Source organism: Caballeronia zhejiangensis, assembly GCF_000698575.1.
Lineage (GTDB): Bacteria > Pseudomonadota > Gammaproteobacteria > Burkholderiales > Burkholderiaceae > Caballeronia > Caballeronia zhejiangensis.
Map to the genome: position 1 here is coordinate 1 of NZ_JFHD01000040.1, position 54,083 is coordinate 54,083.

69 protein-coding genes (1 of these 69 running past the window's edge) are annotated in these 54,083 nt (G+C 62.4%); 64 read left to right on the top strand and 5 right to left on the bottom strand.

Translation table 11 applies throughout. The annotated features are described in order from the left end of the window. From BG60_RS30400 to BG60_RS30420, 5 genes are all read right to left on the bottom strand, one after another. On the bottom strand, nucleotides 1-303 hold a 303-nt coding region (locus BG60_RS30400; RefSeq protein WP_034473757.1), incomplete at its 3' end, for a hypothetical protein. A gap of 9 nt (nucleotides 304-312) precedes the next feature. Then, nucleotides 313-522 carry a helix-turn-helix transcriptional regulator gene (locus tag BG60_RS30405; protein WP_034473758.1) on the bottom strand — a complete coding sequence of 70 codons (210 nt, stop codon included), beginning with the start codon at nucleotides 520-522 and terminating at the stop codon, nucleotides 313-315. Further along, nucleotides 519-1,532 carry a recombinase RecT gene (locus BG60_RS30410; RefSeq protein WP_051996710.1) on the bottom strand — a complete coding sequence of 338 codons (1,014 nt, stop codon included), beginning with the start codon at nucleotides 1,530-1,532 and terminating at the stop codon, nucleotides 519-521. The genes BG60_RS30405 and BG60_RS30410 overlap by 4 nt, the downstream gene beginning before the upstream one ends. Nucleotides 1,533-1,598: 66 nt before the next feature. Beyond that, complete coding sequence (locus BG60_RS30415; protein WP_034473842.1) at nucleotides 1,599-2,594, bottom strand: YqaJ viral recombinase family nuclease; 996 nt, start codon at nucleotides 2,592-2,594, stop codon at nucleotides 1,599-1,601. 147 nt (nucleotides 2,595-2,741) lie between these two features. Next, nucleotides 2,742-3,326, bottom strand: a complete 585-nt coding sequence (locus BG60_RS30420) for a helix-turn-helix domain-containing protein (RefSeq protein WP_034473760.1) — start codon at nucleotides 3,324-3,326, stop codon at nucleotides 2,742-2,744. 147 nt (nucleotides 3,327-3,473) lie between these two features. Between BG60_RS30420 and BG60_RS36460 the strand changes: the two genes are divergently transcribed. The 64 genes from BG60_RS36460 to BG60_RS36490 form a co-directional block, all read left to right on the top strand. Continuing rightward, nucleotides 3,474-3,833, top strand: coding sequence for a helix-turn-helix domain-containing protein (locus tag BG60_RS36460; RefSeq protein WP_051996712.1), 360 nt, complete (start codon nucleotides 3,474-3,476; stop codon nucleotides 3,831-3,833). A 190-nt stretch (nucleotides 3,834-4,023) separates the two neighbouring features. Further along, complete coding sequence (locus tag BG60_RS30430) at nucleotides 4,024-4,494, top strand: single-stranded DNA-binding protein (RefSeq protein ID WP_034473846.1); 471 nt, start codon at nucleotides 4,024-4,026, stop codon at nucleotides 4,492-4,494. 12 nt (nucleotides 4,495-4,506) lie between these two features. Further along, nucleotides 4,507-4,782 carry a hypothetical protein gene (locus tag BG60_RS30435; protein ID WP_034473762.1) on the top strand — a complete coding sequence of 92 codons (276 nt, stop codon included), beginning with the start codon at nucleotides 4,507-4,509 and terminating at the stop codon, nucleotides 4,780-4,782. Next, on the top strand, nucleotides 4,772-5,110 hold the full coding sequence (locus BG60_RS30440) for a hypothetical protein (RefSeq protein ID WP_034473764.1): 339 nt from the start codon (nucleotides 4,772-4,774) through the stop codon (nucleotides 5,108-5,110). Before BG60_RS30435 ends, BG60_RS30440 begins: the two co-directional genes overlap by 11 nt. A 17-nt stretch (nucleotides 5,111-5,127) precedes the next feature. After that, entirely contained in the window at nucleotides 5,128-5,574 is a 447-nt protein-coding gene (locus tag BG60_RS30445) for a nuclease domain-containing protein (protein ID WP_241484911.1), read from the top strand. Then, nucleotides 5,571-6,059 (top strand): hypothetical protein, encoded by a 489-nt coding sequence (locus tag BG60_RS30450; protein WP_051996716.1) that lies wholly within the window; start codon nucleotides 5,571-5,573, stop codon nucleotides 6,057-6,059. Before BG60_RS30445 ends, BG60_RS30450 begins: the two co-directional genes overlap by 4 nt. Nucleotides 6,060-6,375: 316 nt before the next feature. Further along, the gene (locus BG60_RS38410) at nucleotides 6,376-6,894 is read left to right on the top strand and encodes a GIY-YIG nuclease family protein (protein ID WP_152563241.1); all 519 of its coding nucleotides are present in this window, start codon (nucleotides 6,376-6,378) and stop codon (nucleotides 6,892-6,894) included. Beyond that, on the top strand, nucleotides 6,879-7,259 hold the full coding sequence (locus tag BG60_RS30460) for a hypothetical protein (RefSeq protein ID WP_152563242.1): 381 nt from the start codon (nucleotides 6,879-6,881) through the stop codon (nucleotides 7,257-7,259). Before BG60_RS38410 ends, BG60_RS30460 begins: the two co-directional genes overlap by 16 nt. A 40-nt stretch (nucleotides 7,260-7,299) precedes the next feature. After that, nucleotides 7,300-8,349: a DNA cytosine methyltransferase gene (locus tag BG60_RS30465; protein WP_063936117.1), complete on the top strand. Its 1,050-nt coding sequence runs from the start codon at nucleotides 7,300-7,302 to the stop codon at nucleotides 8,347-8,349. A 496-nt stretch (nucleotides 8,350-8,845) separates the two neighbouring features. Beyond that, nucleotides 8,846-9,256: a hypothetical protein gene (locus BG60_RS39365; protein ID WP_051996721.1), complete on the top strand. Its 411-nt coding sequence runs from the start codon at nucleotides 8,846-8,848 to the stop codon at nucleotides 9,254-9,256. Then, entirely contained in the window at nucleotides 9,243-9,908 is a 666-nt protein-coding gene (locus tag BG60_RS30475) for a DUF6475 domain-containing protein (RefSeq protein WP_081851904.1), read from the top strand. The genes BG60_RS39365 and BG60_RS30475 overlap by 14 nt, the downstream gene beginning before the upstream one ends. Next, the gene (locus tag BG60_RS30480) at nucleotides 9,905-10,882 is read left to right on the top strand and encodes a phosphoadenosine phosphosulfate reductase domain-containing protein (RefSeq protein WP_174447758.1); all 978 of its coding nucleotides are present in this window, start codon (nucleotides 9,905-9,907) and stop codon (nucleotides 10,880-10,882) included. Before BG60_RS30475 ends, BG60_RS30480 begins: the two co-directional genes overlap by 4 nt. Nucleotides 10,883-10,908: 26 nt before the next feature. Further along, nucleotides 10,909-11,082: a hypothetical protein gene (locus BG60_RS30485; protein ID WP_160172920.1), complete on the top strand. Its 174-nt coding sequence runs from the start codon at nucleotides 10,909-10,911 to the stop codon at nucleotides 11,080-11,082. A 189-nt stretch (nucleotides 11,083-11,271) separates the two neighbouring features. After that, the gene (locus BG60_RS30490) at nucleotides 11,272-11,565 is read left to right on the top strand and encodes a hypothetical protein (protein ID WP_034473772.1); all 294 of its coding nucleotides are present in this window, start codon (nucleotides 11,272-11,274) and stop codon (nucleotides 11,563-11,565) included. A 38-nt stretch (nucleotides 11,566-11,603) separates the two neighbouring features. Next, nucleotides 11,604-11,786, top strand: coding sequence for a hypothetical protein (locus BG60_RS30495; protein WP_152563243.1), 183 nt, complete (start codon nucleotides 11,604-11,606; stop codon nucleotides 11,784-11,786). After that, nucleotides 11,779-12,312 (top strand): hypothetical protein, encoded by a 534-nt coding sequence (locus BG60_RS30500; protein ID WP_034473774.1) that lies wholly within the window; start codon nucleotides 11,779-11,781, stop codon nucleotides 12,310-12,312. The genes BG60_RS30495 and BG60_RS30500 overlap by 8 nt, the downstream gene beginning before the upstream one ends. Then, nucleotides 12,309-12,578, top strand: a complete 270-nt coding sequence (locus tag BG60_RS30505; RefSeq protein WP_034473777.1) for a hypothetical protein — start codon at nucleotides 12,309-12,311, stop codon at nucleotides 12,576-12,578. The genes BG60_RS30500 and BG60_RS30505 overlap by 4 nt, the downstream gene beginning before the upstream one ends. Continuing rightward, complete coding sequence (locus tag BG60_RS30510; protein WP_034473779.1) at nucleotides 12,556-12,744, top strand: hypothetical protein; 189 nt, start codon at nucleotides 12,556-12,558, stop codon at nucleotides 12,742-12,744. The genes BG60_RS30505 and BG60_RS30510 overlap by 23 nt, the downstream gene beginning before the upstream one ends. 7 nt (nucleotides 12,745-12,751) lie before the next feature. After that, nucleotides 12,752-12,994, top strand: a complete 243-nt coding sequence (locus tag BG60_RS30515; protein ID WP_034473781.1) for a hypothetical protein — start codon at nucleotides 12,752-12,754, stop codon at nucleotides 12,992-12,994. After that, a complete protein-coding gene (locus BG60_RS30520; protein WP_051996725.1) occupies nucleotides 12,991-13,275 on the top strand; it encodes a hypothetical protein in 285 nt (94 codons plus the stop codon). The genes BG60_RS30515 and BG60_RS30520 overlap by 4 nt, the downstream gene beginning before the upstream one ends. Next, nucleotides 13,272-13,619, top strand: a complete 348-nt coding sequence (locus tag BG60_RS30525) for a phage protein NinX family protein (protein WP_034473782.1) — start codon at nucleotides 13,272-13,274, stop codon at nucleotides 13,617-13,619. The genes BG60_RS30520 and BG60_RS30525 overlap by 4 nt, the downstream gene beginning before the upstream one ends. Continuing rightward, complete coding sequence (locus BG60_RS30530; protein ID WP_034473783.1) at nucleotides 13,616-13,837, top strand: hypothetical protein; 222 nt, start codon at nucleotides 13,616-13,618, stop codon at nucleotides 13,835-13,837. The genes BG60_RS30525 and BG60_RS30530 overlap by 4 nt, the downstream gene beginning before the upstream one ends. Next, nucleotides 13,834-14,106 carry a hypothetical protein gene (locus tag BG60_RS30535; RefSeq protein WP_034473785.1) on the top strand — a complete coding sequence of 91 codons (273 nt, stop codon included), beginning with the start codon at nucleotides 13,834-13,836 and terminating at the stop codon, nucleotides 14,104-14,106. Before BG60_RS30530 ends, BG60_RS30535 begins: the two co-directional genes overlap by 4 nt. After that, a complete protein-coding gene (locus tag BG60_RS30540; RefSeq protein WP_034473786.1) occupies nucleotides 14,103-14,291 on the top strand; it encodes a hypothetical protein in 189 nt (62 codons plus the stop codon). The genes BG60_RS30535 and BG60_RS30540 overlap by 4 nt, the downstream gene beginning before the upstream one ends. Continuing rightward, entirely contained in the window at nucleotides 14,288-15,181 is an 894-nt protein-coding gene (locus BG60_RS36475; protein ID WP_051996727.1) for a class I SAM-dependent methyltransferase, read from the top strand. The genes BG60_RS30540 and BG60_RS36475 overlap by 4 nt, the downstream gene beginning before the upstream one ends. Beyond that, nucleotides 15,171-15,344, top strand: a complete 174-nt coding sequence (locus tag BG60_RS38835; RefSeq protein ID WP_160172921.1) for a hypothetical protein — start codon at nucleotides 15,171-15,173, stop codon at nucleotides 15,342-15,344. The genes BG60_RS36475 and BG60_RS38835 overlap by 11 nt, the downstream gene beginning before the upstream one ends. A 3-nt stretch (nucleotides 15,345-15,347) precedes the next feature. After that, nucleotides 15,348-15,932: a terminase small subunit gene (locus BG60_RS30550; RefSeq protein ID WP_051996729.1), complete on the top strand. Its 585-nt coding sequence runs from the start codon at nucleotides 15,348-15,350 to the stop codon at nucleotides 15,930-15,932. A 547-nt stretch (nucleotides 15,933-16,479) separates the two neighbouring features. Continuing rightward, nucleotides 16,480-16,665, top strand: a complete 186-nt coding sequence (locus tag BG60_RS30560) for a hypothetical protein (protein ID WP_034473787.1) — start codon at nucleotides 16,480-16,482, stop codon at nucleotides 16,663-16,665. A 26-nt stretch (nucleotides 16,666-16,691) separates the two neighbouring features. Then, nucleotides 16,692-16,934, top strand: a complete 243-nt coding sequence (locus tag BG60_RS30565; RefSeq protein ID WP_034473789.1) for a hypothetical protein — start codon at nucleotides 16,692-16,694, stop codon at nucleotides 16,932-16,934. Further along, complete coding sequence (locus BG60_RS30570; RefSeq protein ID WP_034473790.1) at nucleotides 16,931-17,230, top strand: hypothetical protein; 300 nt, start codon at nucleotides 16,931-16,933, stop codon at nucleotides 17,228-17,230. The genes BG60_RS30565 and BG60_RS30570 overlap by 4 nt, the downstream gene beginning before the upstream one ends. A gap of 3 nt (nucleotides 17,231-17,233) precedes the next feature. Further along, a complete protein-coding gene (locus BG60_RS36480; protein ID WP_051996732.1) occupies nucleotides 17,234-18,070 on the top strand; it encodes a hypothetical protein in 837 nt (278 codons plus the stop codon). Beyond that, on the top strand, nucleotides 18,067-18,507 hold the full coding sequence (locus BG60_RS30580) for a hypothetical protein (RefSeq protein WP_034473792.1): 441 nt from the start codon (nucleotides 18,067-18,069) through the stop codon (nucleotides 18,505-18,507). Before BG60_RS36480 ends, BG60_RS30580 begins: the two co-directional genes overlap by 4 nt. After that, nucleotides 18,504-18,683, top strand: a complete 180-nt coding sequence (locus BG60_RS30585) for a hypothetical protein (protein WP_034473793.1) — start codon at nucleotides 18,504-18,506, stop codon at nucleotides 18,681-18,683. Before BG60_RS30580 ends, BG60_RS30585 begins: the two co-directional genes overlap by 4 nt. A gap of 14 nt (nucleotides 18,684-18,697) precedes the next feature. Beyond that, the gene (locus BG60_RS30590) at nucleotides 18,698-18,958 is read left to right on the top strand and encodes a hypothetical protein (protein ID WP_034473794.1); all 261 of its coding nucleotides are present in this window, start codon (nucleotides 18,698-18,700) and stop codon (nucleotides 18,956-18,958) included. Nucleotides 18,959-19,040: 82 nt separating this feature from the next. Continuing rightward, the gene (locus tag BG60_RS38840) at nucleotides 19,041-19,190 is read left to right on the top strand and encodes a hypothetical protein (protein WP_160172922.1); all 150 of its coding nucleotides are present in this window, start codon (nucleotides 19,041-19,043) and stop codon (nucleotides 19,188-19,190) included. After that, nucleotides 19,187-19,396, top strand: a complete 210-nt coding sequence (locus BG60_RS30595; RefSeq protein WP_034473795.1) for a helix-turn-helix domain-containing protein — start codon at nucleotides 19,187-19,189, stop codon at nucleotides 19,394-19,396. Before BG60_RS38840 ends, BG60_RS30595 begins: the two co-directional genes overlap by 4 nt. Further along, the gene (locus BG60_RS30600; protein WP_152563244.1) at nucleotides 19,393-19,995 is read left to right on the top strand and encodes a DnaJ-like cysteine-rich domain-containing protein; all 603 of its coding nucleotides are present in this window, start codon (nucleotides 19,393-19,395) and stop codon (nucleotides 19,993-19,995) included. Before BG60_RS30595 ends, BG60_RS30600 begins: the two co-directional genes overlap by 4 nt. After that, complete coding sequence (locus BG60_RS30605; protein WP_034473797.1) at nucleotides 19,992-20,297, top strand: hypothetical protein; 306 nt, start codon at nucleotides 19,992-19,994, stop codon at nucleotides 20,295-20,297. Before BG60_RS30600 ends, BG60_RS30605 begins: the two co-directional genes overlap by 4 nt. After that, on the top strand, nucleotides 20,294-20,734 hold the full coding sequence (locus tag BG60_RS30610) for a phiTE_015 family protein (protein ID WP_034473798.1): 441 nt from the start codon (nucleotides 20,294-20,296) through the stop codon (nucleotides 20,732-20,734). The genes BG60_RS30605 and BG60_RS30610 overlap by 4 nt, the downstream gene beginning before the upstream one ends. A 91-nt stretch (nucleotides 20,735-20,825) precedes the next feature. Then, entirely contained in the window at nucleotides 20,826-21,038 is a 213-nt protein-coding gene (locus BG60_RS30615) for a hypothetical protein (RefSeq protein WP_034473799.1), read from the top strand. A 63-nt stretch (nucleotides 21,039-21,101) separates the two neighbouring features. Further along, nucleotides 21,102-22,667, top strand: coding sequence for a terminase large subunit (locus BG60_RS30620; protein WP_034473800.1), 1,566 nt, complete (start codon nucleotides 21,102-21,104; stop codon nucleotides 22,665-22,667). Further along, complete coding sequence (locus BG60_RS30625; protein ID WP_034473860.1) at nucleotides 22,664-23,089, top strand: hypothetical protein; 426 nt, start codon at nucleotides 22,664-22,666, stop codon at nucleotides 23,087-23,089. Before BG60_RS30620 ends, BG60_RS30625 begins: the two co-directional genes overlap by 4 nt. A 15-nt stretch (nucleotides 23,090-23,104) precedes the next feature. Next, nucleotides 23,105-25,336 carry a portal protein gene (locus BG60_RS30630; protein WP_075583586.1) on the top strand — a complete coding sequence of 744 codons (2,232 nt, stop codon included), beginning with the start codon at nucleotides 23,105-23,107 and terminating at the stop codon, nucleotides 25,334-25,336. Beyond that, nucleotides 25,333-26,277, top strand: a complete 945-nt coding sequence (locus BG60_RS30635; RefSeq protein WP_034473801.1) for a hypothetical protein — start codon at nucleotides 25,333-25,335, stop codon at nucleotides 26,275-26,277. Before BG60_RS30630 ends, BG60_RS30635 begins: the two co-directional genes overlap by 4 nt. A gap of 9 nt (nucleotides 26,278-26,286) precedes the next feature. Then, nucleotides 26,287-26,784 (top strand): DUF2829 domain-containing protein, encoded by a 498-nt coding sequence (locus BG60_RS30640; protein WP_034473803.1) that lies wholly within the window; start codon nucleotides 26,287-26,289, stop codon nucleotides 26,782-26,784. 16 nt (nucleotides 26,785-26,800) lie between these two features. Beyond that, on the top strand, nucleotides 26,801-26,992 hold the full coding sequence (locus BG60_RS30645) for a carbon storage regulator (RefSeq protein WP_034473805.1): 192 nt from the start codon (nucleotides 26,801-26,803) through the stop codon (nucleotides 26,990-26,992). Nucleotides 26,993-27,102: 110 nt separating this feature from the next. Further along, entirely contained in the window at nucleotides 27,103-28,203 is a 1,101-nt protein-coding gene (locus BG60_RS30650; protein WP_034473808.1) for a N4-gp56 family major capsid protein, read from the top strand. Nucleotides 28,204-28,264: 61 nt separating this feature from the next. Next, a complete protein-coding gene (locus tag BG60_RS30655) occupies nucleotides 28,265-28,726 on the top strand; it encodes a hypothetical protein (protein ID WP_034473810.1) in 462 nt (153 codons plus the stop codon). Between the two features lie 65 nt (nucleotides 28,727-28,791). Continuing rightward, the gene (locus BG60_RS30660; RefSeq protein WP_034473813.1) at nucleotides 28,792-29,301 is read left to right on the top strand and encodes a hypothetical protein; all 510 of its coding nucleotides are present in this window, start codon (nucleotides 28,792-28,794) and stop codon (nucleotides 29,299-29,301) included. Beyond that, nucleotides 29,301-29,945, top strand: a complete 645-nt coding sequence (locus BG60_RS30665; protein ID WP_051996738.1) for a phage adaptor protein — start codon at nucleotides 29,301-29,303, stop codon at nucleotides 29,943-29,945. The genes BG60_RS30660 and BG60_RS30665 overlap by 1 nt, the downstream gene beginning before the upstream one ends. Further along, nucleotides 29,946-30,566 carry a phage adaptor protein gene (locus BG60_RS30670; RefSeq protein WP_034473816.1) on the top strand — a complete coding sequence of 207 codons (621 nt, stop codon included), beginning with the start codon at nucleotides 29,946-29,948 and terminating at the stop codon, nucleotides 30,564-30,566. Nucleotides 30,567-30,572: 6 nt separating this feature from the next. After that, on the top strand, nucleotides 30,573-32,972 hold the full coding sequence (locus BG60_RS30675; RefSeq protein WP_034473818.1) for a phage fiber-tail adaptor protein: 2,400 nt from the start codon (nucleotides 30,573-30,575) through the stop codon (nucleotides 32,970-32,972). Nucleotides 32,973-32,988: 16 nt separating this feature from the next. Then, nucleotides 32,989-34,020, top strand: a complete 1,032-nt coding sequence (locus BG60_RS30680) for a hypothetical protein (protein WP_034473819.1) — start codon at nucleotides 32,989-32,991, stop codon at nucleotides 34,018-34,020. 10 nt (nucleotides 34,021-34,030) lie between these two features. Continuing rightward, nucleotides 34,031-34,564, top strand: a complete 534-nt coding sequence (locus tag BG60_RS30685; RefSeq protein ID WP_051996740.1) for a hypothetical protein — start codon at nucleotides 34,031-34,033, stop codon at nucleotides 34,562-34,564. 10 nt (nucleotides 34,565-34,574) lie between these two features. Further along, nucleotides 34,575-35,084, top strand: a complete 510-nt coding sequence (locus BG60_RS30690; RefSeq protein ID WP_051996742.1) for a hypothetical protein — start codon at nucleotides 34,575-34,577, stop codon at nucleotides 35,082-35,084. An 80-nt stretch (nucleotides 35,085-35,164) separates the two neighbouring features. Continuing rightward, a complete protein-coding gene (locus tag BG60_RS30695; protein WP_206540330.1) occupies nucleotides 35,165-35,947 on the top strand; it encodes a hypothetical protein in 783 nt (260 codons plus the stop codon). Then, nucleotides 35,947-37,692, top strand: a complete 1,746-nt coding sequence (locus BG60_RS30700) for a hypothetical protein (RefSeq protein ID WP_034473822.1) — start codon at nucleotides 35,947-35,949, stop codon at nucleotides 37,690-37,692. The genes BG60_RS30695 and BG60_RS30700 overlap by 1 nt, the downstream gene beginning before the upstream one ends. After that, nucleotides 37,689-37,904 carry a hypothetical protein gene (locus tag BG60_RS30705; protein ID WP_051996743.1) on the top strand — a complete coding sequence of 72 codons (216 nt, stop codon included), beginning with the start codon at nucleotides 37,689-37,691 and terminating at the stop codon, nucleotides 37,902-37,904. Before BG60_RS30700 ends, BG60_RS30705 begins: the two co-directional genes overlap by 4 nt. A 57-nt stretch (nucleotides 37,905-37,961) precedes the next feature. Beyond that, nucleotides 37,962-38,447 carry a hypothetical protein gene (locus tag BG60_RS30710; protein WP_206540331.1) on the top strand — a complete coding sequence of 162 codons (486 nt, stop codon included), beginning with the start codon at nucleotides 37,962-37,964 and terminating at the stop codon, nucleotides 38,445-38,447. After that, entirely contained in the window at nucleotides 38,447-39,280 is an 834-nt protein-coding gene (locus BG60_RS37370) for a hypothetical protein (protein WP_034473870.1), read from the top strand. Before BG60_RS30710 ends, BG60_RS37370 begins: the two co-directional genes overlap by 1 nt. A 17-nt stretch (nucleotides 39,281-39,297) precedes the next feature. Continuing rightward, on the top strand, nucleotides 39,298-40,041 hold the full coding sequence (locus BG60_RS30720; RefSeq protein WP_034473824.1) for a phosphoadenosine phosphosulfate reductase domain-containing protein: 744 nt from the start codon (nucleotides 39,298-39,300) through the stop codon (nucleotides 40,039-40,041). Beyond that, complete coding sequence (locus tag BG60_RS30725) at nucleotides 40,028-40,513, top strand: hypothetical protein (protein ID WP_034473825.1); 486 nt, start codon at nucleotides 40,028-40,030, stop codon at nucleotides 40,511-40,513. Before BG60_RS30720 ends, BG60_RS30725 begins: the two co-directional genes overlap by 14 nt. Nucleotides 40,514-40,521: 8 nt before the next feature. Continuing rightward, a complete protein-coding gene (locus BG60_RS30730; protein WP_051996745.1) occupies nucleotides 40,522-42,081 on the top strand; it encodes a hypothetical protein in 1,560 nt (519 codons plus the stop codon). Between the two features lie 216 nt (nucleotides 42,082-42,297). Then, nucleotides 42,298-54,083 carry the 5' portion of a PLxRFG domain-containing protein gene (locus BG60_RS36490; RefSeq protein ID WP_051996747.1) on the top strand. Its footprint extends 1,531 nt past the window's final position, so the window shows 11,786 of its 13,317 coding nt (coding positions 1-11,786); the start codon lies at nucleotides 42,298-42,300; its stop codon lies off the right edge, out of view.

Below are 54,083 nucleotides of genomic sequence, written 5' to 3' on the forward strand. Positions count from 1 at the left end.
CGCGAAGATCTCCGCCGTCAGCGCCTTTGCTTCGCTGTCGATCGCCTGCGAGCGGCGCAGCGCCGGTTCCTTAATCTTCTTGCGCAGCGTTTCGAGCGACGTACGCAGTTTCGTGAGCTTCTTCGCGGCTTCCTTCGCGTCCTTCATGCCGTCGGCAGTCTGCACCGGGAAGATCACGCCTTTGAAAAGCTTCTTCAGTTCAAGCAGCGTCGCTTGCGTCGGATCGTATTCGGTAACGGCGAGCTTCGGTGCTTCGACAACTTCGGATGCGACGTCGAGCGGATCAATGGTAGCGGTGGTCATGGTTTGTCCTTATTCGCTTGCGGGCGGGTTATTGGTCGTTTTTACAAGGTGGTCGTTTTCGTATTTGCGCACGTCCTCTTCGCGGTACAGGACCGTGCGCTTGCCGATCACGATGAACGCCGGCCCCTTGCGCTCGCGACGCCAGATCTGCAGCGTGCGCGTCGAGACATGCCAGCGTTTGGCTAGTTGCTCTTCAGTCAGGCGGCGTTCATCGTTCATACCGTTGCTCCCTCGCTTTCCATGCGGCGATAGAAAGCGTCGTCGTCCTCGTCGGTCGATGCAGGCGCGGCCGCCGCCGGCTGCTGTTGCTTCGCGGCGATGATCGATGCGAAGCGCGAGCGCTTCTGCTGGCCGGCGCGATCGTCCGGCAGGGCAGGGGCGGCCGAAATAGGCGCGTTTTCCGCCGAATTTTGGCCGGGCGAAATTGCGTCGATTTCGCTCGAATTTCGGCCGGCCGAAAAGTCGAAGCCGGTCGCGTCGTTGTCGTTCTGAAAGGCGAGTTCAAGCTTTTCGTTGCTGTTCGGCAGCAACTTCGCGATACGCTTCAGCACGGCCTTGATTGCCATCTGGTCGTACCATTTCGTCCACGGACTGTTGGCGCCGTCGGACTTCGATGCCGCGCGCACCTTTTCGATGTCGCGGCGCGGCATCACTTCGCGCTGAACCTCGCCATTGCGCAGGCGCACGATTGCGTACGCTGCAATGATCTTGCCGGGATCTTCGTCGCCGATATACGGCTGATGCTCAATGTTCGGATGATCGCCCCGCACGAAGCGGAAATGATCGTGCTCGTACACCGCGGCCGCGTCGATGCTGTCGACTTCGCCAGAGTTGCGCATGATCTTGAGCAGGCCGCGCACCATCGGCATGTACTGCACCGTCGGTACCCATTCAGTGACCTCGCGACCGCGACCGTCCTTCACCTTCTGCTTCGTGTTGTAAATGTTCAGCACGGCCTCGCGCCCGTCGGGCATCAGGCCATCGGCGGCCGCCAGTTGGCACGCGGAATACAGGCTCGCGCGGTCTGCGGTCAGCAGATCTGGATTCTTCATGACTGCGTTGAGCACGATGCTCGCGAATCGCTCGACCGTCACACCCTGCGGCAGCAGGGCGGCAAGCGTCTCGCCGCGCTTGACCTTTAGGTATTGACCGATGTTCGCCAGTTGCTGGCGTTGCCACTGTTCCTCTGTGAGCGGAAGATTGTCATCTTGTACGGGTTGCTGCGACATTGCGCACTCTCCTTTGGTACGGTGCCGCACTAATGCGCGGCACCAGCTTTAGTTTGATACGCGAGTTTAAGCGGGCTCGAGTTCGGTGACACGGATGTTGCGGAACGGCGCGACCGAAGCTTCGATGTGCGTCGCCGGGATCTTCGTGATCGAGATCGTGATGCGCTCGCTCGCGGCGCGGTCGTACGAGCGGAACGATGCCTTGTTGGTGCCGGCGCTGATCTTGAAGCCGTCGGCCGCGATCGTCTTGGCGTGCTCGATGATGGTCAGCAGTTCAGCCTTCGCGGCATCCTTGCGCGTTGCGGCTTCCTTCGCGTCGACACTGGCTTGTTTGTACGCGCGGCACACTTCCGTCAGGCGCGCATTGTCCGACAGATCGATCGTCGATCCGTCGTTGTCGCGGTAAAGGCGGGCGAGGGCGTCGCCGTCTTTCGTGAATTCAGGCTCCGGCGCGATGCCGTCGTCGATCATCTTCCAGAAGGCCGCGATCTCTGCGCGGATCATCGCGCCGACTTCGCGATCGCGCTGACGTGCGATGACCTTCGGCGTGTTTCCGCCGACGAGTGCGACAATCAGGCACCAATCGATGTCTGCCACTTCCATCTGGTGCTGAACCTGAAACTCGATGTGCGGCGGCGCTTCGTCGTCGTGATCGTCCCCGCCTTCGATCCATCCGCGGCGAAACGCGAGCCCGTCGACGTTCTTGATTTCCATGAGGCCGCGCTTCGTGCCTTCGCCGGGCAGGATGATGAAGTCGAAAGACGCGCCCATGCGCAACTCGGGAATGCGCATGTAATCCTTGAACGGCTGCACTTCGAGCGCGCGATCCTCCGCGACGCCGTGCGCAATGGCGGATTCCAAGCGGCGCCCCCACTTTGTTCTTTCCGTCTCTTGAAACTCTTCGACGAGGCGGCCGCTTTTCTTCAGGTAAAGCTCATACTTCGTGAGATACGGCGAACAGCCAAACAGCGCGGCGGTTTCCGTCGACGTCAAATCCTGCTCCCGCATGGCAAGCCAATCGGCTTCGTTCGCAGGCTTCAGTACAACGCGGTTCAATTCCATCGTCATCCCCTAGAATGCGTCGCCTCATGCGACGTTGATAAGATTCTAGGACCGGTGGTTTTGTTTTGCAACCGCTATTTCGCAAAAACGGTTCTGTTTTCGAAAATATGACCGCAGTTTGTGCGCTGCCCCGCACTCGAGGGAAGGCTAGTTTCGAGTCATCAAGATAGGGGAGGCCCACTCCACATCAACATTCTGAGCAGAGTAGGGGCCGGAAAGATTGAATGTTCCGTCGATGTACCCTCTTTTGATGGAGGCTAGAGCAGCGGGACCATCCTTAATTTTGAGAAAGCAGAATCTGCCAATGCTTGTTGGATCTACCCCGTCAGGTTTGCGACAAAAGACTGTCCAACCGTCCATCCAACTTAGAGGGGAGTCTGCTGTTCTGCATTGAATAGCTATCGCGTCATTGGGAAGATCGCCCATAGCAACGGTGGGTGCGTCGCCTTCTATGTGCTGGACTGTCCCGTCTCCCAATGCTGCACCAACAACTGTGCCTTTGGCGGAAGCAATTTTGCCAACCGGTACGCCGGCAGCTTCCATGATGTTGTTTAGTGGTTCGCCAAATATTTGAGAAAGCTGGACTGCCTCTTCCATCTGCATGCGCCTGGACCCACTGAAGGTCACAGATAACTGAGAGTGGGACATCCCCATCTTCTCCGCTAGTTGCCGCATGGACATCCGATTGTTTGCCAGCAACGTCTCGAAGTATCGCTTGTTGATCTCGGCCATAGGTCTGTCTGTTCCGTTTTTGTCTAATTCTTCTAGTGTGGTGGTGGTCTGGATAGCTAATCCAAAGAGGATTCCGTTCTCGCTTGCGCGGCTGGTTCTAAAAGCTTACCATTCCTCTGTCAATTCAAATGGCATCTTAACTATCACATGGTCATTTTGACAGAAAAAGATATTACGGGGGAGGCTGCTGCGCGGCTTCGCGACACTTTGGGCCTGACTCAGACCGATTTTTGGAAGGCGGTCGGGTTAACCCAAAGCGGCGGTTGCCGGTACGAAAAGGGTCGTTCGATTCCGCGACCGTATCGCCTCCTTATATTCCTCGTCCACGTCGCAAAGCTCGACGTCGACTCGTCTACGCCTGAGAACGCAGCAAGTCTTGTGCGCCTCGGAGAGTTGCAGCGCGACCAGAAAGAAGCGGATCGCCTGCCCGTAATGATTGAGCAGTGCCGCAACGTTGAAACGGCACTGCGCGCGGCGCGAGGCATGTTCGAGCACGCCGCGCACTGAACGCCCGCCTCTCTCCGACTCTGCCGGGGCCGCCCAGGGCTAAATGGGCGGGACATAGGAACTTATCCGCGCGGGTGCAGTAGGGCGGACGGAGCAGCGAGGCACGATACGCCTGCACCAATTTCCTGACCGCCCATATCGGGCGGTTTTTCATAGGTGCAGCACTGCACCATACGTTAGGAGTTTGAAGATGCGAATGATTGGACTGGCGCGACTCGGGCGCGATGCTGAAGTGCGCTATCTGCAAGACGGCACGCCCGTCGCGAATCTGGCGCTGGCGTTCAACTACGGCCGCAAGGACGCGGACGGCAAGCGCCCGACGCAATGGCTTGACGCCGCGCTGTGGGGCGAGCGCGCGGAGAAGCTCTCCGAATATCTGCTGAAGGGTCAGCGGGTAATGGCGATCGTCGAGGACGTCCACATTGAGTTCTACGACCGCAATGAGGGCGGCCAAGGCGCGAAGCTGGTCGGCCGCGTCGCGCAGATCGAATTCGCGGGCGATTCCGGCGGCGGCCAGCAGCAGGGCGGGCAACAGCGCCAGCAACAGCAGCAGCGTCAGGCCGCGCCGCGCACGCAGCAGCAGTCGCGCGCGCCGGCACAGCAGCAACGGGCTCCGGCCGGTGGCGGGTTCGACGATATGGATGATGACATTCCATTTTAATAGGACTGCTAAATGACGTACGAGCGCGAAGAACTGATGATCGAACGCGGCGACGAAGCCGATCGCGGCAATTCTCACGCAGAGGCCGCGCTGCAGGCGCAGATCGCGGCGATCCGATCAGAGATCGGCAAGACCCTGAAGCCGACGGGTCATTGCCTGTTTTGCGGCGAAGCGCTCGCGGGCGCTTTGCTGTTCTGCCCGGCACCCGACGGCGCTGCGCCCGACGATCCGACGTGCGGATCCGACTGGCAGCGTCAGCGCGCGGCGAAGGTGCGCAATGGACGGTAACGCCCAAGTGATGAAGTCGCTCGAGGCGATCGCCGAATACGCCCCGCTCTATGCGAAGGCGAAGTCGGAGCGGATCTACCTCGAGCAATTCCGCAAGACGAAGAAGGCGCTCTTGATGCAGGCCGCGCAAGAAGCCGGCGTCAAGGTGTCCGCCACGCAGGAGCGCGACGCGTACGCGCATCCTGAGTATCAGGAATTGCTCGTCGCGCTGCGCGCGGCCGTCGAAGAGGAAGAGCGCTTGCGCTGGTTTCTCGTCGGAGCCGAAGCGAAGATTGAAGTGTGGCGCACGATGGAAGCAAACCGGCGCGCGGAGGCAAAGAACCTCTAATGCTCCGCAGAACGCCAATGAAGCGCTCGACGCCACTCGCGCGCACGCCATTCCGCCAGAAGCCGGCCGCCGAAAAGAGCGTCGCGCGCTCGACCTTCAAGAAGAAGGCACCGAAGAAGCGGCCCGGTCACAACAAGGCGATGCTCAACGCCTGTCGCGGGCAACCCTGCTATCTCGTCTATCCCGGTATCTGTCGCGGCGCGGTCGACGCGGAAACCGTCGTGCCGGCGCACTCCAACGAAGGCGCGCACGGCAAGGGCGGCGCACTCAAGGCGCGCGACGAGTTCACCATCCCTGCGTGCTGGCGATGCCATGCCGAGCACGATCAAGGGAAGCTGTTCACCTACGAAGAGAAGGTTCGACGCTGGCGCATCGGCTATGGCGAATGGGCTCCGACGCGCGCGCGCCTGTATGGGCTCGCCTATACGGAGATCGAGGACGTCGAATTCATGGAGATCGAATGAGCGCTACCGCACAGAAACCCAAATTGGCCGGTAAAGCGGCTCCAATTCGCCGAATTGGACGCCCGACTAAACGCCTACTATCACCTTCCGGCCAGCCGAAAGCGCGCCGCGTCGATCGCGAGTTTCTTGAGCAGTCGGCGCTTTTCACCTGGGCGCGCAACCCGGCGGTAACGGCGAAGTATCCCGAGCTCGAACTGATGTCGTGCTCCCTGAACGGCGTGAAGCTGTCCAAGGCGCAGGCAGGAAAGGCGAAGGCCAGTGGAATGCTGAAGGGCGAGCACGATATCCGTCTGCCAGTCGCGCGCGGCAGGTATCACGGTTTGAGCATCGAAATGAAGTATGGCGACAACCGGCCGACGCCGGAACAGAAAGAGTACGGACGCAGGCTAGAAGAGCAGGGCTGGCGCGTACATTACTGCTGGTCTTGGACGGAAGCGCGGGAGGCGATCATTGCTTACTTGACGCTTCCATTTTTTTCGTTTTAGTGGTCTTGTTTCATAACCGGCGCATTATCGAGACGCGACTTGTCCCTGTCTAATGGCAGGCAAAAACGACCGATAACGCGCCATTGTCCAAAAGGATGACAGGGTAAATGTAATATCCTCGTAACATTTCCTGTCAAGTTGGTAAGTATTACCCGAGCAAATTTATCGGATGTGGTTAGAAAAACGCACCGATCTCATGCATTAGTCATACAATGCTTTCCGAGCCTTACGATAGCCAGCCGCCAGCGAGCCACCGTAAGGGCATGCTATGCCGGTGAACCGGCGCTTTCCCTGTAATCGGTCAAGAGACAAAAACTTGAAAACAAATAGTCTGCAGTACGGCACCTTCGGAAACGAGGATGTTGCACACCCTATCGTTGACCAAGAGGGGCGTGCGAACAGTGCGACACCGCACCATACCAATCAATCCGGCTTCGTCTTTGTTCTCGGTAACATCGCGATGCCGGGCGTTTTTCTTGTGGGCGCGACGTCAGGCTCACCGACCGCGGCCGCCCGATCATTGTCACGATCAGCCGCGGCCGCCATGCCGTTCGAATTGCTCTGCTTCGGCGAAGTAGAGGACATGTACGCTACTGCGCGCGAGATCCACGACGACTATGCGATCTCTCGCCTCGACCCCTCGAAACACTTCTTCCGCACGCGTTTGACCGATCTCGTTGCGACGATCGATCTGCGCTCTCTTAATTTCCTCGTTACCGAATCCGGACAGGCGTTCATCAACGCCGAGCCCGGCGCCGAGCGCGCGATTGTGCCGTCGGCGCAACCGGTCTTTCCGCGCGAAACGGAGGTTGTCGAGTCATGCCTGACGCACTGAAGGACGCACCGCGCCGCAAGGGCGGGCCGCAGAAGCGCACGTTCGAAAAGTACGAGCGCTTTCTGGTCGGCAAGATGAGCGCGCCCGAGTTCGCGAAGGCGGCCGGGCTGGCGAACACGACCGCGCGCACCGTGCTCGCGGATGCGCTTGCTCGCGGGCTGGTGCATATCAGCGGCGAGCGCAAAGGGCTCACATGGTTCGCGGCTCTGTATTCGGTCGGTCCTGATCCTGCGCCGCCGAAGCGCCGCACGGCTGTTGGCGAAACCGATCGAGATAGCGGGCTCGTTCGCCTGCGCGAACTGGCGCGACTTGGCCCGGTGAATCCGTACGTCCAGCTTGAGTGGGCGGGGGAGCGCGCGCGATGAATAAAGCATCGATTGGTGCGGCACCGTGCGAGATCGTGCCGTGAGCGCCTATTACAACGAGATCGACCCGCACGCCGCTCAATGGCTGCGCAACCTCATTGCGGCCGGGCATATCGCGCCCGGCGATGTAGACGAACGGAGCATCGAGGATGTCAGACCTAGCGACCTGCGCGGATATACGCAATGCCACTTCTTCGCCGGAATCGGCGTCTGGAGCTACGCGCTTCGACGAGCCGGATTCGGTGATGACAGACCTGTTTGGACCGGTTCCTGTCCGTGCCAACCTTTCAGCTCGGCAGGCGCGGGAACTGGGTTTGATGACGAGCGGCACCTTTGGCCCGCATTTTTCCACCTCATTAGCCAGTGCCGCCCTGCAATCGTCTTTGGAGAGCAGGTTGCAAGCAAGGATGCGGAACCTTGGATCGACCTTGTACAAACTGACTTGGAAGGCGTGGGATACCGGGTCGGGGCGGTCCCGTTCCCGTCTGCGGGCGTCGGCGCTCCGCACATCAGAGATCGGCTCTACTGGATGGCCGACGCCGACAACGCGCGACTGGAAGGACGGCGCGGAGTGCGCGAACGTACCACTGAACTCGCTACTCGGGCGCGTGGCGTGGTTGGCCGGATGGCCGACGCCAACAGTCGGCAACAGCAAGGGATCGCAGTCGTTCGAGGGCTTGAGCGTGACGGGAAAGACGCCCGACGGCCGGAAGGTAGCGGTGAGCCTGAATCACGTCGCGACGTTCGCGGGATGGCCGACTCCACGGGTGGCGGACGGCGAGAAGAATGTTCGGACGCTGGACGGGGCGACGCGGGAAATCGAGCGGAAGGGTTCGCCGCAAGACCTGTCGATGGCTGCGGCGATAACGGGGCCGGCCCGACTAACGGCTTCTGGCGTGATGCTGACTGGCTCGGATGCCGAGACGGAAAGTTCAGGCCAGTTGAACCCGGCACATTCCCGCTGGTTGATGGGGCTCCCTCCCGAGTGGTGCGCCTGCGCGCCTACGGTAACGCGGTCAACGCGGAAGCTGCGTTCGAATTCATCCAAGCGGCAGACGAAGCAATGAAGGAGTCACGTCATGGCCGGTGATTGGATCAAGATGCGCATGGATCTGCAATCGCATCCGAAAGTTGTCCGCATGATGTCCGCATTGCGTGCGGACAAGTTTCGCGTAATTGGCGGACTACATGCGGTCTGGAGTGTATTCGACGCGCATTCTGAGGACGGATGCCTCGACGGATACACCGCCGACGCGATGGATTGCGTCATCGGCTGGCCCGGCTTCGCTGGTGCGATGGTTAAGGTCGGCTGGCTTGACGTCGATGCCGACGAAACCCTTGTCATGCCTAGGTTTGACGCCCATAACGGCGCGTCGGCGAAGCGTCGCGCGCAAGAGACTGACCGCAAGCGGGAGGCTCGCAAAGCGGAAGCCCGTCCGCAGGATGTCGGCGATATGTCCGCATCCGATGCGGACAAAAAGCGGTCCAGAGAAGAGAAGAGAAGAGAAGAAGATAAAACCAAGGGTTCTAACACCGCTCCTAGTGCTTCAAACGTAGATGGCCCGATCGCAGCGCCGACGCGCGCTGTGGATTTGTCCATCGCGCTGCGCAAGTTCGGCGTGATGTGCAACCCGAGCGATCCGCGATTGCAGGAGCTTGCGGATCAGGGCGTGACTGCCGACACGATGGCGGCCGCGTGCGAAGCGGCTAAGGTCGCGAAGGCGGGCAGCAACGAAGCGCTCTCGCTCGGCTACGTGGTCGCGATCGTGAAGCGTTGGGCCGCCGAAGCTGCGCAAATGCGCGTCGCGGGCGCGAAGGCTCCGGTGCGCGGCCCGGCGAACAAGGCCGAAGCAATCGAGCAGAACAACCGCAGCGCCGTCGACGAAGCCGTGCGCCGCATGGAAGCGCGCGCTGCTGGCGCGAACGTCGGCAGCTACGGCCCGCCGGATGACCCTTTCACGATCGATATCGAGGATTTGACCTATGCGCCCGAATGACATGCGCGAGCTCGGCGAAGTGCTGGCCGACACGTTTTCGATTTACAGCAAGGAATTTTCGGCGAATGCGCTCGAAGTCTGGTTCGCCGCGCTCGAGCCGTACACGATCGAGGATGTCCGCGTCGCGCTGACGCGCCATGTGCGCGACGCCGATAGCGGCAGGTTCTTCCCGAAGCCGGCCGATGTCGTCGCGCACCTGCAGGGCGGATCCGGCGTGCGCTCGCTGCGCGCCTGGACGCTCGTCGAGAAAGCCGTGCGCATGGTCGGGCATTACCCGTCTGTCGTGTTCGACGATCCGATCATCCATCGCGTGATCGACGACATGGGCGGTTGGTCGAAGCTGGCGCTGACCGGAACGATGGAGGATCTCAAGTTTCGCGGCATCGAGTTCCAGCGGCGCTACCAAGGCGCGCTGATTACCGGCGGCGTTGGCCACGATTACCCATCGTATCTGATCGGCGCGGCCGAAGCGCACAACGGCGAGCAGCGGCAGGCCATTGCGCCGCCGGTTCTGATCGGTGATCCGCAGAAGTGCGAGCAGGTGCGCGCGCTCGCGAGCGGCAACGCAAGCCTGCGCGTGACGAGCGGTGCGAGCACGGCAATGCTGGCGCAGAAAACTATGAAAAAAATCGAAGGCCGGAAGGACGTATGAGCATCGAACACAACATCGTTTCCGTGTCGGGCGGCAAAGACTCGACGGCACTTCTGCTGTTGGCGATGGAGCGCTGCACCGAAAACCTTCAGGCCGTCTTTGCGGACACCGGCCATGAGCACGCACAGACCTACGAGTACATCGAATACCTGAACGACAAGGTTTTCCCGATCCGCCGCATCAAGGCCGACTTCTCGCGCCAGATCGCCGCGAAGGCCGAGTTCATAGCAACGAAGTGGCGCGAGCAGGGCATCCCCGAAGAGAAGGTTCTGCGCGCGCTGGACGTTATGAAGCCGACCGGAAATCCGTTTCTCGACCTGTGCATCTGGAAGGGTCGCTTCCCATCGACGAAAGCGCGATTCTGTTCGGAAGAGTTGAAGCGCAATCCGATCATCGCGCAGGTGCAGCGTCCGTTGCTTGAGGCCGGCGATGACGTCGTTTCGTGGCAGGGCGTGCGGCGTGACGAGTCGGAAAACCGCCGCAACCTGCCGGAGCGCGAGTGCAAGGAGGTCGACAACGAGTCTGGTGCTGAACTGTGGAACTTCCGTCCGATTCTCGATTGGACCGTCGATGACGTTTTCGCGATGCACCGCAAGCACGGCATCGAGCCGAACCCGCTGTATCGACAAGGCATGGGTCGCGTCGGCTGTATGCCCTGCATCCATGCGCGCAAGGACGAACTGCTCGAAATCGGCCTGCGCTTCCCGGAGGAAATCGATCGCGTGATGGAGTGGGAGAAGATCGTCGGCGAGGCCAGCAAGCGCGATATGGCGACGTTCTTCGCGACCGCGCGGCTTTCCGGCCCGCAGGCGACATCCGACAGCGCGGAGATCTCGCTGGAGCGCCACGGCGTATGGCAGGCGATCGAATGGGCCAAGACGTCGCGTGGCGGCCGCCAGTACGACATCTTCCGCGTTCAGGGCGAGCAGGAAACCGGTCCGCTCTGTACGTCGATCTACGGCCTCTGCGAATGAACTGCTGTGGCCACTGCAAGGGCGCGATGAAAGCGCCGATCGAAACCATCGGGACCATGTGCCGATACGCGCGATCGATGTACACGAAGCCGTGGCGCAAATGGCTTGATGCGCCGTTCGACGAAAACGCGTGCGAATTCTTCGATCCGCTGGCACCAGCAGAGATCGAGCGCCGCGCGGAATTGCGCGCGAAACGGTAACGGAATCGAAATATCAACTTGACATGCGGCCGCCGTGGTCGCAAAATCAAACCATCAGACAGAAATTAAGACCGCTATGGAATTCCTGACGGGGTTTTGGTTGGGTTCGCTGTTCGGCGTGCTCGCCGCGGCGGTCGTGTTTGCAGTCTTGTTTCAGAAGTTTTTCCCCTTTCGTCCCGAGACAGAGAAATGACCTATTCATCACCTGACCAGCAGGAGCGCGACGACGCCGCGCGTGAAGCAGCCAAAGAGCGCGCCGCAGAGATCATCGATCTCGATGCGGTTCTCGCGCGCATGACGGACAAGCAGAAGGAACTGGCGATGGACGAGATCCGCAACGCGCGGCCCGCCGTCGTGCTGTCGGCCGCGTACGAACGCGCCGTGAACGCGGTTGCGGACGTCGTGCTGAAGATTCGCGACAAGGATCTCTCCGGCCGCGCGGCCGAAGTCGAGATTGACATCGCACTGTCTGGAGGCGTCTGACCGTGCGCAAGTTCTTCACAGGAGCAAAAGCGGCGATCATGGCCGCGCTGGCGATCGGCGCGAGCCAAGCGCCGCAGTCATCATCGGCACCGACGCACGCCGCGCCCGCGCGCAAGCGCCCGGCAACTCGCCGACTCACGGATGCAGACCGCGACGCGATCGCGAAGGCAGAAGCGAAGCGCGCCCGCAAGGCCAAGAAGTTGGGAGCGCGCAATGGCTAAGTCGAAACCGCCGCGCAAGAAGTACGACCCGCGCAAGATGCAGCGCCGCATCGAGGCCAAGGAAACCGCGTTCGTCAAAAGACTGATCCGCGAATCTGAAGCGCGCGAAATGACCCATGACGATCTGAAGCGTCTCGCGCTCGCGTATCACGGCGCGTTCGCAACGCTGCGACTCGTCGGCGGGCATGACGCGTTCAAGGACGTGGCGGCCGCCATGCTGATCGCGGAAGAGTTCGCGCGCATCGGCATCGGCGCAGAGTTCAAGCCGGAGATCGACGAAGCGCTCAAGGCGCTCGAACGCCTGCAGCATCGCGCAATCGGGCGCGACGGCAAGGCCGGCACCGGTCGATGGGTGCTCGACGGCGACGGATTGAAGGCCGTCGGCAAGGGCATGGCCGCATACGACTGTCAGATGGAAGTCGCGACATACGGTGAGCTGCGCGAGGCGGTTCTTGTCGCGGCGGAAAAGAACGATCAGCGGTGGGCGGTTGACGCGGTGAATGACGTTCTGAAGGAGGCAGCGTGAGCCAGTCGACCATTCCCGTCGAGCCGGAAGGAAAGCCGCTTCAGCAGGCATTTTCGAAGAGGCCGAGATTCACGCAAGAGCAGATCGATGCCTACCGGCGCTACAAGTGCCCGAGTTGTCAGGCAACGCACAAGCACGAATGGGCCGCCGAAAGCTGTTGCGCTCCAGCGGTCGATGAAGTGTTCGTGTGCCCCGAATGCGACGACACATTCGACACGATGGAGCAGGCGATGGCGTGCGAGGGTGCGCACGCCATCGCCTGCTAGTCCGCTCGAATTCAATCGCTGCCCGCTTTGCAATGACGGCCACGACGACATCGAGGACGCCGTGCATTGCTGCATGTGGAAGCGCATGGGCTTTGCCGAGCGTGATGAGTTGATTCGCAAAATCAGGCTCGGTCAATTCGACGCAGCCGCATTTCAGACCCATTGAGGACCGCATGAAATCGAAGAAAACACCGTGGTTCCCGGCGGACATCGCGCCGGTACACGAAGGCGAATACGAGTGCGAGCGCGCGGAGGCGAACGGCCCGACGATTCGCATGCTCGCCTGGACGGCGGAAGGAGGCTGGCGCTATGGCGCGGACGTCCCGAACGAGCACTGCGCGCCCGGCATGCCTGCGCTGATGTACGCGCCGGCTGGCGATCGTTGGCGCGGCATCGCGGAGGAATGCCCGGTATGAGCGCGAGAAAAGACGGCGGCCCGGCGTTTCCGAGCCAAGAAACTACGCAGGCGCCGGCACACGCATATGGTCCGTTCGTGCACAACGGCCCGAGCTTCCCGGTCGCGGTTGTGACCAAAAATCACGAAGGCATGACCCTGCGCGACTACTTCGCGGCGAAGGCGCTGCAGGCGATCATCCAGACGGACGGCCCGAACCGCAACGCGCAATTCGATGAAGCCGATGCGAACCGCGCGTACAAGTACGCCGACGCCATGCTCCGCGCGCGGGAGGCATCGTGAAAGTATCTGAACTGACGGGCGATCTGCTGGACATGTGGGTCGCAAAGGCGCAGGGGCGCAACGTTCGCAAGCTTGGCGACGCATATTGGGACGATGACGCTAGCTGCGCGATCGGCGGCAAGTTCGGCGAATCTGCGTCGACGGATTGGGCGGTAGGCGGCCCGATCATCGAGCGCGAGAAGATCGGCGTTACGGTCGGCGTGCTTGCTGAAACGTGGTTCGCGCTCAGGCTCGCCGATGGAGTGCTGTCGGCAAAGCCTGTCGTCAGGGGCGCGACGCCGCTTGTCGCGGCAATGCGCGCATTCGTGACATCGAAGTTTGGAGAAGAGGTTCCAGAAGAATGAGCGCCATCGCGAACAAGCGTCGGCTGCTGGAAGCGACGCAAGCGCTCGTCAAGCGCAACGACGCTGGCCTGCCCGAGATCCACGCGGCATCGAACGCGCTCGCGCAGGTTTTCAGCGACATGCTCGGCGTGGATGTTGAGTTGCGCATGCGCGTCGACGCCAAGCAGATGAAGGCTGCAATCGCGCTGCATGAAGCAATGGAGAAAGTGAAAGCATGAGCACCGTCGAAGAACAGACCATCGAATCATCACTCGTCGATCAGTTGACCGCGCTCTGCGCGTCGGCATTCCCCGGCATGACGGTCCACGCGTACATCGCGGCGCATGCTCCGGTCACGGTCGAGCACGTTCTGGCCGCGCGCGGTTGGACGCCTGAATACCTGCGAAACGACAACGGCCGCCGCATCGTATTCGATCAACTCGCAATCCTGCGCGCTCAGTACGCACGCGAAGTCGTAGCAAAACTCAAGAGGGACGGGCACGCATGAGTATCAGAAAATATTGGATGAAACATCCGGTGCAGTTGCGCGTCGCAGCACTGCTGACTCTTGTCCTCATGCCGATTTGGCTTCCCATCGTGGCGGTCGTTCAGTATCGAAGAGAGATCGTCGAGGAAATCCGCTACCAGTACGCAGATACGTGGCGCGTTTTGACGAAGGGGCGTGGCGCATGAGCATCAACCCGCCACCATTCAATCTCGCAGCCGTCGAAGCAGTGACGCCGCACATCGTCGCGAACGTCGAGCGGATCCTTCAAACGCACCGCTACGCAGCGGACGATCGCGATCACGTCGCGCGCCTGATGGACTGGCTTGCGCCGGCCGAAGGCGCGTCGATCGTCGATATCGGATGCGGCATCGGCGAAGTCGCGCGCCTCGCGCACGAAGCGCGGCCGGATCTCCGGTTCACGCTCGTCAATATCAGCCCGGTTCAACTCTCGTACTGTCCGACCGGCGACGGCTTCGATCTCGTCCAATGCGACGCGCACGCCATGCCACTCCCGCCCGAGTCGTTCGACTATGCGCTGATGAATAGCGCGCTCTCGAACATGGACGCAGGCCCGGCGCTGAAAGAGGCCGCGCGCGTGCTGAAGCCCGGCGGCGCTCTCCTTGTTACGGACTTCCTGCGCCTGTACGGAGACAACTCGCAATTCGAGCGCGATCTTGGCGCGCGCGCTCTGACCGTGCGTGCGTTCCGCGATCTCGCTTACGAAGCAGGGTTCATGGCCAAGACGCTGCAGTTCGGCGGCGACGACGCGCACTTCCGCGCGCTGATGCCCGAGCACGCCGATCACATCCTCGCGGGCGTGACGTACGGCGCGTGGCGCCTGACCAAGATCGACAACGACATGATGAACGGCGCACGCCGAGAGATCGGTAAGCACATGGGCGACGTCGCGCTTCGAGCGCTGATTGCATCGCCCGATAATGTCGCCGCGCAGAAACTCCAGAACGATTTGTGCAGCGCGACGTTGATGCACATCGGCACCGGGCCCGAGACGCGCGTATGCCTGTCGTGCGGCGCACACACCAACGAAGAAGGAGCATTACCCTGTGGCCACTGACGAAAAGCCGAGCCTCGAAGAACTGAAGCGCACGTTGCTCGATGCGCGCCTCGCCGCAGAGAAAGCGGCCTACGCCTACTTCTGCGAATGCCCGGTCGGACCCGAGCGCGAGCGCGCGCACGAAATCTATCTCAACATCCTCAACGCAACTCGCGTCAGCTAAATCATGAGCGCCGACAAACTCAGCCCGAAGCAAGAGCTATTCATCGACGAATACATGGTCGACTTCTGCGGCAAGGCGGCCGCCGAGCGCGCGGGCTATGCGAAAGCATCAGCCAAGGTAACGGCGAGCCGCCTGCTGGATCATCCGCTGGTCATCGCGGGATTGAATGCGCGACGCGCGCGCATGGCTGCGAAAGCCGAAGTCACGCGCGATCGCGTCATCGCGGAATACGCGAAGCTGGCGTTCTCGGATCCGCGCAAGTTCTTCAACGACGACGGCACGCTCAAGAAGGTGACGGAGCTCGACGAGGACACGGCCGCCGCGCTCGCCGCGTTCGAGGTCGTTGAGCAGCAAGTCGCGGAAGGCGGGCCCGGCGGCGAAATCGAGTTCGTGCCCGTCCACACGAAGAAAGTGAAGTGGACGGACAAGAAGGCCGCGCTCGACAGTCTGTGTCGCGTCATGGGCTGGAATCAGGACAGCGTGAAGCTGAAGGGCGACGCGGAGAACCCGCTGACCCTGTTCTTGCAGCAGGTGAGCGGCACGGCATTCGCGCCGGTCGGCACTGGCGAGCCCGAGACGGACGCATGACGTTGTAATTTCGGTCCACGCGGGCGCATCAGCAAACCATCATGAGGGGCGGCTAAAGGCCGTTCCTCTTTTTTTGTCCGAATCGGTCCTAAAAGCAGACCGGTCGGTCTTAAAGGAATCGAAGTATGGCGCATCCGTATTTCACGCCGAGACGAAAGAAGGCGACCAAGCCGCGCCGAGATCCGTTCGCGCGATTCATCGAGAAGGTCGTGATACAGGATAACGGCTGCTGGATATGGCAGGCAACGAAGGACACCGCAGGCTATGGGCGATTCTTCCTCGAAAGCACGCGCGCGACGCTAGCGCACCGCTACAGCTATGGGCTGCGCGGAGTGCCAATGGACGATGACATGCTCGGCTGCCATACGTGCGATACGCCTTCGTGCGTGAACCCGTTCCACGTCTATCCCGGCACGCACCAAGACAACGCCGACGATCGAGAGCGTCGCGGGCGAGGCAGGGGCGCGCAAAAAAAATTGCGCATGATGGTTGCATAATCGAAAGTATGGTTCTAATATAGAACCACCTAACCAAGTTGGAGACCACCATGAAACGCAGCATCAAGGATCTGAACGCCAGCCTGCGCAATCAAGACCTGCGCCACGTCAACACCGGCGTTCGCGCACGCATCGAAGCATGGGTCATTCGCACGGTCGCAACGGCATTCAGCACCGAAGGCATTGCCCTGTTCGTCGCGGGCGTCGTGTTCGGCCTCGGCATAATCAAGCACTGAAACTGAAACCGGTCGGGAGCAAGGAAATGGCTAAGAAAATCAACATCATCAACGCATCCGTGAAGGCGCAAACCCTGTTCGCGCAGAAGGTGTATCACGGCCGCCGCATCGTCGATCTGCATGTGGCCGAAGGCAAGGCGCTCGACGTCGCGATTCGGTTGTTCTCTGAAGAATTGGAGGCGGACAACTTCGACGAGGCTTCCGTGGAACTGATCGCTCGTACCATTCGCGCGCAGATCGATCTGGCGAATCGGAGTGGCGCACGATGAAACTCGCTTTCGTTAAAACGACCAAGTTCGGCGGCTGGATCGCTGTGCAGAACGCAAACGGAGTGTGCGACGACGGTTTCGCGCGCGTCTACACCAACAAGCCGCAGACGCGCGAGGCGGACCCGACGCTGGAGAAGTTGGCCGCGCTGATGATCTCCGCGCCCGAGTTGGCCGACGCGCTCGCCGCGCTGACGAAAGCCGTCGAGCTTGACTGCCAAGCCAGCAGCGCCAGCGCCGAGCAGTTCGCGCCGTTGATCGAAGCCGCGCACGCCGCGCTCGCAAAGGCAGGAGCCTGAACCATGAGCAAGAACCTACTCCACAAGTCGAAGCTCGACGCCTTCAAGGCATGGCTCGACGAGAAGGGCATCGAACATCGGCCGGCGCGCGGCGAGTATCAGGTGCTTCAGATCAAGACCAAGAACGGCCAGTGGCAATGCGTGTTCGACCGCCTCGACGCGCCGGAGCACTACACCGTTGCATGGCCGCTTGAGCCGATCGTGCATCGCTTCATCCGCGACCGCCGCACCGCAACGCGCGCGAGCATCGCCGACACAGCGGGGGCGAAGCCGTGCGATATGGGCGTAGGTTGCGATGAGTCGGGGGTCTGTTTCGCCGAAGCCAATGGTGAGCCAGATCGCTGCTCGAAATTCGGTGTTAGCGAAACACAGAGGGTAGCAGCAGATTTATTCAATGCTCGTGAAGTCATCGCTGCGATGATTCTTGAGCATGAAGACGGCGGCTTGACTGACAGCGTAATTCAACGTGCGCGCGACATTGTCTACTCGCCGATCTCGATCGCCGCCGCTCCCGCGCCTTCGGTAGCCGATGCGAAGCCCTTGCCCTTCGACGGGCTGACCGAGGAATTCACCGAAGAGGTGGCTCGACTCGCTAACGATGGGCCGGGTATCCGGGAAGCCATTCAAGGCGCGCTCGCAAGTTGCAACGCCGTCGTAACGCCAGCCGACTCTGATTCGGTAGCCGATGCGGCGGGGGCGAGTGATAAGCCGCTGACGGACGCGCAGATCGAGGCCGGATGGCGTCAGACGTTCAGCACTGACAACCCGTATTGCCCCTGCAATCTCAAGAGCTTCACGAAGGCCGTGCGATGGGCCGAGCGCGCAAAGGAGCAGAAATGACCAAAGACGACTTCTTCGAATTGATTCAAGAGCACAAAGACTGCGGCGGTTATGTGCATCAAGACACGCTTGCCGAACGCCTCGCAGAATTGTTCGCAGCAGGCGCGAGTGAGGGGCAGGCGGACTTCGACGAATGGTTTGATCGTGAGTATCCGCTGGATGACCTCGGACGGCGATCGAAGTATCAGAGCACCAACGTGCTCGGCCTGATGCAGGCAGCGTGGAACGCACGAGACGCCGAGATCGCCGCGCTGCGCGAGCGGATCGCGGGGATGGAGAAGGATGCGGAGCGGTATCGGTGGCTGCGCGGAGAAGGGTTTGACCGCCCCGCGCATATGTGGGTTACGACGCTTCCGGCTGGCAAGCCTATCGTGCACTCCGATCTGGACGAGGCCGTCGACGCCGCTATTGCCAAGGAGAAGGAGAAGCAATCGTGACCGTCACTCTCGCCGACATCATTCGCGCACTCAATGCGCTGGAACTCGCACGCGCAGCACTCACGCATGGAGCATCGCCCGAGGCGCGCGGTGACGCACGCGGCGCATGCACTGCCGCAGTCATTGGCCTGAAGTCCGCGATCGACGCCGAACGCGTCAATGTCACAACCGCATAACCAAGGAGCACGCCATGCCCACGAACAACGATGAAACCATCCCGCACCCGCCCGCTTCGCTCGAAGAGAAGCAGAGCGCCATCGCGCAGTGGAATGCACTTGCAGACGAGCAGGACCGCGCCGCTGCGCTCGGCATCACGCACGCCTCCGTCGCCAAGTACAACGCGAGCCTGTATCGCCGCACCGCACGCTCTATCCAGCATGAGATCGACACCGGAACCGCCGTGTGTGTCTGCTGCTTCAAGCCGATCGGCCGAGGAAGCCTCGCCCACTAGGCGCATGACAGCGGCATAGCAATCCGCTAACTCCTTATAACCAAGTCCGCCCGCCCATCGCGGGCATTTTTCGGAGAAATCGATGAACGTACGTGGCCTCGCAGGCATCGTTCACCATCACACGCTCGACGAACTCGAACGCGTCAACGTGCTCGGCGCAGTCATCGGCGCTGTCGGCGGTGCGCTGTTCGTCGTCGGCTTCCTTGCAACTCTCGCGGCGTATCTCGGATGACAGCAGATCAACTCAAGGCGTGGCGCGAGAAGCATCGGCTGACGCAGGTTCAGGCGGCGGATGCGCTCGGCGTGGCGCTTATCACGATCAAGAATTGGGAGGCGGGTCGCAATGCTGTGAGCGGTCCTGCTGCGTATTTGTGCGCTGTCGCCGACAAGATCGGCGTTCCGGCGCTTGGCGACATCACACAGGGAGAGACGGCGTGAGCTACTCGGCATCAATTGCTTGTCCGGAGTGCAGTGGCGCGGGCGTCTATGCAAAGGCTGCTGTCCTGCCGGAGCCGCCCGACGTCACCTGCGCACGATGCAACGGCCGCGGAACCGTTCTCGACACCGTTGGCCAGCCCCGCATGCGCGTCAGTGATCCGGAGGATTTGGCCGTCATCCGCAGCCTGAGCCGCACGCTCGCGGCCGTGTGGGTCGAACTGACAGACGAGAAGTCGATTCCTTTCGGTCCCGGCGCAAGAGCGGCAATCGACAAGCGCCTGATCGACGCCGTGCGAACGCTCAAGCTCGAAGTGGAGTTACACCGCGCGGCGCAGGCCGCCATCGAGGACGACGCGCGCACGACCGAAGGTGAGTCTTTGCGGGAAACCGTGACAGCGCCCGCGTCTGTGTGGCACTACGAGAAGCCCAAGCACGGCGGCGGACCCAAGACGCTGCTGCTGACCATCGGCGGCATCGCGATCATTGGGAACTGGCGCGGCGAGCTCGGCGAAGCATTCGTTGCATGGGCTGCGCTTCCGAAGCGCGATAAGGCCGTTGAGCGCGCTGTGCTCGCGGCAAGCAAGGAGAAGAAGGCATGACCGGCGCAACACTTCGTATCACGCTGGACTTCGACAACTACAGCCAGAAGAGCGCAGCGTACGCGGTCAGGCTGTCTGATGCCGTTGTCAGCAAAATGAGGCCGGTCGACGTGTGCAGCGAGCCGGTCGCGGCGTATCTGTCCGGCGGCAACGCCGTGTCCGAAGCGCGCTATGTGCATGAAATCAAGGTGGACCGCGAACTCCTTGCGAAGATGATCGCCGAGCAGGTGACGTCCAAGCTGATGGAATACATGGAGTCGCGCGACCGCGAGAACGGATATCCGAAGGCGAGGCAGGCATGACCGAGCGCGAACAGTTTGAGAAGTGGGCGGGGGAACGGAAGTTCAACCTCGCGCGCTATGGCGAAGGCGAGTATGCGTTCCTCTCTACGTCGGAGGCATGGGACGCATGGCAGGCGTCGCGCGTCGCGCTCAATGCCGCAAAGCCAAAGCTCTGCACGATCTGCAACGGCTACGGCCGCTATCAGGACGGCCACAGCGGGCGCGAGTCGGACGGATACGCGCCGAACATCGTCGAGTGCGAATGTGCCGACGAAGAACGGTTGCAAGATCCGCTCGCTGTGCTCGGCGACATCGCCAAGCTAAAGCGCTACAACCCGAACCATCTGAAGCGCAAAGTGCCGTATCCGGTGCGGCACATGACCATCAACATGCCCGTCGAATTGTTCGCCCGCATCGACGCGGCCATTGCTCAAGCGGAGCCGTCATCATGTTCTTGAACATCAGGCTGTGGATATTCTTAAACGTCATGGCGCGCGCATACGCCACGCCACTCCCCGAGCCGAAGCCCGACAAGCCAAAGGAAAAGGATTGATTCACGAAAAGTTCGACGTCGAACGCGCAATCGAGTCCATCAAGCGCGCCTCGCACGCCAAACGCATGACCGCGCAGCTACAGCGCGACCTGTACGGCGACATCGCCCAGGTGATCGCGAATGCAACGGAAGGGCAAGTAAAGCTGCAACTGCCCGGCAACATCATCATCGTGCGCGAGCCCGCCGCGCAACTCAGGAAAGCCGGATAGCATTTCGTGCGGTTTGGTGCGGCACAGTATCATTGCGACAACGCCAAACCGCATGACATCCGAATGAACGCAGTCGCCGACAACGCCTCCCTTGAGGATCTGCGCACGAAGCTCGCAGATCCCATGTGGAGGCTTTGTTCTGGCAAGCTCTACAAGATCATCACGAAGGGCAGCGACGATCCGAACGATCCGGGCCTTGTCGTCCCTTTCAAGCCGAACAGGGCGCAGCAGCGCCTTATCAAACGGCTATGGCACCGCAATCTGATCCTCAAGGCCCGCCAGTTGGGCTTTACGACGCTCATCGCGATCATGTGGCTGGATCACGCGCTGTTCAACCCGAACAGCCGGTGCGGCATCATCGCGCAGGACCGCGAGACGGCGGAATCCCTGTTCCGCGACAAGGTGAAGTTCGCCTACGACAACCTGCCCGATGTGCTGCGCGAGGCGATGCCGCTCACAAGCTGCAACAAAAGCGAGATCGTGTTCGCGCACAACAACTCGTCGATGCGCGTCGCGACGTCCGTGCGCGGCGGCACCATTCACCGCCTGCACGTTTCTGAGTTCGGCAAGATCGCCGCGAAATACCCTGACAAGGCGAAGGAAGTCATGACAGGTTCTATTCCCGCCGTCCCGATCAACGGCATTCTGGTCATTGAGAGCACGGCAGAAGGGCGCGAAGGCGAGTTCTTCGACCTGTGCCAAGTCGCCGAGAAGCAGCAGCAGGCGAAGAAAGTCCTGAGCAAGCGCGACTATCGCTTCCACTTCTTTCCGTGGTGGGGCCAGGACGAGTATGTGATGGATCCGGCCGGCGTGCCGATGACGCCGCGCGACATCGAGTACTTCGAGAAGATTGAGTCGCAGATCGGCCGCACGCTCACGCCCGAGCAGCGCGCTTGGTATGTCGGCACGCGCAACGCCGACTTCCCGAACAACGAAGAACGGATGTGGCAGGAATACCCGTCCACGCCGACCGAAGCGTTCCAGAAGTCGACGGAAGGCTGCTACTTCACCAAGCAATTCGTCGCGGCCCGCAAAGCCGGGCGCATCACGAAGGTTCCGCACGTTCAAGGCGTGCCGGTCGACACCTTTTGGGACATCGGCAAGAGCGATGGCACGGCGATATGGCTTATGCAACGCATCGGCCTGCAGCATCGATTCATCGGCTTCATCGAAGGGTGGGACGAGACGTACTCCTACTTCGTGCGCGAGCTCGACAAGCTCGGCTACGTCTATGGCACCGACTATCTTCCGCACGACGCCGGCCATGAGCGCATGGCAGAGGACGAAGACAGCGCCATGACGCCGGCGCAATCGCTCGAAAGGCTCGGCCGCAAGCGCGTCGAAGTGCTGCAGCGCATTCCGGAGAAGCAATTCAGCATTCAGGCTGCGCGAGACATTTTCAACACCTGCTGGTTCGACGAAGAGGCGTGCGGGCTCGGCCTCGCGCACCTTGAGAGCTATCGCAAGGAGTGGAATACCCGACTGGCAACGTGGTCGGACACGCCGCGACACGACATCCATTCGGAAGCGGCCGACGCATTCCAGCAGTTCGCAATCAAATACGAATACAGCCCGCCGGGTCAATCTGGCGGATGGAAACGCAAGAAAGGCAACTGGAGAACAGCATGAGCGAAAACCGACCATTCCTTGACCTGACCCGCAATCGCTTCGTCAAGCACAGCGGCGAATTCACCCTGTACGGAACGTGGTGCAACTCGACGGACGGCGACACCGAGCCGTGCTTGGTCATCCTGCCGCGATTCCGGCGCATTGGTGCGAAACCGTGCTGTATCGCACTATCGAGCGCTTTCAAATACAATGACGCGCGTTATCTGGTCCGAATTTCGGACCATTTCTTGCGCGAAATGGGAATGGAGCCGGGGCTGACCGCGACGCACAAGCTCGCGAACCTCATCCATGACCACCTGCAAGACCTGATCGAAATGCCGCCGGAGCCGACTGAAGCCGTCGTTGTGGGCGAGGCGCACGTCGACACTGGCGAAGGGCGCCGCAAGATCGAGTTCATCGACCATCAGCAGGCCCGTCTGTAAGCCCAAGGAGCTAGGATGTTTGAGAACGAGCGGGTACACACCGATAGTCCCGTCGACCGCATGGATCTCGGCGACGACGCGCCGGCAGAGCAGCCGGACAACCCGCTCGACTCGCCCGAAATGGACGATCTGCACACCCGCCTCATGGGTTTCTACGTGCAGGAACTCGACCGTCAAGGCGAGAACCGATTTCAGCAAGCCGTCGAAGAGGACTATTTCGACAACATCCAGTGGACAGAGGAAGAGGCACGCGTCCTGAAGGATCGCGGGCAAGCGCCGCTCGTCTACAACGTCATCGCGACCAGCGTGAACTGGATCATCGGCAGCGAGAAGCGCGGCCGGACTGACTTCAACGTCCTCCCGCGCAACAAAGAGGAAGGCAAGTCGGCCGAACTCAAGACGAAACTGCTGAAATACTTGAGCGACGTGAACCGCACGCAGTTTCACCGCTCGCGCGCGTTCGAAGATGCGGTCAAGGTCGGTATCGGCTGGCTTGAGGATGGTGCGCAAGACGACGACGACGGCGAAACCGTCTATTCGCGCTACGAGTCGTGGCGCAATATGCTGTGGGACTCGGCATCGATCGAGTATGACCTGTCCGACGCGCGCTACGTGTTCCGCGTGAAGTGGACCGACATCGATATCGCGAAGGCGTACTTCCCGAAGCGCACGGAAAAGATCACGAACGCCGTCACGACGGGCTCGCGCTATGGCGGTGCGCTCGGCGAGGACATCGGCGACGACGCGATGGACAGCGCCGAATACGATCGGCAGGAGCATGGCTACTCTCGCACGCTCGTTTCGAACCTGCGCGATCGCGTGCGCCTGATCGAGTGCTGGTATCGCACGCCGATGCCCGTCCAACGGCTCTACAGCGACAAATACCGTGGCGAGGTCTACGACGAAAGCCATCCGGGCCACGTCGAGGACGTATCGAGCGGTCGCGGCGTGCTGATCGACCGGATCTCGATGCGCGTGCGCTGCGCAATCTTCACGTCCGCCGGCCTGCTGTGGGAGGGCGCGAGCCCGTATCGGCACAACCGATTCCCGTTCACGCCTGTTTGGGGCTACAAGCGCGGCCGCGATGGCCTGCCGTACGGCGTCATCCGCTACATGCGCGACATTCAGGACGACATCAACAAGCGGGCATCGAAGGCGCTGCACATCCTGTCGACGAACAAGGTCATCATGGATGAAGGCGCAGTCGAGGACATGGACGAGTTCATTGACGAAGTGAGCCGTCCGGATGCCGTGATCGTCAAGAAGCAGGGCAAGAGCATCGAATTGAACGTCGATCGCGAGCTCGCGCCCGCGCACCTGGAGTTGCTCTCGCGCAATATCCAGATGGTGCAGCAAATCGGCGGCGTCACCGACGAACTCATGGGCCGCTCGACCAACGCCGTGTCCGGCGTCGCGATTCAGGCGCGGCAAGAGCAGGGCAGCGTATCGACGAACAAGCTCTTCGACAATCTGCGCCTTGCGGTGCAGATCCAAGGCGAGACGCAGCTATCGCTGATCGAACAGTTCTTCACGGAACAGAAGGATTTCCGCATCACGAACATGCGCGGCACGCCCGACTTCGTGAGCGTGAACGACGGACTGCCCGAGAATGACATCGTGCGCACGAAGGCCGACTTCGTTATTTCGGAATCGGACTGGCGCGCGTCGATGCGTGCGGCCGCCGCCGAGCAACTTAGCGAGTTGATCGCGAAGATGCCGCCGCAAATCGGACTCGTCCTGCTGGACCTGCTGGTCGAATCGATGGATCTGCCGAACCGCGACGCGATCGTCGACCGCATTCGTCAGGTCAACGGCCAATCGGACCCGGATGCGACGGAACCGGACCCGAAGCAAGCCGCGCAGCAAGCGGCGCAGCAGAAGGCGCAGGATCAACAGGACCGCATGACCGAGGCGGAAATTGCCGAGAAGCAGGCGCGCGCGGACAAGCTGGCCGCCGACACCGCCAAGGTGCAGAGCGCGACCATTCTCGACAAGGTGAATGCTTCGCTCGCGGCCGAGCAAGCCGCGGAGATCGCAATCGTCGCGCCGGCAACGGCGATGGTCGCGGACAATATTCTGAAGGAGGCAGGGTGGAGCGCGCCCGGTGCCGGGATCATCCCGCAGCAGAGCGCACAACCGCCGATGCCGCCGCAGATGCCGCCACAGCAACCCGGCGGCGCAGCAATGGTGCCAAATGGTGCGGCACCAAACGATGTTAATCAACTTCAAGGACTGCCACAGCAATGAACATCAACGACGGATTGACTGACGAAGAGCGCGCGGCGCTCGCTCTCGACGACAACGGGGACGAGATCGATGGATCGGGCGACGGTAGTGGTGCTGGTGACGGGGGATCTGACGCCGGGGACGCGGGAACTGCTGCGGGCGCTGGCGAAGGTGGCGACGGTGGAGCCGGTGCTGGCGATGCCGGAGCAAATGCCGATGCCGCGGCTGCAGGCGGTGCCGATGGAGCCGCTGCCGGTGGAGCGGGCGACGATGCTGGTGGATCTGGTGCGGGCGCAGGTGACGGCGCGGGTGAAGGAGCGGGCGCAAGTGGCGAACAGCCGCGCCCTGCGTTCGTTGCCGAGGCGCCGGCAGACGCGGACGCGAGGCTGAAGGAGATCGCCGACAAGAAGGGCGAACTGCGCAAACAGTACGACGACGGCGATATCACGTTCGACGAGTTCGAAGAGGCGCGCGACTCGCTCGGCAAGCAGGAACGCGAGATCGAACGCGCGCTCGACAAGGCCGCGATCGCCGCGGACATGGCGCAGCAGCAGGCCAAGAACGATTGGAATAGCGCCGTCGGCTCGTTCCTGAAGGCGAACACGCAGTACAAGGAAGGCTCGGTCCTGTATCGCGCGCTCGACATGGAAGTGAAGCGCGTCGCGAATGAGAATCCGCGCCTGTCGTACAACGAGATCTTGGCGAAGGCGCACGAAGGCATCGTCGCGGAGTTCGGCGCACCGGCCGGCAAGACCGAGCAGGCGAAGGAAGAGACGAAGCCGGGCGTGAAGAAGCCTGTTCTTCCGCCTACGTTGCGCAACGTGCCGAGCGCGGAGCATGCGGACACCAGCGGCAACAAGTATGCAGCGCTCGACCGCCTTGCCGAGACGGACCCGATGGCATACGAAGAGCAGCTTGCGCGCATGTCGAAGGCCGAGCGCGACGCCTACTGCGCGCAATAAGGAGCGGACATGCAACGATTCATTGGAACGAAAACGGTCAACGCCGTGCCGATGTCGCGCCTCGAGTACAACCAACTGCGCGGATGGACTGTTCCCGAGGACGAAGATCCGTTGGACCCCGGCTATCTCGTCGAATACGTCGATGGAGGCAAGTCGAACCATCCGGACTTCAAGGGCTACATCAGTTGGAGCCCGAAGGACGTTTTCGAGCGCGCGTATTGGAGCGTGAGCGAATGTTCGCTCGGCGGATTCGGTTTCGCTCTCATGGCGCTGCGCGCCGGTCAACGCGTCGCGCGCGCAGGCTGGAACGGCAAGGGCCAGTTCGTCTATCTGGTCCCGCCGGCATCGTATCCGGTGCAGACCGGCGCGGCGAAGGCGTTCTTCGGCGAGGGCGCGATGGTGCCGTATAACGCCTACTTCGCCATTAAGACGGTCGACAACACGGTATCGACGTGGGTGCCGAGCGTGAATGACTGTCTCGCGACGGACTGGCAAATCGTAGAGTAACCACAAGGGACCGACAGTGCTGAAAATTGACCTGAAACCCGGCGAGAGCGTAGAGATCGGCTCGGGAATCATCGTGACGCTCGAAGAGAAGTCCGGCCAACTCGCGCGCCTCGCCTTTCAGGCTCCGAAGTCGGTCCCAATCAAGCGCGTGCAGAGCGCGAGCCCGGCGCAAGTCGCGGCATCGTACGGTCTGAGCGGCCGCGAATAGCATTTTTTTGCCTTCAGTGGTTGCCTTTTAAGACCATCGCGGCGAAAATCCGACCAACGTAGCGCAGGAGTGCGACGTGAACTGTTCAATCCATTCATGGAGCACTCCATATGTCGCAAACCGTCGTCCCATTTGGTGACGTAAAAGCCCAAAAGAAGTGGTCCGCCAATCTGGCGGTCGATGCTGCCAAGAAGTCGTACTTCGAAGGCAAGTTCATCGGCACCGACGACAACTCGGTGATCCAGCGCAAGACGGAACTCGAGCAAGACTCGGGCGACCGTATCTCTTTCGATCTCTGCGTGCAAATGCGCGGCGAGCCCACGTACGGCGACAAGCGCCTCGAGGGCAAGGAAGAGCAACTCAAGTTCTTCACCGACGAAGTGGCGATTGACCAAGTGCGTAAGTCGGCATCCGCCGGCGGCCGCATGACGCGCAAGCGCACGTCGCACGATCTGCGCAAGGTCGCGCGCGATCGTCTCGGCGACTACTTCGGCCGTCTCGTCGACGAACTGATCTTCATGTACCTGTCGGGCGCGCGCGGCGTGAACGCGGACTTCATCGAAGGTCTGACCTACACCGGTTTCGCGAACAACCCGTTCACGGCTCCGGACGCGGACCACATCCTGTATGGCGGTGCCGCAACGAGCAAGGCATCGCTCGCCGCGACCGACACCATGAGCCGCACGCTCGTCGAGCGCGCACAGGTGAAGGCTTCGATGATGCAGGCGATGAATCCGGACACGGCCAACATGGTCCCGGTTTCGGTCGAAGGCACGGAAGATCGTTACGTGCTGCTGATGTCGCCGTTCCAGGAATACCAGCTTCGCACGCAAGACGCTGCCGGCTGGCTCGAAATTCAGAAGGCGGCCGCTGCTGCTGAAGGTCGTAACAACCCGATCTTCAAGGGCGGTCTCGGCATGATCGGCAACACGATCCTGCATTCGCACCGCAACACGATCCGCTTCAGCGATTACGGCGCAGGCGCAAACCTGCCCGCAGCTCGCGCGCTGTTCATGGGCCGTCAGGCTGCTGTCGTTGCGTATGGCTCGAAGGGCGGCCTGCGCTACGACTGGAAGGAAGAAGAGAAGGATTTCGGCAACGAGCCGACCGTCGCTTCGGGCTTCATCGGCGGCATCAAAAAGACGCAGTTCAACGGCAAGGACTTCGGCGTGATCTCGATCGACACGTACGCGAAGGATCCGAACTCCTAAGCCGAACGGGGCCGGGTAACGCCGGCCTCGCGCCTCTCTTCTGCATCCACCGGAGCAATCCATGACTCAACTGCAATCGAAATTCGTGACCGGTCAAAAGACGGTCATCGCGCCTTGCGCGGCCGGCGATGTCGTCGCGCAGACGTTCTACATCGATCTCGCGCAGGCGCTCGCGCTGAACGACGTGATCGAACTGGCGGTGCTGCCCGAGTACAGCCGCATCGTCGATGCGACGCTCGACGTCGACAAGCTCGACACCAACGGCGCACCCGCGATCGTGATGGACATCGGCCTGATGTCCGGCAAGGTCGGCGTGCTCGACAACGCGCGCACGGTCGGCAATGAACTGTTCGCGGCCGACGTGACCGCGAAGAACGGCGGCTTCACGCGCTTGAGCAAGAACGCGGCGCTGCGCATCGCCGAAACCGATCAGGCGCGCTCCATCGGCGTGAAGGTCACGACCGCGCCGGCAACCGGCGCACCGACGGGCCGCGTCGCGCTGACGCTCTTCATCGTCGGCTAAACCGCACCAGCAAACCAGAAGAACACGAAGGGGCTTAACGGCCCCTTCTTTCAAAGGACACCCACATGAACATCGAATGCATCCTGAAGCGTGAAGGCGGTACGAAGGTCGATATCGGCGGAACCGACTACCACTTCGCGCCGATCGCGGACGGCCGCCACGTCGCGTTTGTCGAAAACCAGATCCACATGGCGCGCTTCCTGTCGATTCCGGAAGCGTATCGCCTCGCCGTGGATCTCGCCGCGCAGCAAGCGCAGCAAGCGCAGCAAGCGCCGCAAAGCGCAACGCCGATCAGCGAGTCGACGATTACGTCCGCCCCGCCGCGCCCGATCACGGCTATAGCGCCGTCGGCACCGGCCGCGCCCGTCGTGCAGGCTGCGCCGATCGTGCCGGTTGTACCGGTCGAGCAGACCGGCGCGGGCAATGAAGAATCGGACGACGGCGAGCCGGTCGAGGACAAGTCGGAACTCCGCGCGCTGCTCGCGGCGCAATACAAGGAGAAGTTCGGCAAGGCTCCGCACGGCAAATGGACCGCCGAGAAGATTGAGGCGGCTCTGCAAGGGGAAGCGCAGTAATGGCTATCACCGTGCAGGACGTCATCGATCGCACAAGCGATGTGCTCAACGACGTGGACTTGCTCCGCTGGAAGTTGGAAGAGCGCTTGCGGTGGATTCATGACGCCCTGCGCGAGATTGCCACGCGCAAGCCGTCGGCGATGGAGCAGACGAGCGTATGGACGCTCGTCGCGGGCACGCGGCAGACGGTTCCGGACGACTCGCTTCGTCTGATCGACATGCCGCGCAACATCGCGGCCGACGGCGTGACGCCCGGCTACGCGATCACGCCCACTTCGCGCGCCGAGCTCGACACGCAGATCCCTGACTGGCACATGGCGCGCGTGTCGACGCGCATCCGCCATGTCACCTACGACTACGACGCCGATCCGCTTCACTTCTACGTCTATCCGCCGGCCGCGGACGGCGTGAAGGTCGAGGCGATCAACTGCGCCAATCCTCCCGAACTGACCGCGCTAACGGACGTCTTGCCGATTCGCGACAAATACGTGAGCGCGATCACGTCGTTCGTGCTCTACCGCGCGCTGTCGCGCGAAAGCGAGGACGCGAGCGGGCAACTCGCCGCAGCGCATTACTCGGCGTTCGCGGGCGCGCTCGGCGATGCACAGCAAGCGGCTCAGGCCGCTCAAACAGCAGGAGTGTAAGTGCGCGATCTTGATGTTTTCCTGCCGAAGATCAAGCCGTCGGCGGTCGGTGTGTCCGATCCGGCCGCGTTCGACGCGGTGCGCGACAGCATCGCGGAGTTCTGCCGGCGCACGCGCTTGTGGCGCTTCGACGAGACTTTCGACGTGTCCGCCGCCGAATCGCAGGCGATCTCCGCGCCGTATGGCGCGATGCTCTTCGATATCGAGCGCGTGAACTTCAACGGCGCGAAGCTCGATCCCGCATCGACGCAATGGCTTGACGCGCATATCAACGACTGGCGCACGATGGCGCCGGCCGGAGCGCCGAAGTTCTTCACGCAGACGCAGCCCGGCACGATCACGCTCGTCCCGGCCGCCGCCGGCACCGTGCAGGTGTGGTCGACGCTCGAATTGAGCCAGGACGCCGATCAGGCTCCGGACTTCATTGCTGACCAGCATCGCGAAACCATCGCGCACGGCGCACTCGCGCGCCTTCTCATGCTTCCCGGCAAGCCCTACAGCAATCCGAATCTCGCGCAGCAGAAGCAAATGCTGTACGAGCGGGACATCGACGGCTTGAAGGTGAAGGTTATTCGCGGCCAGCAGCGCGCGCCACTGCGCACCCGCGCGCAATACATGTAACGGTCAATGAACTATCCGCCGATCCCGACCGACTTCATCGACGCGCCGCGCTCGCGCGTCGTCATGGTTGCGCCCGACTCGTCGCCGATGATCGCGACGCTCGCGCAGCGCCAAGAAGAGCAGCTTGACTACGACTTCTTCTTCACACGCTGGCTCTCGCCGACGGACACGATCGCGAGCTTCGCCGCAGAAGTCTCGCCGGCAGATCCATCCGTTGCGATGCCGGGCACGCTCGTCGACGCGTCGGGCACGATCGCGAAGGTTTGGCTGCAAGGCGGCATCGGCGGCATGCGCTATGCCGTGAAACTGACGGCCACGACGGCGCAAGGCCGCGCGTGGGAACAGCAGATCATCTTGAGCATCATCGCCGACCGCCGCGCGAGCGGAGATCCCGACGGGCTCGCCGACAGCGCGGCGGCATCCGCGCTCGCCGCGGCAGAATCGGCACTCGCGGCCGCGAACAGCGAGGCGAACTCGGCTGCGAGCGAGGCAGCGGCAGGGGATAGCGCTGCGCAGGCGCATGCGGACGCGCAAGCTGCGGATGGAAGCGCTGGCGCGGCGCACGACGCGCAGGTTGCCGCCGAGCAAGCGGCCGTCAGTGCCGGCCAATCCGCCGACTCCGCGACGACGAGCAAGAACGCGTCGGCCGACAGCGCGGCTCTGGCTCAGTCGTGGGCGAGCAAGCCGACGGGCACGGTCGACGGAACCAGCTTTTCCGCGAAGGTCTACGCTTCGCAGGCGGGCATCAGCGCCGGCCAGTCGGCGGACAGCGCGCTCGCCGCATCGAACAGCGCAGGCGCGGCGCATACGAGCGAGCAAAACGCCAAGACGAGCGAGCAGAACGTTGCTTCCACGGCCGCGAACATGAACGCGTACATCGCCATCCCGGTGACGGGTCCGGCGATGACGCTCACTGCCGCGCAGTTCTTGAACGCCATCATCGCCTTTACGGGCGTGCTCACGGCCGATACTGTCGTTACGGTGCCGGCCACGTCGCACCCGTTCATGGTCATCAATCAGACCACAGGCGCGTACAAGCTGACTGTGAAGATGCAGGGCGGCACGCAGCAAACGCAGGTGATTCAGGGCTATGCGGGCAATCTCTGCTGCGACGGGCTGACGGGCGTCTATGCCGCATCGTCGGCGGGCGGCAATGCGAATGCTCAACTGAGCAACGTCGTGCCGGCGGCCGGCGCTTCGTTCGTCCCTTTTCCGCACGTCCAAGGCTTTGCGTGGCTGATGCTGCGCGGCTTGTTCCTGAACTACGGGACGGATTACACCGACGATACGAGCGGCTTCTACCTGCAGAACTTCACGGCAGACGGCAAAGAAACGTTCAGCATCTTCTCGCTCAATGCGGTGAGCATCGCCAATGCGTTGCTCGCGACGAACCCTGTGATTGTCTCCGGTGGCCTGACATTTCCGGACGGCTCCACGCAAAACACGGCGCCGCAATCGAGCCGCAACCTGTTCGTAGACGGGCGCTTTGATTCGTGGGTAGCAACAACCGCCGCCTTACCTGTCACCCCGAGCAGCTATGTTGCGGCGACTATGTGGGCGGCCAAGGCTGGTACGGGCGGCGCAGGGACGCTCTCGCAGTTTGACGTCCGCAGCGGAAGTTACACCGGGGATTCAAACCCGATCTACGCACTCGCCTACGCTCAAACGACAGCCTCGACCGGTTCAGTTGCGGGAAGCTCTACAGGCTTGATCCGCCAGTCGATTGAAGGTGTGCATACCGCAGCGGGGAAGTCCGTCACCGTTGGTATCAAGCTGTGGGTTGCGGCGGGGTCGATCACGATTCCGCAGATCTATGCGTTGCAAAATTTCGGCTCGGGTGGCTCGCCTTCGGCTGCTGTGGACTTTTCGAAGGCCGTGAACTGGGTCGTTACGACCACGCCAAAGCTGTTCTCTGTGCGCCTCGATGTCCCGTCTATTGCGGGAAAGGCAATCGGCACGAACGGCAACGACTCGCTATCCATCGGGCTCACTCTGCCGCCGGGCGTCACGTTCACGCTCTACGCGATGGAGCCTCAATGCGAACTGTGCTCGCCGACGTCCTCTTCGGATATCAACGGCAACGGCGGTAGTCCGACGCCGTTCGAGTTCCGCGGGATGCAGCCTGAGCTCGACCGGATCACTCGCTACTTTGAGCGGGTGCATATCTCGTTCCTGTACCAAGCAGCTTCGGCGAACTGCTACGGGGGCACGGTTCTCCCGATGGCTCGCAAGCGGGCGACGCCAGCGCTTGCCTACAGCTTCGCCTCATTCCCTGTCGCGCAGAACGTGCAATCGAGCAACGTGGCGGTGTACTCGGCCTATCAGCTTCGCTTTTACATGCTGTCCGCTGCGGCGGGTGTGTGTGAAGTGCAGAACGGCTATGTCGATTGCGACTGCCGTCTCTAACCACTAGGAGAACTCTATGTCTCAAGCCGTAAATCTGGCACGGCTCTCCGATGTGAACGAGAACCTGCCGCTGTCTAACCGAAACTTCTTCATCGACGGTGCATTCGATAGCTGGTATGGGGCGGCGTCCGCTCTTCCAATCGCATTGACTACCACTGCGCAGTATGTGTCGACCATGTGGGTCGGTTATAGCGGCGCGGGCGGTGCTGGCAATGTGAACTATTGGGCGGGTATGAACACGGCGGCCAGCAACTGGCTTCAATACCTGGACGGCGGCGCCACGTACTGCATGATCTGGAATCAGACCACGGCTTCCACTGGAACCTTGGCCGCTCGCAATCTGCCGTACTTCGCTCAACGTCTCCAGCAAGTTGCCAAGCTCGCAAGCAAGACGGTCACGGTGAGCTTCAAGCTCCAGTGCAGCGCTGGATCGGACTGCGTTATTCCGGGTCTGCTGGCTCATCAGAACTTCGGTACGGGCGGCTCTCCTTCCGCTGCTGTCATTCTCGACAAGGCGGTGAACTGGCGTGTGAAGCTAGGTGATATTCCGCGTCGGTTCTCTGTGCGCCTTGACGTTCCTTCGGTTGCGGGCAAGACGATCGGCACCAACGGCAACGACCTTCTTCAGATCGGTCTGTGGCTTCCGGCCGGATGGACGGGAACGCTGAACGTGATGGAGGCGCAGATTGAGATCAGCAGCCCGAACTGCTCAGATGACCTTAACGGGAACGGCGGCGCCCCGACGGCCTTCGAGTTTCGCGGAAGGAACGAAGAGGCTTTGCGGATTCTCCCGTACTACCGTCAGGTGCAGTCGACTGTTATGCAGCACTCGTCGATTGCCGGGGCGAACTTGGGTTGCCAGTACGTGCTCTCACCGCCGATGCGGTGGACTCCCGCAGTCTCGCTTGCGCGCACCTATACGTCTAACTGCGCGGCCACTTCCTCACACTCGACCAGCGCCGCAGGGACGTTTGTCTATTGCACTGCTACGGCCGCCGGTCAGGTGACTCAGTTCAATGACACAGTAACGCTCGACGCTCGACTCTAAGGAAATTCAAATGACCTACAGACTCACCGCCGATCCCAAAACCATCCAATACGTTGACGGCGCAGGCAGGGAATGGACATTCGACCTTGGGACCGGTCATCGCTTCGAAGATGAATACGAGGCGTGGCTTGCCGAGGGCAACACGGCAGAGCCCTACCAAGTCGGCGAATCGCTCGACGCGCTGAAGGAACGGCTGACCAACGCCATCGACGTGAAGGTCGCGGACATTTATTCGAACTGGATGCGTTTCGCGCAGGAATATCTCGAGCGGCAGGCCGCGGCGCAGGCATTCAAGGATGCGGGCTATGTCGGCGATCCGGGACCGTGGGTGACGGCCTTCGCGGTGCCCGCCGGCAAGACGAATCAGGAAGCAACCGACATCATCCTCGCGCAGTCCGTGATGCTTAACGGCGCGCTCGCGACGCTCGGCGCGCTGCGCATGCGCAAGTACGAAGTCATCGGCGCGGCGGATCCCGCGGCCGCGCAAGCTTCCTATGACGACATCATGGCGAAGATCGATCAAACCGCAGCGCAGATCCACTAAGCAGAGCACGATGAAAGTCGCATTCTTCAAAGGCAAGCATCCGGGCTGGAAGGGCTGGCTTGGCGTGCTTACGAAGTGGTGGACGTGCGGGCCTTACTCGCACTGCGAGTTGGTTTTCGGCACGCAGGCATCGACCGGCCTATCGACCTGCTGGTCATCCACATGGCTCGACAAGGGCGTTCGCTGCGCGCAAATCGTGCTCGACCCGGCCATGTGGGACGTTATCGACGTGCCGACGACGGCCGAGCAGGACGCCGCCGCGCTGGCGTGGTTCAAGGCGAACGAGGGCGCACCGTACGACACGCTCGCGCTATTCGGCTTCCTGTTCCGCCCGCTGAAGGGTGTCGGGAACCGCTATTTCTGCGACGAAGCCTGCCTTGAGGCAATGGGCTTTCCCGAGGCGTGGCGCTATGACCCGAACTCGGCCTATCAGTTGTTGCTTGGAGTGGCGGGGTTGCTCGAGGCAAATGTAAAGTGCGGTATGGTGCCGCACCAACTCGCACCGTTGGAGAGTGTCTGATGACGATGATGAAGCTGGCGAACAATGCCGTATCGAAGCTGGCTGCGGCCGTCGATGCGACCGGGACGACGCTGACGCTCATGCCCGGCGACGGCGTGAAGTTTCCGACGCTCGGCGCGAAGGACGTATTCCCGCTGTACGCAATCAAGTCGGACGGTTCGTACGAGATCATGAAGGCGACGGCGCGAAACGTCGACGTCATCACGGTTGTCCGCGCGCAGGAGGGCACGGCCGCACTGACGCTCGCGCCGAACGATCGAATCGAAGTGCGCATGACGAATGCGGCGTTCGTGGATCGCATCATCCCGGATTCGATGCTCGGCATCATCGCGATGTGGGGCGGGGCGGTCACGGACATTCCCCGCGGGTGGGTGTTGTGCGATGGTACGAACGGCACGATTGACCTTCGCGGCCTGTTTGTCGTCGGCGCCGGAGCGGCAGGTTCGAAATACGCCGTTGGCGCAAAGGGCGGCGTCGATACCGTGGCGCTTACGACGGCGCAAATGCCGGCGCACAATCACGGCATCAACGACCCCGGACATGCGCATGGCGTGTATGACCCCGGCCACAATCACTATGTCAATGATCCCGGCCACGCGCACAGCTCGCCTACGCAAGTTCCTCTTAGTGGGGGTGGTTGGCCGCGCGGCTTCACCGCCGGTGGCGCAGATATTGGCTCATACGGGACGGTCGGCATCAACGGTAGCGGTACGGGCATTTGGCTGAATCCCTCCGCAACCGGCATCCAGATTTACGGCTCTGGCACCGGCATTTCGACCCAAAGCAACGGCTCGGGCCAAGCGCATGAAAACAGGCCGCCGTATTACGCGCTCGCCTATATCCAGTACAAGGGCACGCTCTAATGCCTACGCTGAAACTCACACAGTTCTCCGGCGAGGTTCCGCGCCTGCTGCCGCGCCTGCTTGCGGACACGGCATCGCAGAACGCCGTGAACGTGCGGCTCGAGGATGGAAGCCTGACGCCGGTTCGCCAGCGCAAATTCACCACGACGATTGCGGGTCTTGCGGCCGGTTCCATCCGGACGGTCTACAAGAACGGCGCCGAGTGGCTTGCGTGGACAACCGACGTCGACGCAGCGCCGGGACCGGTCGCGACGGATCGGCTCTACTACACAGGCGACGGTGCGCCGAAGATGCGCGTCGCGGGCGTCGTCTATCCGCTCGCCATTTCGCCGCCGGCCGGCGCGCTCGCGGGCTCTGTGTCCGGATCGGCGACGAGTTCGGATGTCACGACGTTGCTCTACGTCTATACGTGGGTAACGTCGTTCGGCGAAGAGTCTGCGCCGAGCCCGGCATCGAACTTCATCAACTGGCAACCGGGGCAGACGGTCACGCTGTCGGGCTTCGCTGCTGCGCCTGCGGGCCGATCCATCACGAAGCAGCGCATCTACCGCACGCAATCGGGCAACGTGTCGAGCGGCCTGTACTTCGTGGCCGAGCGCGCGGCGAGCTCGGCGAACTATGCCGACGTCGTGAACCTGTCGGCCGCGCAAGAACCTATCCCGTCGATCGATTGGGATCCGCCGCCGGCCACGCTGCAAGGCTTGACGGCATTGCCGAATGGCCTCATGGCCGCGTTCAACGGCAAGGATCTGATGTTCTGCGAGCCGTGGCGGCCGCACGCGTGGCCGGAAAAGTACGTGCTCACGACGGACTATCCAATCGTCGCGATCGGCGCATTCGGCTCGACGATTGCCGTACTCACGACGGGCAATCCGTACGTCGTCACCGGCACGTCGCCGGATTCGATGTCGATGGAGAAGGTCGAGCAGAACATTCCATGCGTCAACGCGCGCGCCGTCGTCGACTTGGGCTATTCGGTCGCGTATCCGTCGAATGATGGGCTCGCGGTTATCTCGTCGTCCGGCGCGAGCGTCATGAGCGACGCGCTCTTCACTCGAAGCGACTGGCAGAAAATGTCGCCCGCGACGCTGATTGCGAGCCAGTTCGCCGGGCGCTACTTCGCTTCGTACGGATACGTCGATACCGACGGCAGGCCGCAGACGGGTTCGTTTCTGGTGGATATGACGGGGCAGACGCCGTTTCTCCTGCGCACCAACCTGAAGGCGGACGCGCTCACGTACGACATTCCGACCGGCGCGATGTTCATGCTGTTCGGGAACGAGGTCTACGAGTGGGATGCGGTCGGGCAGTCCAATGCGACGCTCACATGGAAATCCAAGCAGTTCGTGATGCCGAAGCCGACGAACTTCGGCGCGATCTTCATCGAGGCCGGCGGCACGCGCACGCCCGAAGAGCAGGCGGCGTATGAGCAGCAGATTGCCGATGACAACGCCTGGAACGCCGCGCACTTCCCGAATCCGTCGATCGAAGGTGAGGTCGGCGGTGCGGCGGTCGGCGCGTACGCCGTCGGCGGCGATCTCATGCGCCGCGCCAACGATCGTCCGTTCGTGTCGGTGAACATTTACGCGGACAAGAAGCTCGTCGCCAACGTCTCGACGCTCAACCGCGTCGCGCGCTTGCCGGCGGGCTTCGTGGCGCGCGTGTGGGAGATCGAAGTGAACTCCAACACGCAGATCGCGGAGATCGGCCTTGCAACCAATGCACAGGAGCTTGCACTGATATGAGCGCGGAAAGCATCAATACCGAAAAACTGGAAGTTCTCGCGGGCGATCGCGGCGACCGGAAGAAGGCGGCCGTGCGCCGCGGCGACATCGCGACGACGCGCATGCGCTCGAAGCAACTCACCGCCGCGCCGAGCGCCGCCGACTTCAACGCGCTTCAGGCGGACGTCGCCGCGATCTGGAAGATGCTCGACGGCATCCGCACGTCGCAGTGATTGGCCTATGGTCTTGAAAACCATACAATGTTGCGAAATCGGAACCAAGGGCAGAGCATGATTTTCGCGGACAAGCAAGAAACGCTCGACCTGATGAAAGGCAACAAGCATGCGGCCGACTTCATCGAATTGATCGTCGACATCCTGCACTTTTGGGATGACCTGATCGACCGGGACAAGGTGCTGTCGAACGCGGAGATCAACACGCGCATGTTCGATGTGCTCGTTACGCTGCCGCGCAATCCCTTCTATGCGACCAATTTTGCCTCGCTGAACGTGATCCTGACGAATTCGATCACGAACTGGCAGGTTGCGAACCGCATGGAAAGCGAGGGCGAAGAGTACGAGAAGCGCATCGCTTACATTCTGCGCTCGTCCTACGTCGATCTCATCACGCACGCGGGCCTGTTAGTTGGCGGGCCAGAATGGGCGAAGCACGTCGGGCACAAGATCCGGATGCACGCGCACAAGGAAGGGTACGAGGGCTATCTGGTGAATCTGGAAGCCGAACAAAGCGCGCGCGCCGCGAGGGAGAATCAATAATGTGCTGCTCTTCGAGTGCTTCGGCGCCGGAAGCCGATCCGAAAATCGGCGAAGCCGCGATGATGGAGGCGCAGACCGGGCAAGACATGCTCCAGTATGCGCGCGACACCTACGCGGACTATGCCAAGCGGCAGGATGCGACCGACGCGCTAAATGCGAAGGTGGCAAACGCGCAGTTGGACTCGATGAATTCCAACAATGCGTGGGCGGCGCATCTTCAAGACCGTCAGACGAACACGTTCGAGCCGCTTCAGGATCAATACATCCAAGAAGCGCAGAACTACGACACGCCGGAAAAGCAAGAGGCGGCCGCCGCGCAGGCGAAAGCCGATGTGATGTCGAGCGCCGCGACGAACAACGCGGCGAATGCGCGCTCGATGGCGTCGATGGGTATCAATCCCAACTCGGGCCGATGGGCGGGCACACAGCGCTCCGCCGATCTCTCGACGTCGGTCGCGGCCGCTGGCGCGATGAACGGCGCGCGGCAATCGGTGAAGGACAAGGCCGAAGCCATGCGCGTGAACGCGATCAACATGGGTAACGGCATCGCCGCGAACGCGACCGCGGCATCGGGCACGGCCACGACCGCCGGCAACTCGGCCGTCGGCAACAACCAATCCGGCAACAACGCGTTCATCGCCGGCACCGGAATCATGAACACCGGGTTCAACGGCGCGATGTCCGGCTATCAGGGGCAGGCGGGCGCGCTCAATTCGCAGTACGGCACTCAGGTTCAGGCTTGGGGGCTCGGCCAGCAGGCGCAGGCGTCGAGCAGCGCAGGCATGGGCAATCTCATCGGCACCGTCGCGGGCGCCGGCATCATGGCTTTCTAACTCACGCACACATAAAAATGAACGACATCATCGCGCACCACGCAAAGAACGGCCGCATCGGCCTGCAATTCTCCGGCGGCAAGGATTCGCTCGCCATGCTCTACCTGTTGGAAAAGCATTGGCCGGACCTGACCGTGTATTGGGTGAACGCGGGCGATCCGTTTCCGGAGACGCTCGAAGTGGTCGAGCGCGTGCGCGCGATGGTTCCTCATTTCGTCGAGATCGATGGCGGTCAGCGCGAATCGATCGTGCAGTTCGGCATTCCGACGGATCTGCTGCCGGTGAGCTCGACGCCGATCGGCCTGCATGCGACCGGGCGCGGCACGCTGATGCAGGACCGCTATTCGTGCTGCGTGCGCTCGATCATGCTGCCGCTCGCCAATCGCATGAGCCAGGACGGCATCACGCTTATCGTGCGCGGTCAGAAGAACGTCGACACGCACAAGGGGCCGCTGCGCTCGGGCGACACCGACGGCGGCATCCAATATCTGTTCCCGCTCGAGAACTGGACGACGGAACAGGTGTTCGAATTCCTCGAGGATCGCGGCGTCGAACTGCCGCTCTTCTACAGCACCATGAAGGGTGCGCCGGACTGCATGACGTGCTCGGCATGGTGGGAAGAGGGGCGTGCGCAATACCTGTCGACGCACCATCCGGAGCAGTACGTCATCTACCAGCAACGCCTCGACGTCATCCGCGAGGCGGTGCATGAACACATCGCGGCATTTAACGTTGAGGTGAAGTCGGATGGGCCAGCTTGACGATCAACAGCGCTTTCGACAGGCGCAGTCGCAGCAAGACGCCGAAATGCAGGCTCGGCAAAATGCCGCGTACGCGCAGATCCGCGCGGGTATGCAGCAGGCTGCCGCGCCCAAGGGTGGATTGAATAGCATGCTGTCGATGCGAGGTTCGACAGACACGACGCCGGCCAAGAATGGCATCGCGGGCACCAGCGACTTCGGATCGACGACGCCCGCGATCGGCGCGGGCACTGGCGAGGGCGCGTCGGGCCTGTATGGCATGGGCGGCATGGCTCAGATGGCCGGTGGCGGAACAGGAAACGGACAGTTCACGCTCGGCGGCAGTAGCGCTGCGGTCGGCGGCAGTGCCGCCGCGGGCACGGCATCGCTCGGCAGCGCTGCGCCTGCGGGCGAAACGGGTGGCGGATTCAATGCGGCTCCGAATGGTCCGTGGACGTCGCTTTTCTCTTCCGCGCAAGACTCTTTCAAGTGAGGTAAGGCATGGGATTCAATCTCGGTGCGTTCGGTGGCGGGCTCTCGTCGGGCATCAATAACGGCATTTCGCTTGGCGCGCAGATCCAAGCGGCGAAGGATGCGGCCGCGATCCGCGACCTGCAGCAAAAGGGCATGGAAGAGGCGCAGCAGGCCCGGCAAGATCAGATCGACAAGAGTATTGCGGCGACGGGCATCAAGGGCAGCGCCGATCCGACGGTCGCGACCGACAACGCGAGCGCGGCCGCGGCGAATACGAGCCCGGCGCTCGGCGGTCTGATGGCGGGCGCCGACCCGAGCCAGTCGCCCGCTGCGCAGATGCCGCAGCAGACGGATGTGTCCGCCAAAGGCAGCACGCCGCAGTTCTCGACGACGGCGCCGACGTACGCCGTCAACGGCAAGGAGGTCGGCGACTACGATACCGCGCGCGCGGTCGCGGAAAAGAGCGCGCCGTCGACGATGGATCTGTTCATCAAGAACTCTGTGCCGAAAGTCGCGGCCGCGTATCTCGCGCAGGGCGATGCGCAGAAGGCGCAGGCATGGAATGATTGGGCGGACCAGACGAAGAACAAGCAGCACATGCGCACCTGGGCGCAGGCGTATCAAGCCGCGCAGGCTGGCGACATGGGGACGGCCGTCGACAAGATGGTGTCGCTCTATAACGATAACGTCGACGACGGCATCAGCGTGACGAGCAAGAATCTCGTCAAGGATCAGGACGGCTCGACACACTACGAGATCGGGCTGAAAGACTCGAAGGGCAACGAATGGACGCAGAAGATCGACCAGCGCACGCTTATCGAGCAAGGCATGGCCGGGCTCTCGCCGGACAAGCAATTCGAGATGGTCTATAAGCGTCAGACGGACGCCGACGTTGCGCGTGCGAAGGCCGCAGCAGAAGAGGCGCACGACCAGCGCGTATTCGGCCGCGACATCAAGAAGATCGGCGTTCAGGCGAAGGTCAAGGAAGTTGAGGATAAGCGCGCGCACGAATACAAGAAGGACGAGGAAGCGCAGAAGCAGGGCTTCGAGATCGCGCGCGACGATCGCAAGGCACAGAACGAAAGCGATCTCGAGGATAAGAAGTCGGGCAATCGCATGGCCGAGGACAACAACAAGGCGCAAGTCGAAGTCTCGACGCTTGGGGCCAAGGAAAAGGCCAAGGTCAGCGCAAAGATCGACGCGCTGAAGGCCGCAGGCTACGACGACGATTCGATCAAGGGCATGATGCCGATGCTCCTGAATGCCGAGTCGTACAAGAAGCCGACGTCGCCGGGCGAGGCGCGACGCATGGCGTTCGACGCGCGCATGAAGAACGACTTCAGCTTCGGCCACAAATCGCCGGAAGAGCAGAACCGGATCATCGAGGGCGACATCGCGATCATCAACGGCACTGGCGTAAAGTCTGGCGCTCCGTCCAAGTCTGGTTCGACGACGGCGAATCCGTTTAATCCGGCTGCGGGCGGGCTTGGCGCATCGGCCCCCGCAGCCGCATCGCCGGCAGCCGGCGCGCAATCGAAGGGCATCCCGGTTTACGACAGCAAAACCGGGCAGATCGTCTATCGGTAAGCGTGCTTAGACCGTTGTTTGTGGTTCGATTCCAGCACCATATGCGCTAGAATCGGACCACTTTCAACGGTCGAGGCGCGCTCCGTGGCAGACAATTCGTTTATCCAAAACCCGTATGATGTTTTGACGAGGGATCTTCAGGCGCAGGCGGCCGAAAGTTCCGCCACTCCTGATATTGATCTGCCGGAGACGCCAGCTCCGACGCCCGCGTTCCAAATGCCGCCGCGCCCGTCGGCGCGCACGAAAGCCGCCGCATCCGACGACGGCGATCTCCTTCCGCCCGCGAAGTACGCAGGACTCTTCGCCGCATCGGCAAAAGCTTTCGACGTTCCTGAGAATGTGCTGATGGCGCTCGCGCATCAGGAATCGCGCTATAACCCGATGGCGCTCGGCCAGCAGACGCAATGGGGCCGCGCGAAGGGCATGGGCCAGTTCACCGACGACACCGCGCGCCGGCTCGGCATCAACCCGTACAACCCGGATGAAGCAATCCCGGCGATGGCGAAGGAGATCCGCCGCCGCCTCGACGCCGGTTATTCGATGGCCGACGTCGTGAAGGCGCACTTCGGCGGCGACAACCGAAACTATTGGGGCGACAACACCGCGAAGTACGAGCGCGAAGTGATGCCGAAGATCGATCGCATCGGCGCGCTTCTGCAGGGCTCGAAGGTCAATCTCGATCCGTCGCTCGGCGATGGCGAGCAGGTTATGGGTAACGACGCGGCGAATCTGCAAGCGTCGCTCGACAAGGACGAGCCCGGCCGCTATCAGGTGCTTTCGCCGGACGAAGCCGCGCAGATCGAAGCCAAGCAGAAGGCCGCCGCGCCGGCCGGGCCCGCCTCCGCACCGGCGCCCGCGTCGACGCCTGCCGCAGATGGCCTCTCGAGCACGCCGAAGAGCGCGCTCGGCGACGCAGCGCGTGGCGTCGTGGACTTCCTGAATCCGTTTAGCGATCGCCCGCAAGACGCCGCGGAAAACTCATATCTGAGCAAGTCGCTCAAGGCGGGCCTGTACGACACGGCCGGCGCGGCCGCGAAGATTCTCGACACGCTCAACCCGTTCACGCTTTCGAAGGCGGACGCGGCCGCACTGTTCAAGGACGATCCGAAGAAGCTCAAGGAAGTGCAGGACAGCAGTGCGTCGATGATCCTGTCGCGCTTCGCCGCATCGATGCAGAAGCACGGCAACGACACGATGGACGAGATCACGCCGGACGCGAAGGCGCGCTTCGGCGATCTCCAATACGCGACGCTCGATCCGAAGAAGGCCGCGTATCTCGAGCCGGCGAAGGTTGTTGGCGATGCGATCCGCTCGCTGCCGACGATGGCCGCGCTCGCGGTCACGGCATACCTGACGAAAGGCGCGTCGGCGCGCGCTGAAGCGCAGGCGCTTGAGCAGGGCATGACGAAGGAAGCCGCGCGCCAAGTCGGCATTGAAGCTGCGCAGCATGCGGCCGCACGCGTGGGCGCGGGCTCCGAAGGCGCGGTCGGCTACGCGCAGCAATCGCTTCAGACGGCCGACTCGCTCAAGGACAAGACGCCGGAAGAACTCGCGAAAACGTCGCCGCAGTATCACGAACTGCTGAAGCAGGGCTATACGCCCGAGACGGCCAAGGCGCAACTCATTGCGGACACCGCCGAGGCATCCGGCCAAGTCGGCGGCATCGTCGACGCTGCAGTGAATCACGTCGGCGGTCACTTCCTTGGCAAGATCCTCACGGAAGGCGGCCCGTTCATCAAGCGCGTGATGAAGGGCTTCGCCAACGAAGGTTCGACGGAAGCCGTGCAGAGCGCGGGCGAACAACTCGGCCAGAACGTCGCGACGCAACAGAACATCGACCAGAATCAAGACCTGTTCGATGGCGTCGGCGAGAACATGGCGCAGGGGCTTGCCGTCGGCGGCCTGACTGGCGGTGCGATGTCGGGCGCCGCGGGCCGTGGTGGTCCGCAGCATAAGGCGATCGACCCGAACGCGGACCCGAACACGATCGACGGCGGCATCAATCAAACCGGAAGCACGCCGGGTTGGGCGACCGACCGCCCGGCGGGCACGCCGCAACTCAACGCGCCGACGCGTCAACTCAACGGCCCCGCGCCGACGCAGACGCAAGCGGCACCCGACGATGGTCCGCTGACGGCCGCTGTGAAGAACGCCGCCGGCCAGCACGCCGCGCAGAAAGAAGGCGTCGCGACCGCCGCGAAGGCGGGCGAACGCGTCGTTGTGAATGGTCCGCAAGGCCAGTTGACCGGCGCAATCGATCGTTACCGCGCAGGCCCGAACGGCGAGTTCGCCGCGCGCGTGCTCGGCGACGACGGCCAGATCTATCACTTCACGCACGCCGACGGCGTGACGATCGCGCCGGAAGGTGCGGAGCAAGCTGCTGCGCCCGAGCAAGACGCCGCGCCGGTCGAGCAAGCCGCCGAAGCGCCGGTCGCGCCGGCACCGGAAAAGCCGGCCGCGCCCGAGCAGAAGAAGGAAGCGCCCGCCGAAGCGAAGCCGGACGCAGCCGCGACGCGCACGATCAACGTGAAGGGCCGCAAGGTCACGGTTCAATTCGCGAGCGAAGCGGAAGCCAAGCATTACGATCTCGCGCGCAACGCGAACGCCGTGCGCCTGGGCGCTGGCGTGAACTCGGAAGGCGGCAAGTCGACTGCCGCTGTGATCTCCGCGCTCGCACAGCGCAGCGGCCGCACCGAGCAGCAGATTAACGACATGCTCGAAACGTCGCGCAAGGCGGTCATGGATGCCGTGCGCGCGCATGGCGATGGCACGCTGACGCTGCCGCCGCTCACGCAGCTTGTCGCGCCGAAGCAATCCGCCAAGGAGGACTCCGCGAATGGACGTGCTGATGCTGCGCCTGCTGAACAATCCGCGAGTGCTCCTGTCGCTCGCGAAGAGCAACCCGGTAGCGCGGATAACGCTGATGGCGCTGGTCGGAGCGGACAGCAGCCGGACGCTGCACTGACGCCGAAGCGAGCCGTCGGCGGCCGCAAGGCGAAAGCGCAGGCCGCCGCGCCCGCCGTCGACACCAGCGAAGGTGCCGTGCGCGCAAAGCTGAAGTCGGACAAGGCATTCAAGGCCGCATGGCAGGCGAACAACGAGCCGGATCCGTCGACGGGCGTCGCCGGCTCATTTCTGCGTGGCTGGCTCGACGCGGAAGCCGGCAAGCCGATGGACGAAGCGAGCGTCACGCGCGCGACGCCGGACATGAAGCCGAACGGCTTCAATCCGGTCGACAGCTATCGCAGCGGCTTCGAGTCGAAGAGCCGCGGCGAGCCCGCGCGCATTCGTGCGCTGGATGATGCTGCGCCCGCCGAGCAGACGCCGCCCGCCAGCCCCGCCGCAACGACCGAGCCTGAAAAGGTGAAGTGGTTCGGTTCGCGCGAGAAGGCGGACGCGTTCATCGCGAAAAAGGGCATGGGCGAGACGCATCACGCCGTCGAGACGCAGAAGCATCGCTTCGAGATCCAGCGGAAAGCCGCCGCACCCGCCGAAGGCTTCGAACTGTTCCCGGCAGAGTCGGGCACGCTCGGCATTCCGCGCGATCAGATGCCGCAGGTTCCGACGGAATCGCACGGCGCGCTCGTCAATCACCTGAACGCGAAGGGCATCGATCATGAAACGAAGATGGTTTCGCCCGATGAACTGAAGCCCACGCAAGCGGAGTACTCCCCGGAGAAAGTCGAGAAGGCGAAGGAAGCAACGGGCGACCGCTCTGTGATCGTCGCGAACGACGGCCATATCGTCGACGGCCATCATCAAGCGCTCGCCGCGAAGGAAGAGGGCAAGGACGTTAAGGCGATCGTGCTCGACGCGCCGATTCATGAAGCGCTGGACGCGGTGAAGAACTCGCCGAGCGCACAGACTGAAGAATCGAAGCCCGAGCCGGAGACTGACCCGGAGCCGCCGAAGGGGAAGAAGCCGAAGATCGACTTCAGCAAGAACAAAATGTTCACCGAGGACAAGCTTGCGGCCGCTCGCGCGCGCCTGAAGTCGAAACTCGGCACGCTGAACAGCGGCATCGATCCGGAGATCATGGCCGATGGCCTGACGATCGCGGGCGCATACCTCGAGGCGGGCGTGCGCGAGTTCTCTGCGTTCGCTGGCGCACTCATGGATGATTTCGGCGCGAAGATCAAGCCGTATCTGCTATCGTTTTACGAGGGCGCGCGTCACTTCCCCGGTCTGGATACCGAGGGCATGACGGATAGCGCCGAAGCCAAGCGCGTGCATGGCGAACTGATGGCCGAGAAGCCGGCCGAAACGGAGAGTGAGAATGACGCCAAGCCAGTGGAAGCGGACGCTCGAGCAGGCGATGAAGGATCTAGCGCCGAAAGCGTACGCGCAGATGACGCAGGACGGAACGCTGAAGGGGTATCTGAGCAACCTGCTGGCGAACGTGTCGAACACGGTCGCGCAGATGCAGGACGAGGCGATCAACAGCAGCGTGTCGGAAGCGAGCCCGCAGTACGTGGCGGATCCGACAACGCGGACGCAGGTGCTCAACCAAAACGCAAAGTCGGCGGAAGAAACCGCCATGTCGCAAGCGGTGGAGGAAATTCGCTCCCTCGAAGCGCAGCAGGGCAAAACCATCGAATCGCCGTCGGCGACCTGACTCGCGAAGGTTCTTGGTTCAAGACTGCCGAGCGCAACGTCGGCATCATTGAGGCGGTCAAGCGCCTCGCCGCGGAAGGCCGCCGCCCGACACAGGAAGAGGCGCGCGAGCTCGCGAAATATACCGGCATGGGCGCGAGCGAGATCGCGAACGGCCTGTTCCCGAATCAGTACGGCCAGTACAAGAACGAGCAGTGGCGCGCGCTCGGCGAACGCCTGAAGGCCGCCATGACGCCGGAAGAGTATGAGACTGCACGCCGCACGACGCAGTACGCGCACTACACCAGCGAAGGCGTCATTCGCTCGATCTATAACGCGCTCGACCGGTTGGGCTTCAAGGGCGGCACGATGCTCGAGCCGGGCATGGGTGTCGGCCACTTCAACGGCCTGATGCCGGATCACATCGCCGCGAACAGCCACTACACCGGCATCGAGTATGACGGCGTGACGGCGGCAATCGCGAAGGCGCTCTATCCGCAGAGCAACATCATCCACGGCGACTACACGAAAACGTCGCTCCCGCGCGAGTTCTTCGACGCCGCGATCGGCAACCCGCCGTTCTCATCGACCAAGATCACGAACGACCCGGAGTACAAGAAGCAAGGCTTCATGCTCCACGACTATTTCTTCGCCAAGACGCTCGACCGCGTGAAGCCGGGCGGGCTCGTCGTATTCGTGACCAGCAAGGGCACGATGGACAAGGGCAGCAGCAAGGCGCGCGAGTTCATGGCCGAGCGCGCGAACCTGATCGGCGCCGTGCGCCTGCCGCAGACCGCATTCCAGGCGAACGCCGGTACGGAAGTCGTGACCGACGTCATCTTCCTGCAGAAGCGCGGCCCCGGCATCGCGGACAACGGCGTGAAGTGGATGAACACCGCCGAAGTGCAGACGCCGCAAGGCCCGGCGCACGTCAACGAATACTTCGCGGCGCACCCGGATATGGTGCTCGGCACGCACGCGCTGACTGGCTCCATGTACCGTGCGAACGAATACACGGTGCTCCCGCGCGAGGGCGACATCGAGCAGCATTTCGCTGAAGCGCTCGGCAATCTGCCGGAGAACGTCTATCGCCCGGCGCAGGGTTCGGCCGCCGAGCGCGCCGTCGTGCAGGACCGCGACTTCAATCCGAAGCATCGGAAAGAGGGCGGTCTGTACGTCGACGACAGCGGCCGCCTGATGCAAGTCGAGGACGGTTCGGGCGTCGAAGTCATGAACCGCTTCGGCTCCGATGGCAAGGTCATCGCGCTCAAGCCGCGCGAGAAAGCATGGCTGAAGGATTACGTTGCGCTGCGCGACGCGATGAAGCAGACGCAGTACGACCAATTGAACGACGGTAATTGGGAAAAGTCGCTCAAGGATCTGCAAAAGGCGTACGGTTCGTTCGTCGAAAAGCACGGCAACATCCTCGAATACACGACGATGGAGCGCACCGGCCCGGATGGCGAAGTGACGTCCACGCGCCTTTTCAAGAACCGTGCGCTCTTCGGCGTCGACGCGGAAGGCGCGCTTGCCTATGCGCTCGAAAGCATCAAGGAGGATGGTTCGATCGTGCGCGGCGCCGTGCTGCAGGGCCGCGTTCTGAACAAGCCGACGGATCCGGAGATCCACACGATGCAAGACGCGCTCTTCGTCTCACTGAACCGCAATGGCTCGCTCGATATCGACGACATCGCGCGTCTCGCGGGCGTCGAGCCGTCGCGCGTGATTGAAGATCTCGGCTCGTCGATCTATGAAGTGCCGGGCAAGGGTTGGGCGCTCGCGGACGATTACCTGTCCGGTAACGTCGTGCGCAAGCTGAAGGAAGCGCGCGCCGCGGCGCGCACGAACCCGCGCTTTCAGCGCAACGTCGAAGCGCTGATTGCAGCGCAGCCGCGCCCGCTCGGCCCGACGGATATTTCGGTGCGCCTTGGTCAGAATTGGGTGCAGCCGAAGGACATCGAGGACTTCGCGAAGGAAGTCATCGGCGATCGCATGCGCGTGACGTACAACGCTGCGCTGAACGCGTGGGACGTGACGCCGTACGAGCGCAACGTGTCCGAATGGAGCATGGAGCGCATGCCGTCGAGCATGATTCTCGACGCCGCGCTGAACTCGCGTCAGGTGAAGATCACGTATAAGGATCAGGCGGGCAAGACGCACACCGATGCCGAGGCAACCGAAAAGGCGAACGACATCCTGCGCAAGATGAAGGAGGCGTTCCGCCGCTGGATCTGGACCGATACGAAGCGCGCCGAGCGCTTGACCGCGCACTACAACGAGCACTTCAACAACATCGCGCCGCGCAAGTTCGACGGCTCGCACCTGACGTTGCCGGGCCTGTCGTCGCGCTTCAAGCCGTACGACCATCAGAAGCGCGCGATCTGGCGTCAGATTCAGCAGGGCGACACATACCTTGCGCACGCCGTCGGCGCAGGCAAGACGTTCGAAATGATCGCGGGCGGCATGGAGCAGCGCCGGCTCGGCCTCATCAAGAAGCCGGTCTATGTGGTGCCGAATCACATGCTCGCGCAGTTCGCGCGCGAATTCCTCGAGTTCTATCCGGCCGCCAACATCATGGTTGCGGACGAGCAGAATTTCCACACGCACAATCGCCGCCGCTTCATCGCGCAAGCCGCGCTGAACAATCCTGACGCGATCGTGATTACGCATTCCGCGTTCGGCCGCATCGGCATGAGCAAGGAGTTCTCCGACGGCTACATCAACAAGCAGATTGCCGAATGGCAAGAAATGCTCGACGACGTGGACAAGGGCGACCGCATCACGACGAAGCAAATCGAGCGCCGCATCGAGACGCTCGAGCGCCGACTGGAAGGCAAGCAGAGCAACGAAAAGAAGGACAAGGTTCTGACGTTCGAAGAACTCGGCGCCGACATGCTCTACGTCGACGAATTCCATGAGTTCCGCAAGCTCGACTTCGCGACGAATCAGGGCAACATCAAGGGCATCGACCCGGCTGGCTCGCAACGCGCAATGGACCTGATGATGAAGGTCGAATATCTGCGCGGCAAGAATCCCGGCCGCGCGATCGTCGCGGCATCCGGAACGCCGATCACGAACACGATGGGCGAACTCTTCACGGTGCAACGCTTCTTCCAAGCGCAGCAGCTTGAGGAAGATGGCCTTGATAACTTCGACGCGTGGGCCGCGCAGTACGGCGACGTCGTGACGGGGCTTGAGCAGAACGCGGCAGGCGGCTATGAGAACGTCGCGCGCTTCGCCAAGTTTCAGAACGTGCCGGAATTGATGCGCCGCGTTCGCTCGTTCATGGACATCCTGACGAGCTCGAATCTCGGCGCGCTGGTGGAGCGTCCGACGGTCGATGGCGGTCAGCGCCAAGTCGTCGTGACGCAGGCGCCGGACGGCTACAAGGAGTATCAAAAGAAGCTCGAGCAGCGCATCGCCGCAATCCGCGCGCGCAAGGGTCCGCCGCAGAAGGGCGACGACATCATCCTGAAGGTGATTTCCGACGGCCGCTTCTCGGCGATTGATCTGCGATTCGTTGACCCGTCGCGCCCGAACGATCCCAAGTCGAAGCTCAATAAGATGCTAGACGATGTGATCGCGGCATATCGCGAGACGGCGAACAACGAATACACCGACAAGGCGACCGGCAAGCCGGACCCGATCAAGGGCTCGTCGCTCATCATCTTTACGGACATCGGTCTTGGCGAGGCCGCAGCAGAAAGCCGCGGTTTCGACATGCACGCGTGGATCGAGCGCCGCCTGACGGAAGCCGGCGTGCCGCGCGCGCACATCGCGTTCATGCGCGATAACAAGCAGCATGCGAAGAAGGAGCGCTTGTTCGCGGCGATGCGCGCGGGCGAGAAGCGCATCCTGATCGGCGGCAAGGACATGGAAACGGGCGTGAACGTGCAGAAGCGCCTGACGCACCTGTTCCACCTGGACGCGCCGTGGTTCCCGGCATCGGTCGAGCAGCGCGAGGGCCGCATCGTCCGTCAGGGCAACCAGAATCCGAACGTGGCGATCAACGCCTACGCGACGAAGGGCAGCTACGACAGCACGATGTGGGGCATGAATGCGCGCAAGGCGCGCTTCATCGAGCAGGCCATGAACGGCGACGATTCGATCCGCTCGCTGGATGACGTGTCGGAAGCGTCGGCGTTCGAAATGGCGGCCGCGCTGGCATCGGGCGACGAGCGCTATCTGCGCCTCGCCGGCCTGAAAGGCGACGTCGACCGCCTCGAGCGCCTTCGCTCGGCGCACTACGACGAGCAGAACAAGCTGATGCGCGACAAGCATTGGGCTGAGTCCAATGTCGAGCGCAATCAGAAGCTTCTGCAGGCGATCGATACCGCGCTCGCGGCGCGCAAGGCAATCCGCGCGGGCGACTTCGAAGCCACGGTCGGCGAAACGAAGTACGACGCGCGCGACGATTTCTCGGCCGCGATCTTCGATGAATTCAAGCGCCTGTCCGACGACAGTTTCGACGGCGAGCAGAAGATTGGCGAGATCGGCGGTTTCCCGGTCACGTATTACGGCGTGCGCGGCAACAAGCTCGGTGACTACAGCGCAAGCGTTCACGTCGGCTTGCCGACCGATCCGTCGCCGCTCGTTCGTTGGCCGGTCGACGCAGACTTCGCAATCAACGGCATCGCGGCGCGCGCGGCGAACCAGATCAACGGTCTGGACAAGGAAGCGGCCGAGTCGCGCAACGTCATCGAGCGCGAGCAGCGCCGCCTGAAGCAGATCGAAAGCCGCTTGGGGGCACCGTTCCCGGAAGAGTCGGAATTGCTCGAGAAGGTCGCGGACATGAACGAGCTCGAAACCGAGCTTGCGAAGGAGCAGCCCGAGCAACAGCCGAGCGCCGAAGCGCTCGCCGCGACGCTCGACGTCGATCCGACGGCCGGCGGCGACAAGCCGCGATATTCCATCGGCCCGGATGGCAAGGTTTCCGCCGAGTTCGGCCCGGTGCTCGAGCAGTTCAAGGACAACCCGCAGGGCGCAATCGAACGTCTGATGCAGGACAAGACGGGCGAGGCGGTCGGTGTGGTGAACCGTCCCGGCATCGGCGAGGTCAGCCTTGTCTATGGCGACAGCAGCAAGGGGCTCGCGCACATCGCGCACCGCCGCGGCGCAGAGTGGCTTGACGGGCTTGCCGATCTCCTGCAAAACGGCACGGTCTACAGCATTCCCGGTCATACCGATCGCGTCTACATCGGCGATGGCCGCCGCGAGGCTTCGATTCGTCTGGATTGGGATGGTCAGGCTAAGACGTGGCTTGTGACGGCATACAACCGCCGCACGCCGATGGACAACTTGGCAGGGGGTGAGAACGGCCGCGCGAGTATTGCGAACCTACGCGCACTTGATACGACCGACAGAACCCTTCCTCAGTCGCACCGCTCTCAGACCATTGTAGAACGGTCCAGCGAAAATGCAAATGTCATTCGCGGCGATGTTGGTGCGGCGCTGCGCACTGGCGAGCTTGGCGCGTTCGTTTCGGGCCTTATCGAAGGCGGCGCTATCGTGCTGCACCATACCGCACAAGACATCCCGGGTTCGCACCCGGCGGGCACGCAGGCGGTCGCAATGCCGGACGGCACAATCCATCTTGCGGCCGACAACCTGACGCCGGAGACGGCGCAAGCGGTCCTGCTTCACGAAATGTTCCACGGCCCGGTGCGCGGCCTGATCGGCGACGCGGCATGGCAAAACCTGCTGAAGCGCCTTCACTCGCTGCGCATGCAAGCCGAGCGCTCGACGGGCGCCGCGCGCCAGTTCTACGACGCGGCGCGGCGCCGCGTGGCGGGCGCGGAGTTGGCTGGCGATGCGATGGAAAACGACGCGGTGCGCGCGGAAGAGTTCGGCGCGTACACGGTCGAGGAATACGAGCAGGCGCCGGGCGCGTTCCGGAAGTGGGCGGATGACGTGCTCGGCGCGGTGAAGTCGTGGCTGCTGCGCAAGTTCGGCATCCAACTCGGCAAGGTGACGCCTGCGCAACTGCGCGCGCTCGCGGCCGCGGCGCTGCGCGATCGCGCGACGACGCCGAACGGCCCGACCGAGCCGCGCGGGCCGCGTCGCTCCGTCTCGAAGGAAGAGGCGGAAGAAGCGCTTCGCCGCGCGCACGAATCGTTGGACGAAGCGCCGGAAATGCGCGCCGATTACGTCGGTCGCGTGGTGTCGGATCTGTCGCTCGTCTCGCGCGTGTTCAACTATCCGCGCCAGATCGCGGCGTTCTTCCCGAAATTCACGCCGGTCTATAAGACGGGCATCAGCCAGGGTGAAACCCGCGACGCGACGATCAGCGAACTCGGCCAGCACGCGCAGGCGTACGACCGCCTGCCGCAAGAGAGCAAGCTGAACGTCAATCGTGTGCTCGAGCTTGGCCGCCTGATGTCGCAAAACTTCGAGGCTGACGAGCTGCGCGACGGCGTGACGAATACCGGCTCGCGGCGCGGCATCGAAATGGTCAACGGCAAGCCGCAAGTCGTGGACGTTCCTTTCGAATCCACGCTTACGAGCGTCGGCGAAGTCGTCAAGCTGACGGACAGCGAGATCAAGGCGTATCTCGGCCTGCGCGACATGTTCGATGCGGCGCTCGACAAGTTCCGCGATCAGACGCTTGAGGAACTCGGCTTGGGCCAGTTTAAAGGCCAGTCGGATGTCGCGCAGAAGATCACGGCGCTTATCACGCCGCAGGTAGGAGCGAAGGAGGCCGAGCGCCTCGAGAACATGGCTCGCTTCGTGTCGGAGATCGAGCAGGCGAAGCGCGCGGGCTACGTGCCATTCACACGCTATGGCGATTACGTCGTGACGGTGAAGGAGCAACAAGCCGACGGCACGGAAAGGACTGTCTACTCGACGAAGGTGGAGACGGGCCTGACCGATATTCTCGGCGAGCGCAAGGCGAAGCAAACGCAGGGCAGCATCGAGCAGATTCCGGCAGTGAAGGCGGCGATCGACGCGGCGCGCGCAAAGTATGTCGACGGTCACAAAAACCGCCGCATCAGCGCGTTCGCCCCGGAGCAGCGCAAGGCGGACGATCCGGTGAAACTCTCCGACGTCGATGCGCTCGCGCAGATCGCGAACATCGACAACGATACGTGGGACGCCGTGCGCGACCAACTCGCCGACGCGATCAAGGGCAAGTCGTTCCGCAAACACTTCTTCCATTCGGACAACGTGCCGGGCTATACCGGCGACTTCGAGCGCGGCATCGCGGATTACATCATCGGTATGGCCGGCTACCTCGCGCGGCGCTCGCACATGAAGCAGTGGGATGGCGCGGTCAACGACATCGTTGGTCAGCCGAAGCTTTACAGCTACGCGCAGAAGTACCGCGCGTACGTGAACGAGCCGCAGGAAGAACTCGCGACCGTGCGCCAGATGGGCTACTTCATGTACATCGCGGGCACGCCGGCAACCGC

What these genes read in the sequence shown, in the direction of transcription:
- BG60_RS30405 (WP_034473758.1), bottom strand. Translation starts at nt 522, where the DNA reads ATGAACGATGAACGCCGCCTGACTGAAGAGCAACTAGCCAAACGCTGG.
- BG60_RS30410 (WP_051996710.1), bottom strand. Translation starts at nt 1,532, where the DNA reads ATGTCGCAGCAACCCGTACAAGATGACAATCTTCCGCTCACAGAGGAA.
- BG60_RS30415 (WP_034473842.1), bottom strand. Translation starts at nt 2,594, where the DNA reads ATGGAATTGAACCGCGTTGTACTGAAGCCTGCGAACGAAGCCGATTGG.
- BG60_RS30420 (WP_034473760.1), bottom strand. Translation starts at nt 3,326, where the DNA reads ATGGCCGAGATCAACAAGCGATACTTCGAGACGTTGCTGGCAAACAAT.
- BG60_RS36460 (WP_051996712.1), top strand. Translation starts at nt 3,474, where the DNA reads ATGGTCATTTTGACAGAAAAAGATATTACGGGGGAGGCTGCTGCGCGG.
- BG60_RS30430 (WP_034473846.1), top strand. Translation starts at nt 4,024, where the DNA reads ATGCGAATGATTGGACTGGCGCGACTCGGGCGCGATGCTGAAGTGCGC.
- BG60_RS30435 (WP_034473762.1), top strand. Translation starts at nt 4,507, where the DNA reads ATGACGTACGAGCGCGAAGAACTGATGATCGAACGCGGCGACGAAGCC.
- BG60_RS30440 (WP_034473764.1), top strand. Translation starts at nt 4,772, where the DNA reads ATGGACGGTAACGCCCAAGTGATGAAGTCGCTCGAGGCGATCGCCGAA.
- BG60_RS30445 (WP_241484911.1), top strand. Translation starts at nt 5,128, where the DNA reads ATGAAGCGCTCGACGCCACTCGCGCGCACGCCATTCCGCCAGAAGCCG.
- BG60_RS30450 (WP_051996716.1), top strand. Translation starts at nt 5,571, where the DNA reads ATGAGCGCTACCGCACAGAAACCCAAATTGGCCGGTAAAGCGGCTCCA.
- BG60_RS30460 (WP_152563242.1), top strand. Translation starts at nt 6,879, where the DNA reads ATGCCTGACGCACTGAAGGACGCACCGCGCCGCAAGGGCGGGCCGCAG.
- BG60_RS30475 (WP_081851904.1), top strand. Translation starts at nt 9,243, where the DNA reads ATGCGCCCGAATGACATGCGCGAGCTCGGCGAAGTGCTGGCCGACACG.
- BG60_RS30480 (WP_174447758.1), top strand. Translation starts at nt 9,905, where the DNA reads ATGAGCATCGAACACAACATCGTTTCCGTGTCGGGCGGCAAAGACTCG.
- BG60_RS30485 (WP_160172920.1), top strand. Translation starts at nt 10,909, where the DNA reads ATGAAAGCGCCGATCGAAACCATCGGGACCATGTGCCGATACGCGCGA.
- BG60_RS30490 (WP_034473772.1), top strand. Translation starts at nt 11,272, where the DNA reads ATGACCTATTCATCACCTGACCAGCAGGAGCGCGACGACGCCGCGCGT.
- BG60_RS30495 (WP_152563243.1), top strand. Translation starts at nt 11,604, where the DNA reads ATGGCCGCGCTGGCGATCGGCGCGAGCCAAGCGCCGCAGTCATCATCG.
- BG60_RS30500 (WP_034473774.1), top strand. Translation starts at nt 11,779, where the DNA reads ATGGCTAAGTCGAAACCGCCGCGCAAGAAGTACGACCCGCGCAAGATG.
- BG60_RS30515 (WP_034473781.1), top strand. Translation starts at nt 12,752, where the DNA reads ATGAAATCGAAGAAAACACCGTGGTTCCCGGCGGACATCGCGCCGGTA.
- BG60_RS30520 (WP_051996725.1), top strand. Translation starts at nt 12,991, where the DNA reads ATGAGCGCGAGAAAAGACGGCGGCCCGGCGTTTCCGAGCCAAGAAACT.
- BG60_RS30530 (WP_034473783.1), top strand. Translation starts at nt 13,616, where the DNA reads ATGAGCGCCATCGCGAACAAGCGTCGGCTGCTGGAAGCGACGCAAGCG.
- BG60_RS30535 (WP_034473785.1), top strand. Translation starts at nt 13,834, where the DNA reads ATGAGCACCGTCGAAGAACAGACCATCGAATCATCACTCGTCGATCAG.
- BG60_RS30540 (WP_034473786.1), top strand. Translation starts at nt 14,103, where the DNA reads ATGAGTATCAGAAAATATTGGATGAAACATCCGGTGCAGTTGCGCGTC.
- BG60_RS36475 (WP_051996727.1), top strand. Translation starts at nt 14,288, where the DNA reads ATGAGCATCAACCCGCCACCATTCAATCTCGCAGCCGTCGAAGCAGTG.
- BG60_RS30550 (WP_051996729.1), top strand. Translation starts at nt 15,348, where the DNA reads ATGAGCGCCGACAAACTCAGCCCGAAGCAAGAGCTATTCATCGACGAA.
- BG60_RS30560 (WP_034473787.1), top strand. Translation starts at nt 16,480, where the DNA reads ATGAAACGCAGCATCAAGGATCTGAACGCCAGCCTGCGCAATCAAGAC.
- BG60_RS30565 (WP_034473789.1), top strand. Translation starts at nt 16,692, where the DNA reads ATGGCTAAGAAAATCAACATCATCAACGCATCCGTGAAGGCGCAAACC.
- BG60_RS30570 (WP_034473790.1), top strand. Translation starts at nt 16,931, where the DNA reads ATGAAACTCGCTTTCGTTAAAACGACCAAGTTCGGCGGCTGGATCGCT.
- BG60_RS36480 (WP_051996732.1), top strand. Translation starts at nt 17,234, where the DNA reads ATGAGCAAGAACCTACTCCACAAGTCGAAGCTCGACGCCTTCAAGGCA.
- BG60_RS30580 (WP_034473792.1), top strand. Translation starts at nt 18,067, where the DNA reads ATGACCAAAGACGACTTCTTCGAATTGATTCAAGAGCACAAAGACTGC.
- BG60_RS30590 (WP_034473794.1), top strand. Translation starts at nt 18,698, where the DNA reads ATGCCCACGAACAACGATGAAACCATCCCGCACCCGCCCGCTTCGCTC.
- BG60_RS38840 (WP_160172922.1), top strand. Translation starts at nt 19,041, where the DNA reads ATGAACGTACGTGGCCTCGCAGGCATCGTTCACCATCACACGCTCGAC.
- BG60_RS30595 (WP_034473795.1), top strand. Translation starts at nt 19,187, where the DNA reads ATGACAGCAGATCAACTCAAGGCGTGGCGCGAGAAGCATCGGCTGACG.
- BG60_RS30605 (WP_034473797.1), top strand. Translation starts at nt 19,992, where the DNA reads ATGACCGGCGCAACACTTCGTATCACGCTGGACTTCGACAACTACAGC.
- BG60_RS30610 (WP_034473798.1), top strand. Translation starts at nt 20,294, where the DNA reads ATGACCGAGCGCGAACAGTTTGAGAAGTGGGCGGGGGAACGGAAGTTC.
- BG60_RS30620 (WP_034473800.1), top strand. Translation starts at nt 21,102, where the DNA reads ATGAACGCAGTCGCCGACAACGCCTCCCTTGAGGATCTGCGCACGAAG.
- BG60_RS30625 (WP_034473860.1), top strand. Translation starts at nt 22,664, where the DNA reads ATGAGCGAAAACCGACCATTCCTTGACCTGACCCGCAATCGCTTCGTC.
- BG60_RS30630 (WP_075583586.1), top strand. Translation starts at nt 23,105, where the DNA reads ATGTTTGAGAACGAGCGGGTACACACCGATAGTCCCGTCGACCGCATG.
- BG60_RS30635 (WP_034473801.1), top strand. Translation starts at nt 25,333, where the DNA reads ATGAACATCAACGACGGATTGACTGACGAAGAGCGCGCGGCGCTCGCT.
- BG60_RS30640 (WP_034473803.1), top strand. Translation starts at nt 26,287, where the DNA reads ATGCAACGATTCATTGGAACGAAAACGGTCAACGCCGTGCCGATGTCG.
- BG60_RS30650 (WP_034473808.1), top strand. Translation starts at nt 27,103, where the DNA reads ATGTCGCAAACCGTCGTCCCATTTGGTGACGTAAAAGCCCAAAAGAAG.
- BG60_RS30655 (WP_034473810.1), top strand. Translation starts at nt 28,265, where the DNA reads ATGACTCAACTGCAATCGAAATTCGTGACCGGTCAAAAGACGGTCATC.
- BG60_RS30660 (WP_034473813.1), top strand. Translation starts at nt 28,792, where the DNA reads ATGAACATCGAATGCATCCTGAAGCGTGAAGGCGGTACGAAGGTCGAT.
- BG60_RS30665 (WP_051996738.1), top strand. Translation starts at nt 29,301, where the DNA reads ATGGCTATCACCGTGCAGGACGTCATCGATCGCACAAGCGATGTGCTC.
- BG60_RS30675 (WP_034473818.1), top strand. Translation starts at nt 30,573, where the DNA reads ATGAACTATCCGCCGATCCCGACCGACTTCATCGACGCGCCGCGCTCG.
- BG60_RS30680 (WP_034473819.1), top strand. Translation starts at nt 32,989, where the DNA reads ATGTCTCAAGCCGTAAATCTGGCACGGCTCTCCGATGTGAACGAGAAC.
- BG60_RS30685 (WP_051996740.1), top strand. Translation starts at nt 34,031, where the DNA reads ATGACCTACAGACTCACCGCCGATCCCAAAACCATCCAATACGTTGAC.
- BG60_RS30690 (WP_051996742.1), top strand. Translation starts at nt 34,575, where the DNA reads ATGAAAGTCGCATTCTTCAAAGGCAAGCATCCGGGCTGGAAGGGCTGG.
- BG60_RS30695 (WP_206540330.1), top strand. Translation starts at nt 35,165, where the DNA reads ATGCCCGGCGACGGCGTGAAGTTTCCGACGCTCGGCGCGAAGGACGTA.
- BG60_RS30700 (WP_034473822.1), top strand. Translation starts at nt 35,947, where the DNA reads ATGCCTACGCTGAAACTCACACAGTTCTCCGGCGAGGTTCCGCGCCTG.
- BG60_RS30705 (WP_051996743.1), top strand. Translation starts at nt 37,689, where the DNA reads ATGAGCGCGGAAAGCATCAATACCGAAAAACTGGAAGTTCTCGCGGGC.
- BG60_RS30710 (WP_206540331.1), top strand. Translation starts at nt 37,962, where the DNA reads ATGATTTTCGCGGACAAGCAAGAAACGCTCGACCTGATGAAAGGCAAC.
- BG60_RS37370 (WP_034473870.1), top strand. Translation starts at nt 38,447, where the DNA reads ATGTGCTGCTCTTCGAGTGCTTCGGCGCCGGAAGCCGATCCGAAAATC.
- BG60_RS30720 (WP_034473824.1), top strand. Translation starts at nt 39,298, where the DNA reads ATGAACGACATCATCGCGCACCACGCAAAGAACGGCCGCATCGGCCTG.
- BG60_RS30725 (WP_034473825.1), top strand. Translation starts at nt 40,028, where the DNA reads ATGGGCCAGCTTGACGATCAACAGCGCTTTCGACAGGCGCAGTCGCAG.
- BG60_RS30730 (WP_051996745.1), top strand. Translation starts at nt 40,522, where the DNA reads ATGGGATTCAATCTCGGTGCGTTCGGTGGCGGGCTCTCGTCGGGCATC.